The organism is Acidovorax sp. NO-1, assembly GCF_000238595.1.
Classification (GTDB): domain Bacteria; phylum Pseudomonadota; class Gammaproteobacteria; order Burkholderiales; family Burkholderiaceae_C; genus Acidovorax.
In genome coordinates this window covers 1-56896 of sequence record NZ_AGTS01000012.1, presented here as the reverse complement: position 1 = coordinate 56896, position 56896 = coordinate 1, and the positions used below count along the sequence as shown (strand labels likewise).

The 56896-nt window shown below is 66.4% G+C and carries 52 protein-coding genes and 1 pseudogene (1 of these 53 cut by a window edge); 17 read left to right on the top strand and 36 right to left on the bottom strand.

Annotated elements, in window-relative coordinates; translation table 11 throughout:
* From tsaB to corA, 4 genes are all read left to right on the top strand, one after another.
* Positions 1 to 238, top strand: the 3' portion of a protein-coding gene (gene tsaB / locus KYG_RS01245; RefSeq protein ID WP_008902981.1) for a tRNA (adenosine(37)-N6)-threonylcarbamoyltransferase complex dimerization subunit type 1 TsaB. 476 nt of this gene lie to the left of the window's left edge; 238 of the gene's 714 nt are visible here — the last part of the coding sequence; its start codon lies beyond the left edge, outside the window; the stop codon is at positions 236 to 238.
* Between the two features lie 8 nt (positions 239 to 246).
* A complete protein-coding gene (gene rimI / locus KYG_RS01240) occupies positions 247 to 738 on the top strand; it encodes a ribosomal protein S18-alanine N-acetyltransferase (RefSeq protein ID WP_008902980.1) in 492 nt (163 codons plus the stop codon).
* A 41-nt stretch (positions 739 to 779) separates the two neighbouring features.
* A complete protein-coding gene (locus tag KYG_RS01235; RefSeq protein ID WP_034692541.1) occupies positions 780 to 1538 on the top strand; it encodes a uracil-DNA glycosylase family protein in 759 nt (252 codons plus the stop codon).
* A gap of 198 nt (positions 1539 to 1736) precedes the next feature.
* On the top strand, positions 1737 to 2723 hold the full coding sequence (corA, locus tag KYG_RS01230; protein ID WP_008902978.1) for a magnesium/cobalt transporter CorA: 987 nt from the start codon (positions 1737 to 1739) through the stop codon (positions 2721 to 2723).
* Positions 2724 to 3004: 281 nt separating this feature from the next.
* On the opposite strand, the gene KYG_RS01225 is transcribed toward corA, so the two are convergent.
* The 8 genes from KYG_RS01225 to KYG_RS01190 form a co-directional block, all read right to left on the bottom strand.
* Complete coding sequence (locus KYG_RS01225) at positions 3005 to 3772, bottom strand: 5'-methylthioadenosine/adenosylhomocysteine nucleosidase (RefSeq protein ID WP_008902977.1); 768 nt, start codon at positions 3770 to 3772, stop codon at positions 3005 to 3007.
* Between the two features lie 143 nt (positions 3773 to 3915).
* The gene (locus tag KYG_RS01220) at positions 3916 to 5595 is read right to left on the bottom strand and encodes a long-chain-fatty-acid--CoA ligase (RefSeq protein ID WP_008902976.1); all 1680 of its coding nucleotides are present in this window, start codon (positions 5593 to 5595) and stop codon (positions 3916 to 3918) included.
* 92 nt (positions 5596 to 5687) lie between these two features.
* Positions 5688 to 7100: a Re/Si-specific NAD(P)(+) transhydrogenase subunit beta gene (gene pntB, locus KYG_RS01215; RefSeq protein ID WP_008902975.1), complete on the bottom strand. Its 1413-nt coding sequence runs from the start codon at positions 7098 to 7100 to the stop codon at positions 5688 to 5690.
* 27 nt (positions 7101 to 7127) lie between these two features.
* Positions 7128 to 8729, bottom strand: a complete 1602-nt coding sequence (locus KYG_RS01210; RefSeq protein WP_008902974.1) for a Re/Si-specific NAD(P)(+) transhydrogenase subunit alpha — start codon at positions 8727 to 8729, stop codon at positions 7128 to 7130.
* 64 nt (positions 8730 to 8793) lie between these two features.
* Positions 8794 to 9519, bottom strand: a complete 726-nt coding sequence (locus KYG_RS01205) for a hypothetical protein (protein ID WP_008902973.1) — start codon at positions 9517 to 9519, stop codon at positions 8794 to 8796.
* A gap of 285 nt (positions 9520 to 9804) precedes the next feature.
* Entirely contained in the window at positions 9805 to 10869 is a 1065-nt protein-coding gene (fba, locus tag KYG_RS01200; RefSeq protein WP_008902972.1) for a class II fructose-bisphosphate aldolase, read from the bottom strand.
* Between the two features lie 82 nt (positions 10870 to 10951).
* Complete coding sequence (locus KYG_RS01195) at positions 10952 to 12343, bottom strand: two-component sensor histidine kinase (RefSeq protein WP_008902971.1); 1392 nt, start codon at positions 12341 to 12343, stop codon at positions 10952 to 10954.
* Entirely contained in the window at positions 12340 to 13044 is a 705-nt protein-coding gene (locus KYG_RS01190; RefSeq protein ID WP_034692537.1) for a response regulator transcription factor, read from the bottom strand. Before KYG_RS01190 ends, KYG_RS01195 begins: the two co-directional genes overlap by 4 nt.
* A gap of 94 nt (positions 13045 to 13138) precedes the next feature.
* Between KYG_RS01190 and KYG_RS01185 the strand changes: the two genes are divergently transcribed.
* The gene (locus KYG_RS01185; protein ID WP_034692534.1) at positions 13139 to 13873 is read left to right on the top strand and encodes a phosphatase PAP2 family protein; all 735 of its coding nucleotides are present in this window, start codon (positions 13139 to 13141) and stop codon (positions 13871 to 13873) included.
* 30 nt (positions 13874 to 13903) lie between these two features.
* Here KYG_RS01185 and pyk read toward each other — a convergent pair whose 3' ends face one another.
* The 3 genes from pyk to KYG_RS01170 form a co-directional block, all read right to left on the bottom strand.
* On the bottom strand, positions 13904 to 15340 hold the full coding sequence (pyk, locus tag KYG_RS01180) for a pyruvate kinase (protein WP_008902968.1): 1437 nt from the start codon (positions 15338 to 15340) through the stop codon (positions 13904 to 13906).
* Positions 15341 to 15440: 100 nt separating this feature from the next.
* On the bottom strand, positions 15441 to 16181 hold the full coding sequence (locus tag KYG_RS01175) for a CPBP family intramembrane glutamic endopeptidase (RefSeq protein ID WP_008902967.1): 741 nt from the start codon (positions 16179 to 16181) through the stop codon (positions 15441 to 15443).
* Positions 16178 to 17566, bottom strand: a complete 1389-nt coding sequence (locus tag KYG_RS01170; RefSeq protein WP_008902966.1) for an aminopeptidase P N-terminal domain-containing protein — start codon at positions 17564 to 17566, stop codon at positions 16178 to 16180. The genes KYG_RS01175 and KYG_RS01170 overlap by 4 nt, the downstream gene beginning before the upstream one ends.
* A 206-nt stretch (positions 17567 to 17772) precedes the next feature.
* On the opposite strand from KYG_RS01170, the gene KYG_RS01165 reads away from it, so the two are divergent.
* Positions 17773 to 18534 carry a hypothetical protein gene (locus tag KYG_RS01165; RefSeq protein WP_008902965.1) on the top strand — a complete coding sequence of 254 codons (762 nt, stop codon included), beginning with the start codon at positions 17773 to 17775 and terminating at the stop codon, positions 18532 to 18534.
* A gap of 19 nt (positions 18535 to 18553) precedes the next feature.
* Here the strand turns inward: KYG_RS01165 and KYG_RS01160 are convergent, their stop codons facing one another.
* Positions 18554 to 19321 carry a nucleotidyltransferase family protein gene (locus KYG_RS01160; RefSeq protein WP_008902964.1) on the bottom strand — a complete coding sequence of 256 codons (768 nt, stop codon included), beginning with the start codon at positions 19319 to 19321 and terminating at the stop codon, positions 18554 to 18556.
* Positions 19318 to 19707, bottom strand: coding sequence for an S-adenosylmethionine decarboxylase family protein (locus KYG_RS01155; protein WP_008902963.1), 390 nt, complete (start codon positions 19705 to 19707; stop codon positions 19318 to 19320). Before KYG_RS01155 ends, KYG_RS01160 begins: the two co-directional genes overlap by 4 nt.
* 120 nt (positions 19708 to 19827) lie before the next feature.
* Between KYG_RS01155 and tkt the strand changes: the two genes are divergently transcribed.
* The 3 genes from tkt to gap all read left to right on the top strand — a co-directional run bounded on the left by tkt (position 19828) and on the right by gap (position 24164).
* On the top strand, positions 19828 to 21894 hold the full coding sequence (tkt, locus tag KYG_RS01150; RefSeq protein WP_008902962.1) for a transketolase: 2067 nt from the start codon (positions 19828 to 19830) through the stop codon (positions 21892 to 21894).
* A 35-nt stretch (positions 21895 to 21929) separates the two neighbouring features.
* Complete coding sequence (locus tag KYG_RS01145; RefSeq protein ID WP_008902961.1) at positions 21930 to 22802, top strand: hypothetical protein; 873 nt, start codon at positions 21930 to 21932, stop codon at positions 22800 to 22802.
* A 363-nt stretch (positions 22803 to 23165) separates the two neighbouring features.
* Entirely contained in the window at positions 23166 to 24164 is a 999-nt protein-coding gene (gap, locus tag KYG_RS01140) for a type I glyceraldehyde-3-phosphate dehydrogenase (RefSeq protein WP_008902959.1), read from the top strand.
* A 192-nt stretch (positions 24165 to 24356) separates the two neighbouring features.
* On the opposite strand, the gene KYG_RS01135 is transcribed toward gap, so the two are convergent.
* Positions 24357 to 25505 carry a mechanosensitive ion channel family protein gene (locus KYG_RS01135; RefSeq protein WP_008902958.1) on the bottom strand — a complete coding sequence of 383 codons (1149 nt, stop codon included), beginning with the start codon at positions 25503 to 25505 and terminating at the stop codon, positions 24357 to 24359.
* Between the two features lie 373 nt (positions 25506 to 25878).
* On the opposite strand from KYG_RS01135, the gene KYG_RS01130 reads away from it, so the two are divergent.
* Positions 25879 to 26256, top strand: coding sequence for a DUF4398 domain-containing protein (locus KYG_RS01130; protein ID WP_008902957.1), 378 nt, complete (start codon positions 25879 to 25881; stop codon positions 26254 to 26256).
* A gap of 96 nt (positions 26257 to 26352) precedes the next feature.
* On the top strand, positions 26353 to 27294 hold the full coding sequence (locus tag KYG_RS01125) for an OmpA family protein (RefSeq protein WP_008902956.1): 942 nt from the start codon (positions 26353 to 26355) through the stop codon (positions 27292 to 27294).
* Between the two features lie 195 nt (positions 27295 to 27489).
* Here KYG_RS01125 and KYG_RS01120 read toward each other — a convergent pair whose 3' ends face one another.
* Positions 27490 to 28509, bottom strand: coding sequence for an aldo/keto reductase (locus KYG_RS01120; RefSeq protein WP_008902955.1), 1020 nt, complete (start codon positions 28507 to 28509; stop codon positions 27490 to 27492).
* A 93-nt stretch (positions 28510 to 28602) separates the two neighbouring features.
* On the opposite strand from KYG_RS01120, the gene KYG_RS01115 reads away from it, so the two are divergent.
* Positions 28603 to 29919, top strand: a complete 1317-nt coding sequence (locus tag KYG_RS01115; protein WP_034692530.1) for a flavin-dependent oxidoreductase — start codon at positions 28603 to 28605, stop codon at positions 29917 to 29919.
* A gap of 124 nt (positions 29920 to 30043) precedes the next feature.
* Here the strand turns inward: KYG_RS01115 and KYG_RS01110 are convergent, their stop codons facing one another.
* From KYG_RS01110 to KYG_RS01080, 8 genes and pseudogenes are all read right to left on the bottom strand, one after another.
* Entirely contained in the window at positions 30044 to 31006 is a 963-nt protein-coding gene (locus KYG_RS01110; RefSeq protein WP_008902953.1) for a Gfo/Idh/MocA family oxidoreductase, read from the bottom strand.
* A 1-nt stretch (position 31007) separates the two neighbouring features.
* Entirely contained in the window at positions 31008 to 31919 is a 912-nt protein-coding gene (locus tag KYG_RS01105; protein ID WP_050813774.1) for a class III extradiol dioxygenase subunit beta, read from the bottom strand.
* A gap of 99 nt (positions 31920 to 32018) precedes the next feature.
* A pseudogene (gene ligA / locus KYG_RS24975) lies at positions 32019 to 32387 on the bottom strand (protocatechuate 4,5-dioxygenase subunit alpha); the annotation flags it as partial.
* A gap of 1 nt (position 32388) precedes the next feature.
* The gene (locus tag KYG_RS01100; RefSeq protein ID WP_008902951.1) at positions 32389 to 33306 is read right to left on the bottom strand and encodes an amidohydrolase family protein; all 918 of its coding nucleotides are present in this window, start codon (positions 33304 to 33306) and stop codon (positions 32389 to 32391) included.
* Positions 33307 to 33340: 34 nt separating this feature from the next.
* The gene (locus tag KYG_RS01095; RefSeq protein ID WP_034692527.1) at positions 33341 to 34348 is read right to left on the bottom strand and encodes a tripartite tricarboxylate transporter substrate binding protein; all 1008 of its coding nucleotides are present in this window, start codon (positions 34346 to 34348) and stop codon (positions 33341 to 33343) included.
* Between the two features lie 98 nt (positions 34349 to 34446).
* Positions 34447 to 35130 (bottom strand): 4-carboxy-4-hydroxy-2-oxoadipate aldolase/oxaloacetate decarboxylase, encoded by a 684-nt coding sequence (gene ligK / locus KYG_RS01090; protein WP_008902949.1) that lies wholly within the window; start codon positions 35128 to 35130, stop codon positions 34447 to 34449.
* Between the two features lies 1 nt (position 35131).
* On the bottom strand, positions 35132 to 36166 hold the full coding sequence (locus KYG_RS01085) for an amidohydrolase family protein (protein WP_008902948.1): 1035 nt from the start codon (positions 36164 to 36166) through the stop codon (positions 35132 to 35134).
* A gap of 34 nt (positions 36167 to 36200) precedes the next feature.
* Positions 36201 to 36893 (bottom strand): substrate-binding domain-containing protein, encoded by a 693-nt coding sequence (locus KYG_RS01080; protein ID WP_008902947.1) that lies wholly within the window; start codon positions 36891 to 36893, stop codon positions 36201 to 36203.
* 169 nt (positions 36894 to 37062) lie between these two features.
* Between KYG_RS01080 and KYG_RS01075 the strand changes: the two genes are divergently transcribed.
* Positions 37063 to 38010 (top strand): LysR substrate-binding domain-containing protein, encoded by a 948-nt coding sequence (locus tag KYG_RS01075; RefSeq protein WP_008902946.1) that lies wholly within the window; start codon positions 37063 to 37065, stop codon positions 38008 to 38010.
* 130 nt (positions 38011 to 38140) lie between these two features.
* On the opposite strand, the gene KYG_RS01070 is transcribed toward KYG_RS01075, so the two are convergent.
* From KYG_RS01070 to KYG_RS01035, 8 genes are all read right to left on the bottom strand, one after another.
* Entirely contained in the window at positions 38141 to 39079 is a 939-nt protein-coding gene (locus KYG_RS01070) for a DUF1932 domain-containing protein (protein ID WP_369749607.1), read from the bottom strand.
* 14 nt (positions 39080 to 39093) lie between these two features.
* The gene (locus KYG_RS01065; protein ID WP_034692521.1) at positions 39094 to 40065 is read right to left on the bottom strand and encodes a tripartite tricarboxylate transporter substrate binding protein; all 972 of its coding nucleotides are present in this window, start codon (positions 40063 to 40065) and stop codon (positions 39094 to 39096) included.
* Between the two features lies 1 nt (position 40066).
* Entirely contained in the window at positions 40067 to 41383 is a 1317-nt protein-coding gene (locus tag KYG_RS01060; RefSeq protein WP_008902943.1) for a TRAP transporter large permease, read from the bottom strand.
* On the bottom strand, positions 41383 to 41901 hold the full coding sequence (locus KYG_RS01055; protein ID WP_008902942.1) for a TRAP transporter small permease: 519 nt from the start codon (positions 41899 to 41901) through the stop codon (positions 41383 to 41385). Before KYG_RS01055 ends, KYG_RS01060 begins: the two co-directional genes overlap by 1 nt.
* A gap of 132 nt (positions 41902 to 42033) precedes the next feature.
* Positions 42034 to 43071, bottom strand: a complete 1038-nt coding sequence (locus KYG_RS01050; RefSeq protein WP_008902941.1) for a TRAP transporter substrate-binding protein — start codon at positions 43069 to 43071, stop codon at positions 42034 to 42036.
* A gap of 377 nt (positions 43072 to 43448) precedes the next feature.
* Positions 43449 to 43799: an HPF/RaiA family ribosome-associated protein gene (locus tag KYG_RS01045; protein ID WP_008902940.1), complete on the bottom strand. Its 351-nt coding sequence runs from the start codon at positions 43797 to 43799 to the stop codon at positions 43449 to 43451.
* A 143-nt stretch (positions 43800 to 43942) separates the two neighbouring features.
* Positions 43943 to 45943, bottom strand: coding sequence for a CHASE2 domain-containing protein (locus KYG_RS01040; RefSeq protein WP_008902939.1), 2001 nt, complete (start codon positions 45941 to 45943; stop codon positions 43943 to 43945).
* Positions 45915 to 49487, bottom strand: a complete 3573-nt coding sequence (locus tag KYG_RS01035; protein WP_008902938.1) for a TonB-dependent receptor domain-containing protein — start codon at positions 49485 to 49487, stop codon at positions 45915 to 45917. The genes KYG_RS01040 and KYG_RS01035 overlap by 29 nt, the downstream gene beginning before the upstream one ends.
* A 286-nt stretch (positions 49488 to 49773) precedes the next feature.
* Between KYG_RS01035 and KYG_RS01030 the strand changes: the two genes are divergently transcribed.
* The 4 genes from KYG_RS01030 (at position 49774) to KYG_RS01015 (ending at position 53613) form a co-directional block, all read left to right on the top strand.
* On the top strand, positions 49774 to 50649 hold the full coding sequence (locus tag KYG_RS01030; RefSeq protein ID WP_008902937.1) for a gamma-glutamyl-gamma-aminobutyrate hydrolase family protein: 876 nt from the start codon (positions 49774 to 49776) through the stop codon (positions 50647 to 50649).
* Between the two features lie 151 nt (positions 50650 to 50800).
* A complete protein-coding gene (locus KYG_RS01025; protein ID WP_008902936.1) occupies positions 50801 to 52075 on the top strand; it encodes a putative DNA modification/repair radical SAM protein in 1275 nt (424 codons plus the stop codon).
* A gap of 15 nt (positions 52076 to 52090) precedes the next feature.
* Positions 52091 to 52969: a TIGR03915 family putative DNA repair protein gene (locus KYG_RS01020; protein ID WP_008902935.1), complete on the top strand. Its 879-nt coding sequence runs from the start codon at positions 52091 to 52093 to the stop codon at positions 52967 to 52969.
* Positions 52970 to 53058: 89 nt separating this feature from the next.
* Entirely contained in the window at positions 53059 to 53613 is a 555-nt protein-coding gene (locus KYG_RS01015; protein ID WP_008902934.1) for a PleD family two-component system response regulator, read from the top strand.
* Between the two features lie 36 nt (positions 53614 to 53649).
* On the opposite strand, the gene KYG_RS01010 is transcribed toward KYG_RS01015, so the two are convergent.
* The 5 genes from KYG_RS01010 to KYG_RS00990 all read right to left on the bottom strand — a co-directional run.
* Positions 53650 to 54126, bottom strand: coding sequence for a peptidylprolyl isomerase (locus tag KYG_RS01010; RefSeq protein ID WP_008902933.1), 477 nt, complete (start codon positions 54124 to 54126; stop codon positions 53650 to 53652).
* 89 nt (positions 54127 to 54215) lie between these two features.
* Positions 54216 to 55295, bottom strand: a complete 1080-nt coding sequence (locus KYG_RS01005) for a pirin family protein (RefSeq protein WP_008902932.1) — start codon at positions 55293 to 55295, stop codon at positions 54216 to 54218.
* Between the two features lie 328 nt (positions 55296 to 55623).
* Complete coding sequence (locus KYG_RS01000) at positions 55624 to 55992, bottom strand: DUF1428 domain-containing protein (protein ID WP_008902931.1); 369 nt, start codon at positions 55990 to 55992, stop codon at positions 55624 to 55626.
* A 94-nt stretch (positions 55993 to 56086) separates the two neighbouring features.
* Positions 56087 to 56590 (bottom strand): DUF1579 domain-containing protein, encoded by a 504-nt coding sequence (locus KYG_RS00995; protein ID WP_008902930.1) that lies wholly within the window; start codon positions 56588 to 56590, stop codon positions 56087 to 56089.
* A gap of 58 nt (positions 56591 to 56648) precedes the next feature.
* On the bottom strand, positions 56649 to 56896 hold a 248-nt coding region (locus KYG_RS00990), incomplete at its 5' end, for a glutathione S-transferase family protein (protein ID WP_008902929.1).

The window sequence follows — 56896 nt, the reverse complement described above, 5'->3', positions numbered from 1 at the left end:
ATGGACGGTGGCGGGCAACGCACGCGCACCCTACGGCCACCGGCTGGCCCCTGCAGCGCCCCACGTGGTGGCACTGCCCAGCGCCACCGCACTGCTGCGCCTGGCGCCCGCCCTGCTGGCTGCTGGCGGCGGCATGCCTGCCAGCGATGCACTGCCCCGCTATATCCGCGATAAAGTGGCACAGACCACGGCAGAACGCGCTGCCCTGCGCGCCCAGGCGCCGGTCGCCAACCCCTGAGACATTGCATGAGCGCCCTCCCCACGTCCGCCAACGCCCCGCTGGCCACACGGCCGCAAGCCCGCTTCGAAGCGCTCACGCTGGCACAGCTGGATGCTGTCCTGGCGGTGGAGCAGCGTGCGTATTCCCACCCCTGGACACGGGGCAACTTCACCGATGCCATGGCCTCCGGGTACCAGGCCCAGGTGCTGATGGCCGGAGACCACCTGCTCGGATACTTCGTGGCCATGATGGGGGTGGATGAGGTGCACCTGCTCAACATCACCGTTGCCCCCGAGTTCCAGCGCCAGGGCTGGGCCCGCGTGCTGCTGGATGCGCTGGCCCTGTGGTCGCGCGGCCGGGGCGCGCAGTGGCTGTGGCTGGAGGTGCGCGCCAGCAACCTGCGGGCCCAGCACATCTACCAGACGCACGGTTTCCGCCGGGTGGGCGAACGCAAACGCTACTACCCGGCTGACCAGGGCCAGCGCGAAGATGCGGTGGTCATGAGCCTGCCGCTGTAATGTCCGCCCCCCCAACCGCTCACCATCCTGCACCCGACCGTATGAGCCTTCACCTCAATGCACGACAACGTGCCATGCTGCAAGAAATGGGTATTACCGTGTGGGCCCCGGTTCCTGCGGAGACCGCTGCAGCCGTGGGCCTGGGCCACCCGGGCCCTGCGCGGGGGGCTCCCGCGCCAACCGCAGCCATGCCACAGCCCGCAGCACCCGCTTCTGTGCGCCCTGCGGCCCCGGCGCCTGTACGAACCGCATCACCCGCGTCCCCTGCGGCCGCCGCCGCCGCACCCGCGCTCCGGCTGCACCCCGCCCAGGCGCTGTACCCCGGCGCCGACCCAGCCCAGGTGCCTGCCGGGTTGGGCGCAGGCTGGCTCATCGTGACCGAAAGCCTGACCCCTGCGGACCCGCTGGGCGGGGACGCCGGGCGTCTGCTGGACAACATGCTGCGCGCCCTGCAACTTCACCGCCATCCGCGCGTCTTTCTGGCAGCGCTGGAGCGTGCTGGGCCGGGCAGTGACAACGGGGGTACCGACATCGCCGCAGCACTGGCCGACACGGTGACGGTGCTGGGCCCCGCGATGGTGCTCGTTCTCGGCCACGTGGCCGCCCGCGCAGCGCTGGGCCGCACCGAGCCCCTGGGCCGCCTGCGCGCAGAACCTCACCAGGTGGCTGGCTGCCCGGCCGTGGTGACCTACGACCCTGCGTTCCTGCTGCGATCACAGGACAACAAGGCGGCAGCCTGGGCCGACCTGTGCCGTGCGCTGGCCACGGTGCGCACCACACCCGCTGCGCGGGGTGGCTGACGCGGCGAACGCACACCGCTGTCATCCCTTCGCCACCACGCGGTGCCATAATCCGCCGCTTGCCCATTTATACGGAGACAGCTCCTTGGAAACCTACCCCAGTTGGTAGCTTTCAGCTCCCCGGCCTGCATGCTGCGGGGGGTTGAAAGCACCCCATGCCCCTGCACCGCAGACGCCATATAACAAGGGAGTGAGCCCATGCTCAACATCTTCACGCTCGCCAATGGCCGGCTGTTTCAGGAAGAAATCGAGTCCCTGGAAGAGCTGACCCGCTTCCAGCCGATCTGGGTGGACCTGGAAGCCCCCACGCTCGAAGAAAAACGCTGGATCAAGCAGCACTACGGCCTGTCCATCCCCGAGGATGCGATGGACGAGGACATCGAGGAATCCGCCCGCTTCTACGAGGAAGACAACGGCGAGCTGCACATCCGCAGCGACTTCCTGATCGACGACGACGAAGACCCCCGCTCGGTGCGCGTGGCTTTCATCCTCAACCAGCACAACGCCAACCTCAAGAGCCGGGGCGTGCTGTTTTCCATCCACGACGAAGACGTGCCGGTGTTCCGCCTGCTGCGCATGCGCGCGCGCCGCGCACCGGGGCTGATTGAAGACGCCAAGGAAGTGCTGCTCAAGCTGTTCGATGCCGATGCCGAATATTCGGCCGACACGCTGGAGAACATCTATGACGAGCTCGAGCAGGTGAGCAAGCAGGTGCTGGCCGGAGACGTGACCGACACCCGCGCCGGTGAAGTGCTGGCCGCCATCGCGCGCCAGGAAGACTTGAACGGCCGCATCCGCCGCAACGTGATGGACACCCGCCGCGCGGTGAGCTTCATGATGCGCTCCAAGATGCTCAACTCCGAGCAGTTCGAGGAAGCCCGCCAGATCCTGCGCGACATCGAGTCGCTGGACAACCACACGGCGTTCCTGTTCGACAAGATCAACTTCCTGATGGACGCCACGGTCGGTTTCATCAACATCAACCAGAACAAGATCATCAAGATCTTCTCGGTGGCCAGCGTGGCGCTGCTGCCGCCCACGCTGATCGCCAGCGTGTATGGCATGAACTTCAAGTTCATGCCCGAGCTGGACTGGGCGCTGGGGTATCCGTATGCCCTCGGGCTGATGGTGGCCAGCGCGCTGGGGCCCATGTGGTACTTCCGCAAGCGCGGCTGGCTTAAATAGGTTCCCCCTGTGGCGCTGCGCGCCTTCCCCCTGAGGGGGACGCCTCCAGTGGACCGGCGAAACCGGATCCGCGGTGGCGCTGGTATTGGGGCGCGCCAGTTTCACGGCGCGGGGCAGAACACTGGTAGAGGCGCCATGGCTGCCCGTCACCCCCGACCGTTCGGGCTGAGCCTGTCGAAGCCGGGGCGGGGCGGGGGATCGCTTCGTCGATTACTTCAACGCAAAATATGAGTCAAATTGCCCTCTAGCGCTTATCCATCAAGCGCTAGCAGCTATTAATTTCATAGTTTCTGCAGAAACGCCAGCACCATGTGTTCTGCGTAGCGGCTGGCTACGGTCTGCACAAAGCGGGGGAAGTCCACGTGCGCGGTGTCGTCGGCGCGGTCGGAGATGGTACGCACAGCGGCGAAGGGGATGCCGTAGTCGTGGCACACCTGGGCGACGGCGGCGCCTTCCATTTCCACGGCCAGCACGTCGTGGCCGGCGTCGCGCAATGTGGTGCGCAGGCGGTGGGCCTCGTCAGCGGCTGAGACAAAACGGTCCCCGCTGGCAATCAGGCCGTGGTGGGCGCGGTGCGCGGCGCCCCGGGTGCCGCCTGGCACTAGGTTATTTAGGTCAAATTGGCCGCTAGCGCTTGATACACAAGCGCTAGCTGCTCCTAAAAGCAGAGCAGACAGCGGGGCGTCACAGACCAGTCGGCTGCGCGCGTAGCCCGGCACCTCCCAGCGCGGAAACAGCGGCGAGGCGTCCATGTCGTGCTGGAGGTAGTCCTGCGCCACCACCACGTCGCCCACGTTCACGCCATCGCCCACGCCCCCCGCCACACCGGTGAACACCACGCGCGCCACGCCAAACCGCTCGATCAGCGCCGTGGCCGTGGTGGCCGCCGCCACCTTGCCAATGCCCGAGAGGGCCAGCACCACCGCGCGGCCAGCCAGTTCGCCGCGCCAGAAGGCACGTCCCGCATGCATCAGGCGCTGCGGGTGGACGAGGTGGGCGACCAGGGTGCTTTGTTCGTCGGGCAGGGCGCTGAGGATGGCGGTAGTCACTGCGCCATATGGTTAAAACTGGCACACCCCAGACCAGCGGACGCCGCGCAAGGGCCGCCCCGCCGCGCTGGCGTCGTCCCCCTTCCCGCTGCGCGCAGCGCATCGAGAGAAGGGGGAAGCCGCGAAGCGGCTCAGGGGGATGCTCACTTTTTATCCCGCAGCTCGCGGCGCAGGATCTTGCCCACCGGGGTCTTGGGCAGCTCGGTACGGAACTCGATCACCTTGGGCTGCTTGTAGCCCGTGAGGTTGGCCTTGCAGAACTCCTTGACCTGTGCTTCGGTCAGCGACGGGTCTTTCTTCACGATCACGAGCTTGACGGCTTCGCCGCTCTTCTCGTCGGGCACGCCCACCACGGCGCATTCGAGCACGCCGGGGCAGTTGGCCACCACTTCCTCGACCTCGTTGGGGTACACGTTGAAGCCGCTGACCAGCACCATGTCCTTCTTGCGGTCCACGATCTTGAAGTAACCGCGCTCATCCATGATGCCGATGTCGCCAGACTTGAAGTAGCCGTCATCGGTCATGACCTTGGCGGTCTCGTCGGGGCGCTGCCAGTAGCCCGCCATCACCTGCGGGCCCTTGATGGCGATCTCGCCAGGCTGGCCGAGGGTGGTGACTTCGTTGCCTTCGTCGTCCAGCAGCTTCATCCAGGTGCCGGGAATCGGCACGCCAATGGTGCCGGTGAATTCCTTGGCAGTAACCGGGTTGCAGCTGGCCGAGGGGCTGGTCTCCGACAGGCCATAGCCTTCGCAGATGGGGCAGCCGGTCTTCTCGAGCCACAGCTTGGCCACGGCGCCCTGCACGGCCATGCCACCGCCCACCGAGACCTTGAGGTTCTTCCAGTTGACGGTGTTGAAATCGGGGTGGTTGGCCAGCCCGTTGAACAGTGTGTTGACGGCCGGGAAGCTGTGGAACGTGTGCTTGGACAGTTCCTTGAGCACGGCCGGCAGGTCGCGCGGGTTGGGGATCAGGATGGTCTTGCCGCCCGTGCGCATGCTCAGCATCATGTTCACGGTGAACGCGAAGATGTGGTACAGCGGCAGCGCGCAGATGCTGGTGGGCTGCTCGTTTTCCGGCACCTTCTTCATCACCGGGGCGTTCCAGGCTTCAGACTGGAGCACGTTGGCAATCACGTTGCGGTGCAGCAGCACGGCGCCCTTGCTCACGCCCGTGGTGCCGCCGGTGTACTGCAAGAGCGCAATGTCGTCGGGCTTGATGTCGGGCTTCTTGAGCGTGCCGCGCGTGCCCTGGGCCACCGCCTCATTGAAGCGCACGGCGCCTGGCAGGTTGTAGGCGGGCACCATCTTCTTGACGTTGCGCACCACGTAGTTGACAAGGGCGCCCTTGAGCAGGCCCAGCTGGTCGCCCATGGCGGCCAGCACCACGTGCTTGACGGGTGTGTTGGCAATGCAGCTTTGCAGGGTGGCGGCAAAGTTTTCGATGATGACGATGGCCTTGGCGCCCGAGTCCTTGAGCTGGTGCTCCAGCTCACGCGGTGTGTACAGCGGGTTCACGTTGACCACCACAAAGCCCGCGCGCAGGATGGCGGCCACGGTGACCGGGTACTGCGGCACATTGGGCATCATGATGGCAACGCGGTCGCCCTTGACCAGACCCAGACCCTGCAGGTAGGCCGCAAACGCGCTGGAGAGCGAGTCGGTCTGGCCGTAGGTCACGTCCTTGCCCATGAAGCTGTAGGCCACACGGTTGGCGTACTTGGTGAAGGCCTCGTCCATCAGCGCCACCAGGGAAGGGTACTGCGAGGTGTCGATGTCGGCAGGCACGCCTTGCGGATATGCACTCAGCCAGGGGCGATCATTCATTTGCGTTGTCTCCTATCGGTTTTATGGGTGTCATGAGAACCGTGTCGATTTTTCAGCACGGTCGTGCTTTTTCTACTGGGCAATTATGCCCGTCAGCCCTTGAGCGCGGCGAGGACCTCGTCGAGCATTTTCTTGGCATCGCCAAACAGCATGCGGTTGTTGTCCTTGTAAAACAAAGGGTTGTCCACGCCCGCATAGCCCGAGGCCATGGAGCGTTTCATCACGATCGAGGTACGGGCCTTCCACACTTCCAGCACCGGCATGCCGGCGATGGGGCTGGAAGGGTCATCCAGCGCGCTGGGGTTCACGATGTCGTTGGCGCCGATGACCATCACCACGTCGGTATCGGGGAAGTCCTCGTTGATCTCGTCCATTTCCATCACGATGTCGTAGGGCACCTTGGCCTCGGCCAGCAGCACGTTCATGTGGCCCGGCATGCGGCCCGCTACCGGGTGGATGCCAAAGCGCACATTGACGCCTTTTGCGCGCAGGGTCTGGGTGATCTCGTTGACCGTGTGCTGGGCCTGGGCCACGGCCATGCCGTAACCGGGAACGATGATGACGCTCTTGGCCTCGCGCAGCAGCTCGGCGGTTTCGGCGGAGCTGACGGGCACGGCCTCGCCCTGCGGCTCGGCTGCATCACCCTTCTTGGCGGGTGTGCCAGCACCTGAGCCAAAGCCGCCCGCGATCACGCTGATGAAGTTGCGGTTCATCGCATTGCACATGATGTAGGACAGGATGGCGCCCGAGGAGCCCACCAGCGCACCGGTGACGATGAGCAAATCGTTGGACAGCATGAAGCCCGTGGCGGCGGCCGCCCAGCCCGAGTAGCTGTTGAGCATGGACACCACCACCGGCATGTCGGCACCGCCAATGGCCATCACCATGTGGATGCCGAACAGCAGGGCGATCACGGTCATCACGACCAGCGGCAGCATGCCCTGCTCGATGGTTTCGGCCCGCAGAAACTCGCGGCCAAACCAGATCACCACCAGCAAGCCTGCAAGGTTGAGCCAATGGCGCGCGGGCAGCAGCAGCGGCTTGCCGCCGATCTTGCCGTTGAGCTTGCCAAAGGCGATGAGCGAGCCCGAGAACGTGACGGCGCCGATCAGGATACCGACGTAGATTTCAACTTCGTGGATGGTTTTTTCCACACCTTGCAGCTGGATCGAGGTGTCCACATAGCTGGCAAAACCCACGAGGCAGGCCGCCAGGCCCACCAGGCTGTGCATGAGAGCGACCAGCTCGGGCATCTGCGTCATCTTGACGACCCTGGCGGCATACAGGCCGATGCCGCCGCCAATCACCAGCGCGCCCACGATCCAGGCGATGCCCGAGGGGCTGACACGCGGGCCGAATACGGTGGCGAGCACGGCCAGCGCCATGCCGACCATGCCGAACAGATTGCCGCGGCGCGAGGTCTCGGGGTTGGAGAGCCCGCCCAGGCTGAGGATGAAAAGAATGGCCGCGCCGAGATAGGCGACGGTGGCAAGACTTGGGGACATGTTCGTCTTTCCTCGTTGTTGTCGTTGTTATTTGCGGAACATGGCGAGCATGCGGCGCGTGACCGCAAAGCCGCCGAACATGTTGACAGCCGTGAGCACCAGCGCAGCGAAGGCCAGCCAGAGAATCAGACCATCTGGGCGCCCGTTGATGCCCGCGTCCGGCGGGGCGATCTGCACCAGCGCACCGATGGCAATGATGCTGGAGATGGCATTGGTCACGCTCATGAGCGGCGTGTGCAGCGCGGGTGTGACGTTCCACACCACCATGTAGCCGATAAAACAGGCGAGCACGAACACGGTGAAGTGCCCCAGGAAGGCCACGGGCGCATAGGCACCAATGGCCCAGAACAGCACGGCGAGCACGGCAAACACGATGGTCAGCGTCTTGGCGGACATGGGCTCACCAGGGCCATGGCTCGATTTTTTGACCGCTACGGGAGCAGCGGACACCTTGGGCGCCGGTGCCGCTGCCTGCTTGAGCGGTGGGGCAGGCCACGTGATGGCGCCGTCCTTGACCACGGTGAGGCCGCGGATCGCGTCGTCCTCCATGTTGACCACGGCCACGCCGTCCTTCGCCTTGCACAGCTCTTCGGTCAGGCGCAGCAGGTTGGTGGCATACAGCGTGGAAGACTGCTTGGCCAGGCGCGAGGCCAGGTCGGTGTAGCCGACGATGGTCACGCCATGGCGCACCACGGCCTCGCCGGGCACCGTGAGTTCGCAGTTGCCTCCCTGCTCGGCGGCCATGTCCACGATCACGCTGCCGGGCTTCATGCTCTGCACCATTTCGGCCGTGATGAGCTTGGGCGCGGGCTTTCCCGGGATCAGCGCGGTGGTGATGATGATGTCGGCATCCTTGGCCTGCTCGGCGTACATCTGGCGCTGCGCTGCCTGGAAACCCTCGCTCATGACCTTGGCGTAGCCGCCGCCGCCCGAGCCTTCTTCCTCGTAGTCCACCTTGACGAACTCACCGCCCAGCGACTTGACCTGGTCGGCAACCTCGGCGCGCGTGTCGTTGGCGCGCACAATGGCGCCCAGATTGGCCGCCGTGCCAATGGCCGCAAGACCCGCCACGCCAGCGCCTGCAATGAACACCTTGGCCGGCGGCACCTTGCCTGCGGCCGTGATCTGTCCATTGAAGAAGCGACCAAAGGCATTGGCCGCCTCAATGACAGCACGGTAGCCCGAGACACCGGCCGTGGAAGTCAGTGCATCCATCTTCTGGGCCCGGCTCAGGGTGCGAGGCAGGCAGTCGATGGCCAGCACCGTGGCGTTGCGGGCCGCCAGCTGCTGCATCAGCTCGGGGTTCTGGGCGGGCCAGATGAAATCGACCAGCGTGGTGCCCTCGCGCATCAGCGCGACTTCTTCGCTGCTGGGCGGGCGCACCTTGAAGACGATGTCGGATGCCGACCACAGCCTGGCTGCGTCAGACGCGATTTCGGCGCCCGCGGCGCGGTAAGCGTCGTCACTGAAGTTGGCAGCATCCCCAGCCCCAGACTCCACCGTGACAGAAAAGCCCAGCTTGATCAGCTTCTCCACCACATCGGGCACGGTGGCCACGCGCTTCTCGCCGGGAAAGGTTTCCCTTGGCACGCCGATACGCTGCGGCTGCGGGACTGGGCTTGTCTGCATCAGAGGTCTCCTCGAGTTTTGAAATCGTTGTGCAAGGCCGCCAGGCCATGGGGAGTGGCGTGCCTCAAGGACTGGAATCGGGTGCAGGGAACGGGAACGGCGGAATGGCGAGATAGCCGTCCATCATTCCGACGCTCATGCGCGCAGCGTGGGCCAGGTCCTGCCCCCATTGCAACGCAGGCCGCCCGGCAACCAGAAACTCTTCGTTGTTGCGGGTTTTGGGGCGCAGCAACCGCTGGTCCACCAGCGCATCCACGGTCACCCAGACGCCCGCTTCCGTGACGTAACGGTAATTCACATGGGAGTACGGAACGTTGAGCGCGATCTGGTGGCTGCGCAGCCACTCCACGAGGTCTGGCCGGTTCTTTTCCAGCCATTGCGCGCTGCTGCCCCACCGCTTGAGGCGCAGACAATCCGCGCGCACCGGGCTGCCGGCGGTGGCATCTTCCACGGTGACATCCTGCTGGGGAGGGCAATGGCCCACCCCGGCCGGCGATCCGAGAAGGTCCTTGGTGCGGTTGGTCTGCACGCGCAACACGGCCTGCCAATCGCCCTGCGCACCACGCAGCCCCACAGCGCGGGTTTGCAGCCCCATGCTGGCACCGCCCGGGCCCGTCACGGACTCGTTGGAAGTACCCAGGTCCTGCCATGCACCCGGTGGCAAAGCAAGACGAGCGCGGCCCACCGGATATTCTTCCTTGGGCGGAACGCTCAGCGGTGCACACGCAACCGTGAGAGCCGCCATCGCGAGGGACATCACCCGCCAGAATTTCGAAATCATCAAGGTCATAGAGATAGGTTTATGCAGATTCGCGTCAATCATCCCATGGCGTTCATGCCAGGCATTTCGAAATACCGTGCAATGTGTCCAACCCTGTCACCAGTTCAGCGCAGGCCTTGCACGGCCCCATGATGCGAGCCCCGGCACAAGCTGACCGCGAGCTTACATGAAGAAACTCTTATGGCTGTCGCCTTTGTCTGATGTAGAGGGAACTCCCCAGCGGGCCTGCTGCCCAGGCAAAAAAAAGCCTGGTCGCTGAGAGCAACCAGGCCTGACGGGACGCTGCCGCAGTGATCAGTTCACCACTTGGGCCAGCGCACCCGAGGCGTACTGGGCCGCTACGGCCTGCAGGCTCAGGCCCTTGATCTTGCTGCCCTGGCCTTCGCAGCCAAATTCCAGATACCGCTGCTTGCAGACCTGCTTGGCGGCTTCGCGGGCAGGCTTGAGCCATTCACGGGCGTCAAACTTGTCGGGGTTCTCGAACAGGAACTTGCGCACCGCGCCGGTCATGGCCAGACGGATGTCGGTGTCGATGTTGATCTTGCGCACGCCGTGCTTGATGGCTTCCTGGATTTCCTCAACCGGCACACCGTAGGTTTCCTTCATCTTGCCGCCGTACTGGTTGATGATGGCCAGCAGTTCGGCGGGTACCGAGGAGGAACCGTGCATCACCAGGTGGGTGTTGGGGATGCGCTTGTGGATTTCCTTCACGCGGCTGATGGCCAGGATGTCGCCCGTGGGCTTGCGGCTGAACTTGTAGGCACCGTGGCTGGTGCCGATGGCAATGGCCAGTGCGTCCAGCTGCGTGGCTTTCACGAACACGGCGGCCTCTTCGGGGTCGGTCAGCATCTGGCTGTGGTCGAGCTTGCCTTCGGCGCCAATACCGTCTTCTTCACCGGCCTCGCCGGTTTCCAGGTTGCCCAGGCAGCCCAGTTCGCCTTCGACCGTGACGCCCACCTTGTGCGCCATGTCCACCACCTTGCGCGTCACCTCGACGTTGTAGTCGAAGGACGAAGGCGTCTTGCCGTCTTCCATCAGCGAGCCGTCCATCATCACCGAGCCAAAGCCCAAGTCGATCGCACCCTGGCAGACCTTGGGCGAGGTGCCGTGGTCCTGGTGCATGACGAGCGGGATGTGCGGGAAGGCCTCGACCGCAGCCTGAATGAGGTGCTTGATGAAGGGCTCGCCCGCGTACTTGCGTGCGCCGGCGCTCGCCTGCAGGATGACAGGCGCACCGACTTCGTCTGCAGCGGCCATCACGGCCTGAACCTGTTCCAGGTTGTTGACGTTGAAAGCGGGAATGCCGTAGCTGTTGGCGGCGGCATGGTCGAGCAGTTCGCGCATCGAAACGAGGGGCATGGTCGTGGTGTCCGTTCAGGGTTGATGGGGGAGGCGCCGGACGCCTCGCAATGCGGTGGTAACCGCTTGGTAACCGGCAATTTTAACCGGCGTGGGGCGCTGGGTGCCCGGGCAAATCCAGCCGGTAGCAGGTGGTAAAGGGCGCAGGCGCAGGGACTGCACCAAAGTGCCCCCCGTGAATATCCGCCACGCGACGCAGGATTTCATGCCCCAGATGCAGGCTGTCCACCGGCACCACTGCCGTGCGGCCGGCCGTGCCACCCGCCTGTTGGCGAGCCCCGTCGTCACACACTTGGAGCCACGCGCCACCGTCGGTGGCGGAGCCCAGCTGGACCGCGATCTGGGTGCCGTCGGGCGTGTGCTTGAGCGCGTTTTCCACCAGATTGCGCAGCGCAATGTCCAGCAGCACCGCATGGCCGTGCACGGTGAGCGCGGGCGGGGCTGACAGGGCCAGGTCGTCGCCCCGTTTCCATGCCGCCTGGGCATAGTCGGCGCACACCGACCGCGCCAGCGCGCTCAGGTCCGCGGGCGCCTTGGCTTCGTGCAGCTCAGCCCGGCTGGCGCGGGCCAGGGCCAGCAGCTGGTTGAGCACATGGCCTGCGCGCAGGGCATCCTGGCCGATGCGCGCCAGGGCCTGGGCCCGGGCATCTTCCGTCAGTTCCCCCGCCAGGGCACTGGCCTGCAGGGTGATGGAGGACAGCGGCGTGCGCAGTTCGTGGGCCACTTCATTGGCCAGGCGGCGCTCACGCACCATGGCGACCTGCTGGCGGTCCAGCAAGGTGTTGATCGACGCCACCACCGACTCGAACTCGCTCCAGGCATGGCGCGAGGCCAGGCGCTGGGCACTGGCCGGGTCCAGCGCCGCCACATCGGCCGACAGCGCATACAACGGCCGCAAGCCGCGCCAGAGTGCCAACCCCAGGGCCAGGGACACCACGGGCAGCAACCACAGACCGGGCTCGATGAGTTGCCCGGCAATGTCATCCGCCAGCTCGTCCCGCTCGCGCAGCTCCACCATCACGATGATCTTGCGGGTACGCGCGGCATCCCATTGCGAGAAACTGCGCCAGACCACCTTGTCAGGACCGAGCGTCAGGTTGGCAAACCCTTCGGCGTCGCTGAAAGGCGGCTCGGGCACCGAGCCCGTGATGGAAAGCATCCGCCCCTGCGCATCCCACTGCACCACGCTGATGGTCTGCTGGTAGTCGTGCGACTTGAGCCAGGGCATGGGGCTGCGCTCGGTGCGTTTTGGGCCCTCCATGGCCTCGGTCGCCCGCAGGTTGAGCAGCAGCGCGGCCACGCTGGCCAGGTGCCCGTCGGTCAGCTCATCGGCCTCATGCACACCGGTCTGGTAGCCGATGAAAACGAAGCTGCCCCAGACCATGGCCAGCGCGCCCAGCGACCACAGCAGCAGCTGCCGGGTGAGCGATGGGCGGCGCCCCGGCGCCGGGCGACGGCCGGCAGGCGCGTTCACGCGTGCTTCTCCTGCGGCATGAAGTAACCCACCCCGCGCATGGTCTGGATGCATGCACTGCCCAGCTTGCGGCGCAGGTGGTGGATGTGGACCTCGACCGCGTTGCTCTCCACCGCGGCATCCCAGCTGTACAGGCGCTCCTCGATCTGCTGGCGCGACAGCACCCGGCCACGCGCCTCCAGCAGTACCAGCAGCACCGAAAACTCGCGCGGCGACACCTCCACGGGTTTGCCTTGCTGGCGTACCGTGCGGGTCGCGGGGTCCAGCTCGATATCGCCCAGGCGGATGGTGGGCGACGCCCGCCCCGCCGCGCGCCGCAGCAGCGCCCGCAGGCGTGCGTCGAGCTCATCCACATCAAACGGTTTGGTCAGGTAGTCGTCGGCGCCCTGGTCCAGCCCGGCAATGCGCTGGTGCACCTGGTCGCGTGCCGTGACGATGAGCACGGGCGTAGCGGGGTCCGGCAAGGCGGGCGACGCGGCCCCGGTGGCGGGCGGGCTCAGGCGCAGGCGCCTGAGCAGTTCGCTGCCGTCACCGTCCACCAGCCCCAGGTCCAGCAGCACGGCGTCAAAACGTTCGGCACGCAGGGCGCTCCAGGCGCTGGCGACGCCGTCACTGACATCCACCGCATAGCCGCGCTGCTGCAGGTTGCTGCGCAGGCCACTGGCTATGCCCGCATCGTCTTCGACCACGAGTATTCGCATGCAGGCATTGTCGCAGCCCGTCCGGACCGCACGGGAACAGGGGCAGAACGTGGTTTTAAGGCGGTGTTAAGTGCGGCCGTCTAACTTCCGGTGCATGCAGCGTTCGCCACTCACCCCATCCTCCCCGCCACATCGGCACAAGTTGCTGTTCTGGACCTTGGGCGCCCTGGTCTGTGTGGTGGCGTGGGATGCCGCAGGGCAAGACCTGGCATTGGCCCAGGTGTTCGGCTCGTCTGACGGATTTCCAATGCGGGACCAATGGTTTTTTGTGCAGGTGCTGCATGAAGGCGCCCGCCGCGTGGGATGGCTGCTGGTGCTGCTGCTGGCCTTGAGCGTGTGGTGGCCACGTGGCTTCCTGCAAAAGCTGGACGCCAGTGAACGCCTGCAGATGGCCGTAAGCGCCCTGCTCTCGCTGGCCGTGGTCAGTATCACCAAAAACCTCAGCGCCACCAGTTGTCCCTGGGACCTGGCGCAGTTTGGCGGCGTGGCACGCCACGTGTCGCACTGGGCGCTGGGCGTGCTCGACGGCGGCAGCGGGCGCTGCTTCCCGGCGGGCCATGCATCGGCCGGATTCGCTTTTCTGGGCGGCTACTTTGCATTGCGCCACAAGGCGCCTACGCCCGCGCGCTGGTGGCTGGCGGGCGCGTTGCTGGCGGGGTTTGTATTGGGTGCCGCCCAGCAGGTGCGCGGCGCGCATTTCATGAGCCACACGCTATGGACAGGCTGGCTGTGCTGGACCACCGGCTGGCTCTGCGACCTGGCGGCCACCGCATTGCGCCCACGCTTTCCGCATTTCGCCAGCACCAACACGCCCACCGCTTGCCCCTAGTGGTGTTCGGTAGGCGCTCTGCCCTGCAGCTCAGCCCGCCACGCAGATCTTGAGCATGTTGGTCCCGCCCGGGGCGCCCATGGGTTCCCCGCAGGTGATGGCGTAGACGTCGCCCTTTTGGACGATGTTGCGGTTTTTCAAGTGGCGCTCCGCCTGTTCCAGCGCGGTGTCGCGGTCTGCGCTGGTATCCATGAGCAAAGGACGTACGTTGCGGTACATGGCCATCTTGCGCTGGGTGGCGACCTTGGGGGTCAACGCATAAATGGGGATGCTGATGCTGTGCCGGCTCATCCATAGCGCCGTGGCGCCGCTGTCGGTCATCGCCACGATGGCCTTGGCGCCCAGATGGTGGGCCGTGAACAGCGCCCCCATGGCAATCGACTGGTCGATGCGGCCAAAGGTCTGGCCGGTGAAGTCGGCATCGAGCTGGTGGTCTTCCGCCGCTTCCGCAGCCGCGCAGATGGTGGCCATCTCTTCCACGGTTTCGAGCGGGTAGCGGCCTGCGGCCGTCTCGGCGCTCAGCATCACGGCGTCGGTGCCGTCCAGCACGGCATTGGCCACGTCACTCACCTCAGCGCGCGTCGGCACAGGGTTGGTGATCATGCTCTCCATCATCTGCGTGGCGGTAATCACGACCTTGTCCAGCTCGCGCGCCATGCGGATCATCTTCTTTTGCAGCGCGGGCACGGCCGCGTTGCCCACCTCCACCGCCAGGTCGCCACGCGCCACCATGATCCCGTCGCTCACGCGCAGGATGGCTTCGAGGTGCGGTATGGCTTCGGCGCGTTCGATCTTTGCGATCAGGCCGGGCTTGTGGCGGTACTCGGAGGCCGCCACATTGCACAGCTGGCGCGCCATTTCCATATCGGTAGCGTTCTTGGGAAAGCTCACCGCCACATAGTCGGCCTGGAAGCTCATGGCCGTGCGGATGTCTTCCATGTCCTTGGCCGTGAGGGCCGGTGCCGTGAGGCCGCCACCCTTTTTGTTGATGCCCTTGTTGTTCGACAGCTCACCACCCACCTTGACGGTGGTGTGCACCTCTTCGCCGCGCACGGCATCCACGGTGAGCACGATGAGGCCGTCGTTGAGCAGCAGCAGGTCGCCTGCCTTCACGTCACGCGGCAGCTCCTTGTAATCAAGCCCCACGCCATGGATGTCGCCCAGCTCGGTGCGTGATGCATCCAGCACAAACTGGGCGCCCGACTCCAGCAGAACCTTCCCCTCGGCAAACTTGCCCACGCGGATCTTGGGGCCCTGCAGGTCGGCCATGATGGCCACCTCGCGGCCCGCGCGCTGGGCGGCTGCGCGCACCGTGGCAGCGCGGTCAATGTGGTCCTGCGCCTTGCCGTGGCTGAAGTTCAGGCGCACCACGTTCACCCCCGCACGGATCATCGCCTCCAGCAGTGCCGGGTCGCTGGAGGCGGGGCCCAGGGTGGCAACAATCTTGGTGGCGCGGCGGGTTGGCATGGTCTGTCTCTTTCTTCTGGGGATGTAATCGAGTTTCAATTTTCACACGAAGCGGTTACCACCGGGTTACCCGGGGAGTCAGCGCAGCTCCGACCGTCGTTCAGAGCAGGGGGTGTGACAGCAGATGCGCCAGCAAGTGCGCGATGATGGCGGCCTCCAGGCCGTGGCGCGCATAGAGCCAGCCCGCCACCAGGCCGAATGCGCTGTTGCCCACCAGCACGAATGCCACCACCGGCGGGGTCAGTTCCCCGGCCATGGCCTGTGCGGCCGGCAAATGTCCCAGCGCAAACAGTACGGCACTGAGCAGCACCGCCGCTGCCACCAGCGCATTGCCCGGACGGCCCTGTCCGCGCTGCAGCACCCGCCAGCCTGCCCACAGCACAAGCGTCATCACGCCCCAGCGAACCAGCAGTTCTTCGGTGATACCCCCGTACAGCAGCTTGACCACCAGCGGCATCACGCTCCCGGGGTCCGAAGGCTGCAAAGCCGCAGGCGCCACCAGCGCCAAGGTCCACAGCCACACGGCGCCAGCAACACCGCCCAGCGCGCCAGGCATCGCCTGGGCGCGCAGCGCAGGGCCGATGGGCTCACCGGCGACGCAGTACGCTGCAGCGGGGGCCCGCAGGCCTACCTTGGGTGCCAGCCACACGCCCGCCGCGACGCACAAGGCCAGCAGCACGGCGGTCTGCAGCCCGCTGAGCAGCACCATCGCCCACAGGGGCAGCGGCAGCAAGGCCTGGTTGGCCGCCATCGGCGGCACAAGCGCCCACACCACAGCCACCACACCCGGCATGCCCAGCAGCCACAGCAGGGCGCCTAGGCGCCACCTGTGCTGGCTCATCGCATCAGCGCCTCGATCTCGTCAGCCTTCACCGGTACACCGCGCGTGATCAGCTCGCAGCCCGACTCGGTCACGATGGCATCGTCCTCAATGCGGATCCCGATGTTGTGGAACTGCTCGGGCACCCCGTCGGCAGGGCGCACGTAGATGCCGGGCTCGATGGTCAGCACCATGCCGGGGCGCAGGATGCGGCTGGGGCGGTTGGTGATCGTCTCCCCCGACAACGGGTCCTTGCGTTCGCTCACCTGGCCCACTTCGCCGGGCTCCACATAGCTGCCGCAATCGTGCACGTCCATGCCCAGCCAGTGGCCGGTGCGGTGCATGTAGAACTGAAAGTAGGCCCGCTTGTCGATCACGTCCTGCGCCGTGCCCACCTTGTTCTTGTCGAGCAAGCCCAGGTCCAGCATGCCCTGGGCCAGCACGGCCACGGTGGCGTCGTGCGGGTCCGTGAAGCGTGCCCCTGCCCGGGTGGCCGCCACGGCGGCGTCCTGGCTGGCCAGCACGAGGTCGTACAGCGCGCGCTGGGGCCCGGTGTATTTTCCGTTCGCGGGAAAGGTGCGGGTGATGTCGCTGGCATAGCCATCGAGTTCGCAGCCCGCGTCGATCAGCACCAGCTCGCCGTCGCGCACTGGCGCGGCGTCGGCGCGGTAGTGCAGCACGCAGGCGTTGGCGCCCGCCGCCACGATGGAGCTGTAGGCCGGGTACTGGGAGCCGGCCTCGCGGAAGGCGTACAGCAGCTCTGCATCCAGGTGGTATTCGCGCACATCCTCGCCTGCGCGCAGCATGCGGGCCGAGCGCTGCATGGCGCGGATGTGGGCCTGCGCGCTGATGGCGCTGGCTCGGCGCATGATGTCCTGCTCGTGGGCGTCCTTCACCAGGCGCATCTCGTCGAGCAGCGTGCAAACGTCGTTCTGTTCTGCCGGGCAGATCGCGCCATAGCGCACCCGCCCGCGCACCACGTTGAGCCAGCCCTCCACCCGCGCCGCCAGGCCGGTGTGTGTGGCGAACGGGTACCAGACGCAGCCGGTGTTTTCCAGCAGGCGAGGCAGCAAGGTATCCATCTCGGCCATCGAATGCGCTGCATCCACCCCTAACGTGGCGGGCGCAGCGGCCGGGCCCAGGCGATAGCCGTCCCAGATTTCACGTTCCAGATCCTTGGGCTGGCAAAACAGCGTGCTGCGTCCGTCGTGCGTGAGCACCAGGCAGGCGCCAGGCTCGGTAAAACCGGTGAGGTAATAAAAGTAGCTGTCGTGGCGGTACAGGAAGTCGGAGTCGCGGTTGCGTGGGCGCTCGGGCGCAGTGGGGACGATGGCGATGCCGCCTTCACCGAGCAGGGAAGCCAGGCGGGAGCGGCGCTGTGCATAGGGGGAGGTCTGTGGGCTCATCCTCACATTTTGGGGCCATCCGCGACGCATGGGCCGGGCTGGGGGCCAATCTCCCTCGTGGTGTGCGGCGTTGCCGGGCAGCGCCACACCGTCCGGTAGCGCCCCGGACCGCTGCGCAAAGGCAGCGGTACAACCCGTGGCAGACTCTGGCCAGCCTTGGCACCGACCTGCCCAATGGTGGAAAAACCCGCCCCGCCCCAAAACCCATGCCCGTCCTGCTTTCAACCCTGCTGCACTTTTTTCTGGCCACGCTTTTGCCCATGTTGGGGCTGCTGCTGACCAGCGGCCTGGTGATTTATGCGGTGTACGTGCGCTGGATCGACCTGCCGCACAAGTGGCTGCTCACCCCCCGTGCCGTCCAGGTTCTCATCGGCGTGGCGTTGCTGTGCAATGCATGGACGGGGGTGCGACTCTATCTGGCGCACAGCGCGCAGCAGGCATGGCAGGACAGCGCCGGGGTCCGCGCCAGCCGCGAGCGGTTTGTGCTGCCGCAGGATTATCAGTATGGCGAGATCCTCATCCCCGCCGGCAGCCTCATCAACCGGAGCGACCCGTTCGACAAGGGCGAGCCCGGCCGACCGCTGGCGCTGCACGGGCTGCAGGCCGTGCGCTTTGCGCAACCGGTAGAGATGGCAGGGGTGTGGGCCAGTGCGCTGCAGATCCTGCCTGCGCGGGTGGAGCTGGCGCAGGACCAGCACCTGGGCCCGGTGCACCGCTATGACAACGCCAGCCAGAGCTGGGTGCCGAACACGGTCATCTCGGGCCTGGCCTGCAAAAAAGGCCAGATTGCGCTGTTCCAGGTGCCCCATGTGCCCTACGACGTGCAGGCCGAGCTGGGCAAGCCCGCCCCCGACGGGCCGGATGCCCGGTTTCTGCCCAGCCAGTGGCTGTTCCGCACCTGTGAGAACGGGCCGCCCATCACATTGGAGCCCGCCCACGCCACCACGGCGCCTGCCGCTGCGCAATAGGGCAGTGCACCGACCGGGCTTACCGGTTCAGGTCCGCCAGACGCTCGGGTGTTCCCACGTCCGTCCACCGGCCGGTGTACAGCGATGCCGACACGCGTCCCGCATCCATCGCCCGGCGCAGCAAGGGGGCCAGCGCCGCCTTGACGCCACCGGGGTTGCCGCTGGCGATGTCGCACCAGGGCGGCGCGAACAGCTCGGCGCGCAGAAGGGCGATGGTGCTGTAGGTGTAGCGCGGCGCGGGGTCGTCGGCGGGCAGGTTCAAGGCCAGACCCTGGGCCGACAGGCCAAAGTCACCCCGCGGGTTGTGTGCCGGGTTGGGTACCAGCCACAGATGGGCCAGCTGGCCGCTGGCAGCAAAGGCCTCCACGGCCGCGCTGTCAAAGACAAAGTCGGGCGCATATACATCGCCAGCAGCCAGCCAGAACACCGGGCCAAGACGGGGCAGTGCCCGCGCAATGCCACCGGCGGTCTCCAGGGCGCCGCCAAAGTCCACCCCTTCGTGAGAATATGAAATTGATAGCTGCTTGCGCTTATCCAGTAAGCCCTGGAGCCCAAAAACACTTGAAAAGCGGTTGCTGATCTGCTCACCCAGCCAGGCGGTGTTGATCACCACCTGCTCCACGCCGGCTTGGCACAGCGCCTGCAGATACCATTGCAGCAGGGGCTTGCCGTGCACTGGCAACAGCGGTTTGGGCGTGTGGTCGGTCAGCGGGCGCATGCGTTCGCCCCGGCCAGCGGCCAGCAGCAGGGCGGGAACCGGGGGGTGCATCGGCGTGCTGGCGTTCATGCGGCCACCGCCTTGACTTCACCGCGCTGCAGCGCATGGCGCTCCACCGTGGTGGGCTCGAACAGGGCGAGCAGCGCGTCCATCAGCATGTGCGCCTTGTCCGAATGGTCGGCGCCGAAATTGCACACATACACATCCAGTGTCACGGCGCGCTGCTCGGGCCAGGTGTGCACACACAGGTGCGACTCGGCCAGCAAGACAGCCGCTGTCACGCCGCCCGGGCCATGGGCGGACGGCGGGAAACCATGGACCAGCTCCCCCACGGCCTGCAGCCCGGCCTGCACCACGGCATCCGTGCACGCGCGCCCCAGGGCGGCGGCGTCCAGCAGCCACGCGGGGGCGCAGCGGCAGCCATGGAGGTCAGCGGTCAGGTGCAGTCCTTGCATCGCCCGCACTGTAGTGCATCGCTGCTGCGCGCCCGCCACGCGGTGGCCAAATCGGGGACTCGGGAGCCGCCCCGGTAAAATGCCGGGTTTCCCCTGAACCCCCCACCTGAACCCATCCCCATGGCCAACACCCAGCAATCCCAACAGATGGCAAATGCGATCCGCGCATTGGCCATGGACGCCGTTCAACAAGCCAATTCCGGCCACCCCGGCGCCCCCATGGGCATGGCCGACATGGCCGTGGGCCTGTGGGCCCGCCACCTCAAGCACAACCCGACCAACCCGCAGTGGTTTGACCGCGACCGTTTCGTGCTGAGTAACGGCCACGGCTCGATGCTGCTGTACGCGCTGTTGCACCTGTCGGGCTACAACCTGCCCATTGGCGAGCTCAAGAACTTCCGCCAGCTGCACAGCAAGACCGCCGGCCACCCCGAAGTGGGCGTGACCCCGGGCGTGGAAACCACCACTGGCCCGCTGGGCCAGGGCATCACCAACGCCGTGGGCTTTGCGCTGGCCGAAAAGCTGCTCGCCGCCGAGTTCAACCGCGAAGGCCATGCCGTGGTCGACCACAACACCTTTGTGTTCCTGGGCGACGGCTGCCTGATGGAAGGCATCAGCCAGGAGGCGATTTCGCTCGCAGGCGCGTGGAAGCTCAACAAACTCGTCGCGCTGTACGACGACAACGGCATTTCCATCGACGGCCAGGTCCTGCCCTGGTTTGCCGACAACACCGCGCTGCGCTTTGTCTCAGCCGGCTGGAACGTCATCGGCCCCATCGACGGCCATGACGCCGACAAGGTGGCCGACGCGGTGGCCGAAGCCAAGAAGCAGTCCGAGCGCCCATCGCTCATCATCTGCAAGACGCACATCGGCAAGGGCAGCCCCAACCGCGTGAACACCGCCAAAGCCCATGGCGAGCCCCTGGGCGCTGAAGAGATCGCGCTGACGCGTGAAGCCCTGGGCTGGAGCAGCGAACCCTTCGTGATTCCTGAAGACGTGTACGCCAGCTGGGACGCCAAGTCCAACGGCCAGAAGGCCGAAGCCGCCTGGAACGACCGCTTTGCTGCTTACAGCAAGGCCTTCCCCGAGCTGGCTGCCGAGCTGACGCGCCGCATGAACGGCGACCTGCCCGCCAACTTTGCGCAAGTGGCCGTGGACACCGTGGTGGCCGCGCACACCAAGGGCGAGACCGTCGCGAGCCGCAAGGCCAGCCAGCTGGCGCTGGAAGCCTTCACCGCCGCCCTGCCCGAACTGCTGGGCGGCAGCGCCGACCTGACGGGATCCAACCTCACCAACACCAAGAGCACGCCCAACCTGCGCTTTGACATGCAGGGCGCCGTGGTCAAGACCGAAGCCGCGAATGGCGACAAGGTGGGCGGCCGCCACATCAACTACGGCGTGCGCGAATTCGGCATGGCGGCCATCATGAACGGCGTGGCGTTGCACGGTGGCTTCATCCCCTACGGCGGCACCTTCCTCACGTTCAGCGACTACAGCCGCAACGCCATCCGCATGGCTGCGCTGATGAAGCAGCGCGTGATCCACGTGTTCACGCACGACTCCATCGGCCTGGGCGAAGACGGCCCCACGCACCAGTCCATCGAGCATGTGGCCAGCCTGCGCCTGATCCCCAACCTGGACGTGTGGCGCCCGGCCGACACGGCCGAGACCGCCGTGGCCTGGAGCGTGGCCCTGAGTAACCGCAACAAGCCCACCGTGCTGGCACTGTCGCGCCAGAACCTGCAGCACCTTTCCGCTTTGGCGCCCAAGCGCAACCTGGGCGACATCTCGCGCGGCGCTTACGTGCTGAGCGAGCCTGCCGACGTGGGCATCAAGAAGAAGCCCGTGGCCGTGATCATCGCCACCGGCTCCGAAGTGCAGCTGGCCCTGAAAGCCCAGCGCCTGCTGGCCGACAAGAAGGTGCCGGTGCGCGTGGTCTCCATGCCCAGCACCACCACCTTCGACCGCGAAGACGCCAAGTACAAGAGCAGCGTGCTGCCCGCCGGAGTGCCCCGCGTGGCCGTGGAAATGGGCGTGACCGACAGCTGGTGGAAATACGGCTGCGCTGCCGTGGTGGGGATCGACACCTACGGCGAATCGGCACCTGCGCCCGTGCTGTTCAAGCACTTCGGCTTCACCGAAGAGAACGTGGCGGCCACCGTGCTGGCGGTGTTGCGCCGCCGATAGAGACGGACGCCGAAGTACTGCTGAACGGAACGCACATGTGGGTACTTACAGAGGCTGCCGATTGGTTTGATCGTCAGCGCGGGGAAAGCGAACAGATTCTGGATCGCTGGGTGGAGGACTCGCAGTACTCCGTAGGATCCATGGTGGGAGCATCGGCGACCAAGGCACTGATGACCTTTGGCGGTGGCTTTGTCGACCTTCTGCGTCTGGGCGATGGTCTCAGACAAGGGACCCTCAGTGGAGCGGGAACTGATGCACTGCGGTTCGCTGCCGTCTTTCCCGTCGGCAAAGCCGTTAGCTTCCTGAAGACCACGAAGGGAATCACAGCCGCGCGATTCGTTGCCGACACCGGTGGTCCCAATTGTTTCTGGGTGGCATCTGCAAAGGCTTTGCGCCAATTGCATCACTCAACCAATGGCCGTTTGCTCGTGGGGGTTGAGGACCTGGCCAAAGCACTCGGAATGCCGATGAACGCGCTTTGGACGATCCCGAATCTAGCGACCGGCATCGGATATCTGCAGCGGCTCGGCGCCAGAATTGGTGCTGTCACCAAGGTTGCCACTGCCCGAGACATCGAACGCTTGCTGCCCCGTGACGGCAGCGTACTCATGCTGGCAGTTCGGGTGGAGCAGGCCGGCAAGGTGATTGGCGGACACGCGATTTACGCGTTCCGCAACGCATTGGGCCAAGTGCGCTATATGGACCGCACCGTCGGCGGAAAATTCAGTGGTGCCATTCAAGGAACCTACAAAAGCATTGCCGAAATTGCGCCCATGTATGGAGCTTCTGCACTGGTCCCCTATGAAGCGGCGCTCATCCACAACTTGCTTGTGAAATCCGTGCTGCATGAAACACCCCGGCTGTTCATCCCTGTGCTGGGACTGATTGCCGAGGAGCGCGCCAGATGAACCCGGCCCAGTGCAGCGTGTGCGGCATACACGCAACCCAAGAGACCGGGGCGCGCAGGGGCGAGTGGCTTTCGTTTGCAGACTACCAACCGGCGGACGCTGCCATGTTGTCGCATCCGCAGGGACTCGCGTACTTTTGCTCGGAGCATTTGGCTTCCGCACACGCACTCAGGCATCTGACAGCGGATGAAGCAATTGTCCAGTTGCGTGAACAGACCCGGACTGAAGCCGTTTTGTGCGAAAGCACTTCACCTAAACCAGCCAATGGTGTGAGACGACTCATCCAGTGGCTCAAGGCGTGACACCAGCGCGCCTACTCAAATTGCGCCAGACCCTATTCATTTCACTACCCTGGAGAAAAGTATGACCATCAAGATTGGTATCAACGGCTTCGGCCGCATCGGCCGCAACGTGCTGCGCTCGGCCATCCAGAACTTCAGCGACATCGAAGTCGTGGGCATCAACGACCTGCTGGAGCCTGAGTACCTCGCGTACATGCTGCAGTACGACTCGGTGCACGGCCGCTTCAAGGGCACCGTGGCGGTCGAGGGCAACACCCTGATCGTCAATGGCAAGAAGATCCGCCTGACGCAAGAGCGCGACCCCTCCAACCTGAAGTGGAACGAAGTCGGCGCCGACGTGGTGATCGAATCCACCGGCCTGTTCCTCGACAAGGTCACCGCGCAAAAGCACATCGACGCCGGCGCCAAGAAGGTCATCCTGTCGGCCCCCTCCAAGGACGACACCCCCATGTTCGTGTTCGGCGTGAACCACGACACGTATGCTGGCCAGGCCATCGTGTCCAATGCCTCGTGCACCACCAACTGCTTGGCCCCCGTGGCCAAGGTGCTGAATGACAAGTGGGGCATCAAGCGCGGCCTGATGACCACCGTGCACGCAGCCACCGCCACACAAAAGACCGTGGACGGCCCGTCCAACAAGGACTGGCGCGGCGGCCGCGGCATTCTGGAAAACATCATTCCTTCGAGCACCGGCGCTGCCAAGGCCGTGGGCGTGGTGATCCCTGCGCTGAACAAGAAGCTGACCGGCATGTCCTTCCGCGTGCCCACGTCCGACGTGTCGGTGGTGGACCTGACGGTGGAGCTGGACAAGGCTGCCACCTACGAAGAAATCAAGGCCGAGATGAAGGCCCAGTCCGAAGGCGCCCTGAAGGGCGTGCTGGGCTACACCGAAGACAAGGTGGTGGCCACCGACTTCCGTGGCGACACCCGCACTTCGATCTTTGACGCCGACGCCGGCATCGCCCTGGACGGCACGTTCGTGAAGATCGTCAGCTGGTACGACAACGAATGGGGCTATTCGAACAAGTGCCTGGAAATGGTGCGCGTGGTCTCCAAGTAAACACGCCTTGCGCGAACGCGGGGCAGGCCCCATGCTTGAGCGCGGTGCGCAACGGCAACCCTCTTCGTCGCGCACCCGGATGAGCGTTGAACAAGCGCTGACAGCAACTACCCTGTTCAAGCAGGTCGCCTGCAAAGGCGACCTGCTTTTTTTTTACGTGCCCCACACGCGGCGACGCGGAACACCCGGGATTCAACGGCTACCCACCGATTGCTCTGCGACTGAAGCCGTGGCCACTGGCACGGGCGCGGGTGCGGGTGCCTGCACGGGGGCGCTGGCGATGTGCACCGTGCGGGTAGGGAACGCAAACTCCACCCCCAAGGCCTTGAGCTCGCGCATCAGGCCGAGGTTCAATGCCTGCTGCATGTCCATGTAGACGCTGAAAGCCGGGTCTTCGACGATATAGACCACTTCGTAGTCGAGCGAGCTGGCACCAAACGCCTTGAAATGCGCGCGGTCAAAACGCAGTTGGGGGTGGGCCTCGATGAGCTTGCGCACGATACCCGGGATGGCCTCGGCCTGCTCGGGTGTGGTGTCGTAGGTCACCCCGAAGCCGAACACGATGCGCCGGCGCTCCAGCATGCGGAAGTTGCTGATGGTCTGCTTGAGCAGGTCGGTGTTCGACATCACGATCTGCTCGCCCTGCAGGCTCCGGATGCGGGTGGTCTTGAGGCCAATCACCTGCACCGTGCCCGACACACTGCCCACCACCACAAAGTCGCCCACTTCAAACGGCTTGTCCACTGCGATGGCAAGTGAGGCAAACAGGTCGCCCAGAATGTTCTGCACCGCCAGGGCCACAGCAATGCCGCCCACCCCCAGGCTGGCGATGAAGGCCGTGATGTTGACGCCCACGTTCGACAAGATCGCCAGCAGCACCACGCTCCACAGCAGCGTGCGCAGGCCCCAGGACATCAGCGTGGCCGATGCGCTCACCTGGGTCATGCCGGTGGAAGAGTGCCGTTGCACGTAGCGGCGCACGCCGATGCCGATCGCGCGCATTCCCCACAGCCCCATCTGCAATGCCACTGCCACAAACCACAACTGACTCAGGCGGCTCTCCCACCGACCGGGCAGGTCCAGCAGGCTGGCGCCCACAAGCAGCGCCACCACCAGCATCAGCGTGCGGCTCGTGCCCTTCAGCACATCCACCACCGTCATGGCCATGCCGCTTTGCGACTGCGTGGCCCATGCCTTGGCACGGCGTGTGATCAGGTACAGGGCCACCAGTATGGCCACATAGGTGGCGGTGGCGGCCGCTACGGCCACGAGAAGGCTCCACAACGGTATTCCGGCGAAGGTGGTCTCCTGAACCCAGGTGAGAAAGGTGGATGGCTGCATGCGGGGTGCTCTCCTCTTCGTTGTGCTGTAGCGGAAATGGCGGGGCGCGGGGCCAGAAAGGTCCGACCTTCGCGATGTGTGGATGGGTGGTGACTCAGCGCCTTGAGCGAAGCACCCGGACGGTGTGGCCCTCTGATCGAGACACCCGGCAAGTCAGAGTTCCCGAAGGAGGGGCAGACCTTGGCCGTCACACAGAGGCTCGGGCAACACACGCAACGGTTCGTAAGACATGCCCCACAGCCATACAGAGGCAGGGCCTACGCCTGTGGGGTGCGCACGCACCAACAATGCATCAACACCAGAACACCCCTGGCTGCCCGCCCGACACCTCGCGGCGGCATCTCCCACAACCTCCAGAGGAGTCCATCACACCATGCATTCATTCGCACCGATCCGTACCGCCGCAGCGGTCCTCGCACTGGGCGCACTGGCCGCCTGTTCCTCCACTCCGGCACCCACCGAGCAGATGGCCGTCAGCCGGACCACCGTGAACCGCGTGGCCTCAGCGCCTGCCGTAGCCACCACTGCACCGGTAGAGATGAGCCAAGCGCGTGAAAAGCTGATGCAGGCCGAAAAAGCCATGGTGGCGGAAGACTATGTGACGGCACGCCGTCTGGCTGCTGAGGCCGAAGTGGATGCGCGCGTCGCCGAGACCCGCGCTGACGCTGCCAGCAACGCTGCCAACCTCGCGCAGGTGCAAGACGGCATCCGCGCGCTGCAAGAAGAAATCAACCGCCGCTCGCCCCGCTAAGGGCGTGGGGCGCTTGCGCCCGCCCTGGCCTCGCCTCAGTCAGCCACTGCTGAGGCGCTGCGATTGCCCAGCATCCATTTCAAGGAACCACACACCATGCATCCTATTTTTCGCCGCACCACCGCCTTGTGCACCAGCCTGATTGCCGTCGGCCTTCTGGCCGCATGCGCCAGTACCACACCATCACCCGCGCTGGAAGAAGCCCGCACCGCAGTCAGCACTGCCGCCGGAAACCCCGCCGTCAATCAGTACGCACAGCTTGAGCTCAAGCAGGCCACCGACGCGCTGGCCAAGGCCGACCGCGTGTGGGCCGACGACCGTGACACCGCTGAAACCAACCACCTGGCGTACCTTGCCCGCCAACACGCCGAGATCGCCACCAACACCGCCCGCGCTCGCCAGCTGGATGCCAACATCAAGCAAGCTGGCAGTGAAGCAGACCGCATTCGCTTGCAGGCTCGTACCCAGGAAGCCGACGCCGCCCGCCTGCGCGCCGAAGCACAAACCCGCAATGCCCAGATCGCCCAGCAGCAGGCCCTGAGCGCCGAGCAGCGCGCCGCACAACAGCAAGCCCAGGCCGCAGCGGCCATGGCCCAGGCCAGCGCAGCGCAAGACCGGGTGCGCGCCCTCGAGGCCCAGCTGCGCGACATGGAAGCGCAGCAGACCGAACGCGGCCTGCTGGTCACCCTGGGCGATGTGCTGTTTGCCTTCAACAAGGCCGAGCTGTCGGCCCAGGCTGGCCCGCGCCTGGACAAGCTGGCCAGCTTCCTCCAGCAGTTCCCCGACCGCAAACTGCTGATCGAGGGTTACACCGACAGCGTGGGTGGCGACAGCTACAACCAGGAGCTCTCAGAGCGCCGCGCCCAGGCTGTGCGCGATGCGCTGGTGCAGCGCGGCGTGGACAGCAGCCGCATCACCGTACGCGGCTACGGCAAGGCCCACCCCGTTGCCGATAACGCATCACCCGAGGGCCGCGCCATGAATCGCCGCGTGGAGATCGTGATTGCGGACGACAAGGGGAACCTGCGCGGGAGATAAATTACACCCCCCTGAGGCGCTGCGCGCCTTCCCCCCGCTCTCGAACCGCTGCGCGGTGCGGGCAGGGGGACGCCGCCATCGCACGCTAGCGAAGCGCCGCCCGTGCGGCCCGGCTGCCCTTGCGCGGCGGCCACTGGTTTAAGCCACGCCGGTTTCTGCAGCCTATCTCAACAAACCAGTCAAAGACCGCGCCGCTTACGCCGCGCGGTCTTCAAACGTTTCGGTGTCCACTTCGCGGGCGCTCTGGGCGTTGTAGCGATTGCCCACCACCGTGCGCTCATTGATCAGCGCGCCCAGACGCTCCATGGTGGCAGCATCCAGTCGCACGTTCACGGCACCCAGGTCGTCGTGCAGGTGCTCCACGTTCGTGGTTCCTGGGATGGGGATGATGTGCTCGCCTTGGTGCAGCAGCCACGCCAGGGCCAGCTGGGCGGGAGTGCAGCCCACATCGCGTGCAATCGCCTGGTAGCCCTCGAGCAGCGTCAGGTTGACGGCATAGGCATCGGGCGCGAACCGGGGCATGGCGCGGCGGATGTCCTTGGCGTCCAGGGTGGTGACGTCCTTAAGTTCGCCGCACAGGAAACCCCGCGCCACGGGGCTGAAGGCCACAAAGGCCACGCCCAGTTCGCGGCAGGCGTCGAGCACGGCGATCTCGGGGTTGCGTGTCCACAGCGAATACTCGGTCTGCAGCGCCGCGATGGGGTGCACCGCGTGGGCACGGCGCAGGGTCGCGGCGGACACTTCAGACAGCCCAATGCTGCGGATCTTGCCCGCGCGCACCAGGTCGGCCAGCGCGCCCACGCTGTCTTCAATGGGCACGTTCTTGTCCCAACGGTGCAGGTAATACAGGTCGATCACATCGGTCTGCAGGCGGCGCAGGCTGTCCTCGCAGGTCTGGCGCAGGGTGGCGGGGCGGCCATCGATCACGCGCACCAGCTTGCCGTCGCCGTTCACATCCACACCCTGCATGCCACATTTGCTGGCCAATGTGAAGCGGTGGCGGTGCGGCTTCAACACACGCCCCACCAGAGTTTCGTTGGCGCCAAAGCCATACAGCGTAGCGGTGTCGAACAGCGTGACGCCCGCATCCAGCGCAGCCAGCAGCACGCGCTCGCCCTGTTCGGCGGACACCGGCGCGCCGTAGGCGTGCGAGAGGTTCATGCAGCCCAGGCCAATGGCCGAGACGGTGAAAGGTCCAAGGTTTCTTTGTTGCATGCCGCAAGCTTACGGCAAGCGCAACCAGTCACCCACGGCGATCCAGCGCCGCCCGTGACAGGCCCTGCCCGCCATTGCGTGGACAATCTGCGCATGTCTGGCACACCGTCTCACTCACACCCTTCGTCCCTGAGCCCCGTGCTGATTGCCGGCGGCGGCATCGGTGGCATGGCCACCGCTCTCACCCTGCACCAGATCGGCGTGCCCTGCATCGTGTTTGAAACGGTGCCGGAGCTGCAGCCGCTGGGCGTGGGCATCAACCTGCAGCCCAACGCCGTGCGCGAGCTGCACGACCTGGGCTTTGGCAACGAGGTGCTGGACACCATTGGCCTGCAGGCGCGCGAATGGGCGCTGGTGGGGCGCAACGGCAACGAGGTGTACGCAGAGCCACGCGGCCTCGCGGCGGGCTACCACTGGCCGCAGTATGCGGTGCACCGGGGGCAGCTGCAGATGATGCTGTACCACGCCGTCAAGGCGCGCCTGGGCGACGCCGCAGTGCAACTGGGGCAACGCGTGGTGGGCTACCGGCAGGATGCGAACGGCGTCACCGCCATCGTCGAGACACGCGATGGAGACAAGCGCGAAGTGACGGGATCGCTGCTGATTGCCGCCGATGGCCTGCACTCGGCCGTGCGGGCGCAGATGCACCCCACGCAGCCACCCATCCAGTGGGGCGGCGCCATCATGTGGCGCGGCACCACACCGGGGGTGCCGGTGCGCACGGGCGCTTCGTTTGTGGGCGTGGGCTCGCTGCGGCACCGCGTGGTGTTCTACCCCATCACGCCGCCCGACCCGGCCACGGGCCTGGCCACCATCAACTGGATTGCCGAGATCACGGTGGACAACCAGGGCGGCTGGCAGCAGGGCGACTGGAACCGGCGCGTGGCGCTGCAAGAGTTCGCTCACCACTTCGAAGGGTGGAACTACAGCTGGCTGGACGTACCCGCCATGCTGCGCGGCGCCAAGGACATTTTTGAATACCCCATGATCGACCGTGACCCGGTGCCCACCTGGGTGGACGGCCGCGTGGCGCTGCTGGGCGATGCGGCGCATGTGATGTACCCCGTGGGTTCCAACGGCGCCAGCCAGGCCATCGTGGATGCACGCGTGCTGGGCGCACAGCTCATTGCGCATGGCATGGGCCCCGAGGCGCTGCGCGCCTACGACGACAAGCTGTGCAAGGACATTTCGGCGCTGGTGCTGCGCAACCGGGGTGCCGGGCCGTTCGGCCTGCTGGGGCTGGTGGACGAGCGCTGCGGCGGTGTGTTCGACCACATCGACGACGTGCTGCCGCGCGAAGAGCGCGAGGGCTTCATGGCCCGCTACAAGGCGGCGGCGGGCTTTGCGATCGAGACGCTGAATGCGGCGCCGCCCACCATTGCACCGGGGCAGCGCGTGACCATGGGCTGACTCGCCATGGGCGCGCATCGTCGCGCACAGGCGGAGTGGGCCGGGTCGCACGAGCCCCCTCCATATCAATTTGATAGCTACCAGCGCTTACTGGATAAGCGCTAGAGGCCTATTTGACCCCAAATCAACCTGCGTTCAACTGCTGTTCCAGCTGGTGCAGCACCTGGTAGCACGCCAGCACCCGGCCTACGCTGGCGTTGGGTTCGCGGCCTTCTCGGATGGCGGCAAAGAACTCGCGGTCCTGCAGTTCGATGCCGTTCATCGATACGTCCACCTGGCTCACGTCGATCTTCTCGTCCTTGCCGTTGTACAGATCGTCGTAGCGTGCCAAGTAGGTGGCGGTGTCGCCGATGTAGCGGAAGTACGTGCCCAGCGGCCCATCGTTGTTGAAGGAGAGCGACAGCGTGCAGATGGCGCCGTTGGCGGCCTTGAGCTGGATGCTCATGTCCATCGCAATGCCCAGCACGGGGTGGATGGGGCCCTGGATGGCGTTGGCCTGCACGATGGGGCTGCCCGCCTGGTAGGCAAACAGGTCTACCGTGTGGGCAGCGTGGTGCCACAGAAGGTGGTCCGTCCAGCTGCGGGCCTGGCCCAGCGCGTTGGTGTTGGTGCGGCGAAAGAAGTAGGTTTGCACATCCATTTGCTGGATGTTGAACTCGCCCGCCTGGATCTTGTGGTGCACGTACTGGTGGCTGGGGTTGAAGCGGCGGGTATGGCCGCACATGGCGACCAGGCCGGTCTGCTTTTGCAGCGCCACCACGTCTTCTGCACCCTTCAGGCTGTCGGCCAGCGGGATCTCGACCTGCACATGCTTGCCCGCCTTCAGGCAGGCAATGGTCTGCGCGGCGTGCATCTGCGTGGGCGTGCACAGGATCACGGCGTCCACCTCGGGCAGGGCCAGGCTGTCGGCCAGGTCGGTGGTGACATGGCCGATGCCGTACTTGTCGGCAACTTCCCGTGTCTTGGCCAGGTCGCGGCTGATGAGGGAGACGACCTCCACGCCGTCGATGTTCTTGATGCCGTCCAGGTGCTTGATGCCGAAAGCGCCTGCGCCTGCGAGGGCGACTTTGATGGTTGTATTGCTCATGTCAGTGGTTCTCCAGAATCAGATGGCCCACGGCCGTGTTGCTGGCGGGCACGTGGAAAAAGCGGTGTTTCACGGTGGGTGCGGGGCCGCCGGCCACGTCGGCCATGGCGCCGCGGGCAATGAGCCACATCACGAGCTCGATGCCTTCGCTCCCCGCTTCGCGCACGTATTCGATGTGCGGCACCTTGGCCAGCTCGGCGGGCTCGGCGATGAGGCGGTCGAGGAACCTGTTGTCCCACTCCTTGTTGATGAGGCCGGCGCGCGGGCCCTGCAGCTGGTGGCTCATGCCACCTGTGCCCCAGATCTGCACCTTGAGCGGTGCGTCGAACGACTCGATGGCGCGGCGGATGGCCTGGCCCAGCGCAAAGCAGCGCTGGCCGGACGGCACGGGGTACTGCACCACGTTGACGTGGAAGGGAATCACCTTCACCGGCCACGCCTCGGGCGAGCCGAACAGCAGGTTCATCGGTACGGTCAGCCCGTGGTCCACCTGGAGATCGTTGACGATGGTGAGGTCAAAGTCCTGCTGGATGACCGACTGCGCGATGTGCGATGCCAGCTCGGGATGGCCCATGACCTTGGGCACCGGGCGCGGGCCGTAGCCTTCGTCGGCGGGCTCGAACTCGGCGGCGGTGCCGATGGCAAACGTCGGGATCACGCCCAGGTCGAAACTGGTGGCGTGGTCGTTGTAGACCAGGAAGACCACGTCAGGCCTGTTTTCCTCCATCCACTTCTTGGAGGGTTCGTAGCCCGCAAACAGAGGCTGCCAGTAAGGCTCGCCGGTCTTGCCCAGGTCGATGGCGGCGCCGATGGCGGGTACGTGCGAGGTGTAGACCGATGCGGTAATGCGGGCGTGGTCTGCGGCTGGCGCTGCATCGGACGGGGCCGACTGCTGCGCAGCGTGGTCGCCCAGGATCTGCGCGGCCAGGGCTTCCTGATGGGTGAGCTCCCACTCCTTCCACGCCTGGGATTGCGAGGCCGGGCCCTGCGCGTTGCCGCCCTCGCCCAGGTAGCGGTTGCCTTCAGCGCTGCGCCCCCCGGCAATCATCATGTCGCGGTACTGCTGCTCGCTCATGCCGGTCATGCTGCCCGCCATCTGCTGGAACGACAGGCCATCCGTCGCGCCCAGCTTGGCCAGAAAGTAGATGTTGCCGCCGGTGCGCATGGCCCAGTTCAAATCGCGTGCGCGCACTGCCGCGCGCTGCTCGTCGGTCATGGGCCATTCGGCCAGGTAGGCGTCTTCGTCGGCCTTGAAGCGCGCGCGGTTCTCGGCCTTCATGAGGCTCATGCAGAACTGGTTGAGCCAGTAGCCCTTGCGGCTCTGGTCGGCGTCGAAGATGGTCGTGCCAGGCACGTCCTTGTAGGGTTTGTCCAGGGCCATTTCAGATCTCCTCGGGCCAGTACAGGCGCATGGGGTTGGTGACGAGCAGTTTGTGCTGCAGCTCCGCCGTGGGCGCAATGTGGGGAATAAAGTCCACCAGCAGGCCATCGTCGGGCATGTGGTCCTTGAGGTTGGGGTGCGGCCAGTCGGTGCCCCACAGCACGCGGTCGGGGAACTCCGCAACCACCTTGCGGGCGAACGGCACCACGTCCTGGTAGGCATTCTGCTCGCCACCCAAAGCCTTGGGGCCGGTCACGGAGAGGCGCTCGGGGCAGCTCACCTTGCTCCACACGTTGGGGTGCTGGCGCATGAACTTCAGGAACAGCTCGAACTCGGGGCCGTCCACCGGCTTGCTCACATCGGGGCGGCCCATATGGTCCACCACCACGGTGGTCGGCAAGGCGGTGAAGAAATCCCACAGCTCGGGCAGGTCCACCGCCTCGAAATAGATCACCACATGCCAGCCGAGCTTGGCGATGCGCGCGGCAATCTCCATCAGCTCGTCCTTGGGCGTGAAGTCCACCAGGCGTTTGACGAAGTTGAAGCGCACGCCGCGCACACCGGCCGCGTGCATGGCCTGCAGTTCTTCATCGCTGACCGAGCGCTTGACGGTGGCCACGCCACGCGCCTTGCCGCCCGAGTGCACCAGCGCATCGACCATGGCGCGGTTGTCCGCGCCGTGGCAGGTGGCCTGCACGACCACGTTGCGCGCAAAACCCAGGTGGTCGCGCAGCGCGTACAGCTGGTGCTTGCTGGCATCGCAGGGCGTGTACTTGCGCTCGGGGGCGTAGGGGAACTCGGCCCCGGGGCCGAACACGTGGCAATGCGCGTCCACCGCACCGACAGGCACCTGGAACCGGGGTTTGCTCGGACCCGCATACCAGTCGAGCCAGCCGGGGGTTTTTGTGAATTCGCTCATGCGCGTACTCCTTGGTTTCTTGCAGGCTCGCAGATCAGTCGAGCGACACGTTGGCCTTGCGGATCACGTCGCCAAAACGCTGGCTCTCGTCCTTGACGAACTGGTTGAACTGCGCGCGGGTGGTGGGGAACTGCTCGTAGCCAAAGGTCTTGAACTTCTCGGCCACTTCGGGGCCAGTCAGGGCCTGTTCGATGTCTTTGCGGATCTTGTCTGCCACGGCAGCGGGCAGGCCGGGCGGCACGGCAATGGCATTCCAGCCCGTGACGGCAAAGTCCTTGGGGCCACCCGATTCAGCCACGGTGGGCACATCGGGGAACTCGGCCGAGCGCTGGGGCCCGGCAAACGCCAGCAGGCGCAGCTTGCCCGCGCGGTGCAGCGGGCCTGCGGTGGCGGCGCTGCCCAAAGCGAAGTCGATTTCACCGGTGGAGACCGAGGTGTAGAGCTGCGTGGTCTCCTTGAAGATCACATGTTCCATCTGCGCGCCGGTGGCCGATTCGAACAGCTCCGAGCCCAGGTGCACCGGGTTGCCCACCGACCAGCTGCCGTAGTTGAGCTTGCCGGGGCGCGCCTTGGCGTCGGCCATGATGTCGCCCACCGACTTGTACTTGCTGCCCGTGCCCACGGTGAAGAAGAAGTGCGTCTTGAACAGCGGCAGCAGCGTGTCGAAGTCCTTGGCCACGTCGTAGGGCAGCTTCTTGAACAGGCTGGGGTAGGCGGCCAGGTGCACGTTGTCCAGAATCAGCAGGTCGTGGCCGTCCTTGGCGCCGCGCTTCCAGGCGTCGATGGCGATGAAGCCGTTGCCGCCAGGGCGGTTTTCCACGATCACGCCCGTACCCCAGGTACGCGAGAGCTTGTCGGCCACCAGGCGGGCCACGCCATCGGGGCCACCGCCCACGGGGAAGGGGCTGATGATGCGCACCTGCTTGGCGGGGAACTGCTGAGCGGCAGCGAATTGGGGCGCCAAAGCTGCGGCTGCGGCCACGCCCAATGCCATGGACAACGTGCGGCGGAGACGGAAAGAGGAAGACACAGAGAACGTCATGGAATACAGAATCAGAAAAAAGAAAATTGCTATGAAATTAATAGCTGTTAGCGCTTATTGAATAAGCGCTAGAGGCCAAAAAGACTTAAAACCGGGGTTCAGTCGATGTACCTGAGGCCCGCCTTCTCCAGGCCGGGGCGCATGTTGTACATATCGAGGCCCAGCACGCCGCTGGCCAGCTTGGCCCGTTTCTCACCTTCAAAGCTTTCGCGCTTCTGGGCGGCGGCCAGGGTCTCGACCGCGCGGGCGGCGGGCACACACACCACGCCGTCGTCATCGGCCACGATCACGTCGCCCGGCGTGACCAGCGCACCAGCGCACACCACGGGGATGTTCACCGAGCCCAGCGTAGCCTTGATGGTGCCCTTGCTGCTGATCGCCTTGCTCCACACGGGGAAGTTCATCTCCTGCAGCGTCTTCACGTCGCGCACACCGGCGTCGATGATGAGCGCGCGGGCGCCACGGGCCTGGAAGCTGGTGGCCAGCAGGTCGCCAAAGTAGCCGTCGGTGCATTCGGAGGTGACGGCTGCCACCACGATGTCGCCGGGCTGGATCTGCTCGGCCGCCACATGCATCATCCAGTTGTCGCCGGGCTGCAGCAGCACGGTGACGGCTGTGCCGCTGACCTGCTGGCCGCTGTAGATGGGGCGCATGTAGGGCTTGAGCAGGCCCACGCGGCCCATGGCCTCGTGCACGGTAGCCGAGCCGAGAGCCGCCAGGCCGTCGGCGGCTGCGCGGTCGGCACGGGTGATGTTGCGGTAGACAACGCCTAGTTCGTACATGTCAGAGCCCCTTTGCCTTCAGGCGTGAATCGAGTCGGGAGAACACGCGGCGCGTGTTGGCTTCGTAGATCTGGTGCTTGTCGTCGGCGCTCAGGATGGTGGAGGCCTCGATGTAGCGCTTGGTGTCGTCGTAGTAGTTGCCGGTGGTGGGGTCGATGCCCCGCACCGCGCCGATCATTTCGCTGGCGAACAACACGTTCTTCACCGGGATCACGGTGTTCAGCAGATTGATGCCGGGCTGGTGGTACACGCAGGTGTCGAAGTACACGTTGTTCATCAGGTGCTCGTCGAGCAGCGGCTTCTTCATCTCTTGCGCCAGCCCACGGAACCGGCCCCAGTGGTACGGCACCGCACCGCCGCCGTGCGGGATCAAAAACTTGAGCGTGGGGAAGTCCTTGAACAGGTCGCCCTGGATCAGCTGCATGAAGGCCGTGGTGTCGGCGTTCAGATAGTGCGCGCCGGTGGTGTGAAAGCACGCGTTGCAGCTGGTGCTCACGTGGATCATGGCGGGCAGGTCGTACTCCACCATCTTTTCGTAGATGGGGTACCAGTGCCTGTCGGTCAGCGGGGGGCTGGTCCAGTGGCCGCCCGAGGGGTCTGGGTTCAGGTTGATGCCCACGGCGCCGTATTCCTTCACGCACTTTTCCAGCTCGGGAATGCAGGTGGCGGGGTCCACGCCAGGGCTTTGCGGCAGCATGGCCACGGGCACAAAGTGGTCGGGGAACAGCGTGGAGACGCGGTAGCACAGCTCATTGCAGATGGCCGCCCAGGTGCTGGACACATTGAAGTCGCCAATGTGGTGGGCCATGAAGCTGGCGCGCGGGCTGAACAGCGTGATGTCGCTGCCGCGCTCTTTCATCAGCTTGAGCTGGTTGGTCTCGATGGACTCGCGCAGCTCGTCGTCGCTGATGTGCAGGTCTGCCACTTTGGGCATCGCGGCTGGGTCTTTGATGCCGGCGATCTGCGCATTGCGCCAGTTCTCCAGCGCCTTGGGGGCCGTGGTGTAGTGGCCGTGGCAGTCGATGATGAGGCTCATTTGGTGTGCTCCTGGAAGGTGTTCTTGTGATCGATCAGGCGGGGGTCATGCCCTGTTTTTGCTTGGCTTCAGCAGCGGCCGGAGAGGCCAGGTAGGCCAGCAGCGAACGCGCGGCGTCCACCTGCTGCGAATGCACGCCAACGCCTGCGGAAAACGTGGTGGTGATCTGGATGGCCGGTGGCAACGGGCCCACGATCTGGATGCCCGGCACGTGCAACAGCTCGCTCAACTGTTGAAAGCCCAGCGCCACCTCGCCCTTGGCCACCAGCGAGCCCACCGGCACCCCAGGGGGCGCCTGCACCATGCGCGGTGCGATCTGTTCGGCAATGCCCCAGCGCTCGAACAGCTTGGCCAGTGCCACGCCGCTGGGGCCGGTGGACAGGCTGATGCTGGGCGCGGCCAGCACGGCCTGGCGCACTGCTTCTTCGGTGCGGATGTCGGGCAACGGTGCGCCTGCAGGCACGGCCACGGCCACGCCGGAGTGCACCCAGTCCACCTTGCTGCCGGGCAGCAGGTGACCCGCAGCCAAAAGCTTGTCGATGGCGTCGGAGGCGAGGATGACGACGTCGAACGCCTCACCGGCCGCCACACGCTTGGCCGCGTCCACGCCGCCCACCGATTCGATGGCGGCCTGCGTGCCCGATTGCTGCGCAAACCCGGCCCCCAGCTCGGCCAGCACCTGGCGCGTGGCCATCGACGAAATGCCGCGAATTTCTGGGGGGGTCATGTGTGTTTCCTGCCGGGCTGCGGGTGGCCCGCGCGTTGCGTGCGCTGGGGTTCCATGGCGCTGATTGTGGTCAGCGCTGGACCAAACAAGAAGGCGGCACCGGCACTACCAGATATATCATTCCGTGATCGTTGACTTGGAGCTATTCAAATAGCAGAGAGCATTCCCTATGGACCTCAAGCAGATCGAATACTTTGTTCGCGTGGCCGAGCTGGGTAGCTTTACCCGGGCTTCGGTGGTGCTGGACATTGCCCAGCCCGCCCTGAGCCGCCAGGTGCGCCTGCTGGAGGTGGAGCTGCGCCAGAACCTGCTGGTGCGCAACGGCCGGGGCGCCACGCCCACCGAGGCGGGCAAGCTGCTGCTGGAGCACGGGCGCGGCATCCTGCACCAGGTGGAGCGCGCCCGCGAGGAGCTGGGCCGCGTGCGCGGCGCCCTGGCCGGGCGTGTGGCCATTGGCCTGCCGCCCAGCATTGCCAAGGTGCTGACGGTGCCGCTGACCCGCGCCTTCCGCGTGAAGCTGCCCGATGCGGCGCTGGCCATCAGCGAAGGGCTGTCGGTGGCCATGCGCGAGTCGCTGACCACGGGCTTGCTCGACATTGCGCTGCTGTACAACACACCCCCTGCGCCGGGCATCGAGATCACCGCGCTGCTGGAGGAAGACCTGTTCCTGGTGCAGCGCCGCCCCGCAGGCCAGACGGATGCCGAAGCCGATGCGCTGGCGCGTGTGGCGGTGTCGCTGGACGAGCTGACGCGCTTTCCGCTGGTGATTCCCACACGTCCCAACTCGATCCGCATGCTGGTCGAATCAGAACTGGCAGCGCGCGGCAAACGCCCGCAGATCAGTCTGGAGATCGACGGTGTGGCCGCCATCCTGGACCTGGTGGCCGATGGCGCGGGCTGCGCGGTGCTGCCCATGAATGCGGTCACCACATCCGGCAAGCCCGAGGTGTTCAGCACCCGGCCGATCCTGGGCGCCAGCGTGGATGGTGAGGACGGCGCGCGGCTGCGCAGCAAGCTCTTTTTGGCGGTGAGTTCGCAACGCCCCGCCACGCTGACGCAGCAGGCGATGGCGGAGTTGATACGTGCCACTCTGCAGGCGCTGTACCACGCCCCTTGAAGAAGGGCCACGCCCGCTGTGTACTCCCGCTCAGAAGCTTCCAGCAGCGGCAACACCGGTGCATTGCATCCAGAAAGTTGCACCCACAGGACCGTTGATTGTGAAAGCCGGCGCTGCGAAACGTGCCCCATCAACCCTCGGGGGGCTTGGTGTGCACATGGGCCAGCAAGCGGTCTGCATAGTCTTGCCATGAGGCGCCCTTGGGCACACCATCGAACACGCCATCGCGCGCCAGGTCGGCCACCCACTGCTGCTTTTCGGCAATGGCCGATGCCATCAGCGGATTGATGCCTGCCTCGCGCACGGTGTGTGCCGACTCGCGCATCTCTTCGGCGCGGCGCTGGCCATGCTGCACCACGCGACTGAAGAAGTAGCTGCCCTGCTGCTGCCAGTCGATGGACGGAAAGGTTTCGGCCAGCGTGGGCAGCACATGGTCTTGCACACCGTAGTGGCGGGCCGTGGCGTAGCTCTCGATCACCAGCGCCTCCAGGCCTTTGATCATCACGCTGCGGCACATCTTGATGGCGCTGGCCACGCCCAGCTGGTCGCTGACAGGCTTGGCGTCCATGCCCCAACCGTGCAACACGGGCGCCAGCATGGCGGCGTGAGGGCCACCGAGCAGCATGGGAACGGCGATGCCATAGGGCGGCACCGACGTCATCACGCCCGCCTCGACATACCGGGCGCCACGCGCATGGATCAAAGCTGCGGCCTGCTGCTTGGTGCCCGGCGAGGCGGAGTTGAGGTCCAGAAAGAACGCGCCAGGCGCAATGTGCTGCGCCACCGCCCCGGCCACCGCCAGCGTGCTGCTGGCCGTGACGGCCGAGATGATGAGCTTGCGCCCGGCGCACAGCGCGGCCACGCCGTCGGCCGCGTGCACGCCTGCGCCCTGCGCGTGGGCGCGCGGATCGGCCTGCTGCGCCGGATCGGCGAACTTCAGGTCCCACACTGCCAGATCGCGCACGCCGGCGGCACGCAGGCCCGCGGCAAAAATGCGGCCCACCTCGCCATAGCCCACGATGCCCAGGTGGTCCATGCGCAGCAGGTCATCGGTTTGTTCGGTCGGCATGGTGCGGCTGGCCTTCACTGTCTGGGGATGCCCGCGCGCTCGATCACGGCGCGCCATCGTTCGATGTCGGTCTTGAGCAAGGCAGCTGCTTGCTCGGGCGTGGAGGTGCGCGGCTCCACGTTGAGCGCGCGCAACTGCTGCTGAACGGCGGGCGTTGCCACAGTGGTCACCACCTCGCGCTGTAGCCGTTCCACGACCGGGCGCGGCGTGCGCGCGGGCACGGCCAGCGCGTTCCACGACGCAGCCACAAAGCCCTTCACGCCCAGCTCCACCGCAGTGGGCGCGTCGGGCAACACCACAGAGCGCCGCTCGCCGGTGACGGCCAAGACGCGCAGCGCCCCCGCGCGCACCTGCGGCAGGGCAGGGCCCAGAATTTCCACACCCACATCCACCTGCCGCCCGCGCAGCGCGGTGATGAGGGCCGGCGTGCCGTTGAACGGCACCACCTGCGCATCGATGGCTGCGCTGCTCTTGAACAGCTCGGCCGCCAGGTGTTGCGTGCTGCCGATGTTGATGCTGCCGATATTGAGCTGGCCCGGGCGGGCCCGCGCATGCGCGAGCAGCTGGGCCAGTGTGCCGTGCGGCGAATCGGCAGGCACCAGCACCGCAATGTCAAAAAAACCCAGCGTGCTCACCGGCGCAAAGTCGGCCAGCGTGTCGTAGGGCAGCGACTTGAACAGGCTGGCAGACACCGCCGTGCCGTTAGATAGCAGGAACAGCGTATGCCCATCGGGCTCGGCACGCGCCACGGTGTCTGCGGCCACCACACCGCCGGCGCCCGGGCGGTTGTCGATGACCACCGGCTGGCCCAGCCGCTCGGCCAGGCCTGTGGCCACCGCGCGGGCCGTGAGGTCGCCCACGCCGCCCGCCGCAAAGGGCACCACGATGCGCAGCGCCTTCGACGGGAATGCGGGCTGCGCATGCACCCCCAGCGCGGTCAGCGCCATCGCGCTCGCGCCGGTCAGGAGGATGCGGCGTCGGACCATCTCAAAACCGCAGAACAAAGACCACGATGCCCGGGAAGGCCACCAGAATCGCGGTGCGCAGGAAATCGCTGGCCACGAACGGCAGGATGGCGCGGTAGGTGGCCAGGATGGGGACGTCCTTGGCCATGCTGTTGATGACGAACAGGTTCATGCCCACGGGCGGTGTGATGAGCCCCACCTCGACCACGATCAGCACCAGGATGCCGAACCAGATCGCGAACTCTTCCGGCGTCATGCCGAAATCCAGCGCGGTGACGATGGGAAAGAACACGGGAATGGTCAGCAGGATCATGGACAGCGAATCCATGAAGCAGCCCAGCACCACATAGATGACCAGGATGGCAACGAGCACCACCATCGGGCTCAGGCCCGAGCCGGCCACCACCTGCGCGGCCTCCTGCGGCAGCTGCGACAACGCCAGAAAGGTGTTGTACACGCCCGCGCCCAGCACGATCATGAAGATCATGCCGGTGGCCACCGCCGTGCCCATCACGGCACCCACCAGGGTTTTGCGGTTCAGGCCGCCCGACATCCAGGCCGCCACACCGGTGCCAAAGGCCCCGACGGCCGCGCCCTCGGTGGGCGTGAAAAACCCGAGGTAGATACCGCCCACCACGGCCAGAAAGATCAACAGCACGGGCCAGACCTTGGCCGTGGCTTTCCAGCGCTCGGCCATGGGCATGGGGGCGACGGTGCCCATCTCCTGCGGGCGCCACCGGGCGTAGAGCGCGATCACGATCACGTAGCCAATGGCCGCCATGATGCCCGGCACGAATGCAGCCAGAAAGAGCTTGGCAATGTTCTGCTCGGTGAGGATGGCGTAGATCACCAGCACCACCGAGGGCGGAATCAGGATGCCCAGCGTGCCCCCGGCCGCCAGCGTGGCCGTGGAGATGCCGCCCGCGTAGCCTGCCTTTTTCAGCTCGGGCAGCGCCACCTGGCCCATGGTGGCCGCAGTGGCCAGGGAGGAGCCGCAAATGGCGCCAAAGCCTGCGCAGGCGCCCACGGCCGCCATGGCCACGCCGCCCTTGCGGTGGCCGATCCAGGCCTCCGCCGCCTTGAACAGCGCCTGCGACAAACCGCCCAGCGCCGCAAACTGCCCCATCAGCAGGAACAGCGGAATGACCGACAGCGAGTAGCTGGAAAACGTGCTGTAGGTCACCTGCTTGAGCTGGTTGAGCACGGGCGCCGTGGCGCCATACACCAGCCAGGCACCCACCAGGCCACACACCAGCATGGCCAGGCCGATGGGAATGCGCACAAAGATGAGGAGCAGCAGGATCGGGAACGACCAGGCTGCGAGTTCGAATCCGCTCATCAGTGCACCCCCGCTTCGGTGGTCCAGCCCGCGGGCTCCTTGCCCAGGCCGAACAGCGTGGCGGTGCGCGCCAGATAGGCCAGGCAGCCAATGATCGCACCCACCAGACAGGCGGCATATGCCCACCACAGCGGCATCTGCAGAATGAAGGTGGTTTCCATGTATTGCTTCTTCTCCAGCGTGCCTTCCCACAGTTTCCAGGTCAGCAGCAGCCACACAGCCAGCATGAGCAGATCGCTGATCATCAGCACGCCCCGCCGGGCCCAGGCGGGCAGGTGGGTGTACAGCAGGTCCACGGTGGCATGGCCCCCCTTGAGGTACGTCCAGGGCAGGAACAGCAGCACCGCCACAGCCGTCCCCATCTCCACCAGTTCAAAATCACCGGGGACGGGCGCAAGGCCCAGGCCGATCAGGGACCGGCCGACGATGCTGGCGACGATCATGGTGGTGAGCGCGACCAGCACGATGCCGCCCACGATGGCCGCCCAGCGGGCCAGGCGGTAGATGAATGCAATCATGCGGAACTCTTCCTGCAGGGAGCCAAAAGGGGAGGGTATTTTGAACCTCAAGACCACCGCCCGGCCCAATAAAAAGCCGCCCCTGAGAACACGTTCACAAGGACGGCCGCAGGGCCACCAGGCGGGGCCGGTTTACTTGCTGTGCTTGGCGATCAGCGCGCGGGCTTCAGCAGCCAGCTTGGCGCCGTCAATGCCTTTGCCCTTGACCTCGTTGATCCAGTCGGTTTCCACGCTGGCCGCGGTGCGGCGCCAGCGCTGGGTTTCCGCCTGGTCCAGCGCCACGATGTTGTTCTTGGCCTTTTCCGCAATCTCCCGGCCCACCCGGTCGCCCTCGTCCATGGCACGGCCAAACATGGCGGCCGTCTCGATGCCGGAGTTCTTGTCGATCACGGCCTTGAGGTCGGGCGGCAGCTTGTCGTAGCTGGCCTTGTTCATCGAGAACGCGAAGGTCTGCGTGTACAGGCCTTCCTTGCCGGCAAAGGTGGTGTGGTTCTTCACCAGCTCGGTCACCTTCAGCGACGGCGTCACCTCCCACGGAATGGTGGTGCCGTCGATCACGCCCTTGGACAGCGCCTCGGTCACGCCCGGCACGGGCATGCCCACCGGCGTGGCGCCGAGCTTGGTGAGCATGTTGTTGATGATGCGCGAGCCGCCACGGATCTTCATGCCCCGCAGGCTTTCCAGGCCGGTCACCGGCGCCTTGGTGTGGAAAAGCCCCGGGCCGTGGGTGTGCGCGGCAATCAGCTTCACGTCCTTGAACTCGTCGGCCGCGAACTTCTCCACGTATTCCTGGATGGCGCGCGACGAGGCTTCGGGGTCGCCGCTCATGAAAGGCAGCTCGAACACTTCGGTTTTCGGAAAACGGCCCGGCGTGTAGCCCAGCACCGTCCAGGTCAGGTCCACCACGCCATCGCGTGCCTGGTCAAACAGCTGTGGCGGCGCGCCGCCCAGTTGCATGGCGTGAAACAGCTGCACCTTGATCCGGCCGCCCGAATCGGCTTCGACCTTCTGGGCCCAGGGCACCAGGGCCTTGGCGGGAATGACGGCCTGGGGCGGCAAAAACTGGTGCAGTCGCAGGGTCACCGTCTGGGCTGCAGCCGTGGTGGCCAGGCTGGCCAGGGCCACCGCCCCCATCACCGCCACGGCGGTGCGTCGCTTCAGGAAGGTCATTGTCTTGTCTCCGATCTGTCTGTTGGAATCCGTGCCGCGCCTCGCGGGGCGCCTTTCGGGCATGGGCGGCGATGTTCACCGGGCCCCCACACTGTGCATGGGGTCAGGCCCACATGCTAGTTCTATGGCGGACTTTCAGCTATGCCGTTATGTTATGTAACCGGTGAAACCCGAACCCGGGCCTGCATGGGCGCCGGGCGGGGCCACGCAGCCTGGACTGGCCTGGAGTGCAGCGGTGCACGTCAGAGGGCTGCAGGGGCGGGGATTACGGGGCGGTGGCGCGGCGCACACCCGCGCAAGACCCGCCGCCGAATACTACAAAATTGATAGCTGCCAGCGCTTATCCATCAAGCGCTGGAGGCCAATTTGACAACAAATCACTCTTCCATGCCGGCCCGGATGGTGTCGCGGCCGTTGCGGTCCTTGACGCGGCCCAGGTCGGTATCGAGTGCGCGGGCCAGCTTGTCCACGGCACCGATGAAGGCGTTGGCCATCTTGTCGGCCTCGTCGGTCACGGTGACCGGCTGGCGGCCCGTGACCCGGGCCTCGATGCGGCAACGCTTGTCGTTGGCGCCGGACTTGCCGGCATCCAGGTCGGTCAGAAACACCTCCAGCCGTGTGATGTGGTCCTGAAAGCGGTTGAGCCGGCTCTTGGACTCGTCGGTGATCCATTGCGCCAGCGACTCGCCGCCGTGGATGTGGTCATCGGTGTTCACTTGTACTTGCATGGTGATGCTCCTTGAGAGGGGTTCCAAGAGAGGGCGCCGTGTGCCGGGAGCCAGGCGCTGCGGCAGCCCCGAGAACCCCCATGGTCGCACTTTTGCACAGGCTGCCCGTAAGAACCTGTGAGTTGCCGGGGTTTAGTCGGGCGTCAAAGCTTGTCCAGCGCCACGGCAGGCGACCAGTCGGCCCCTGGCGGCAAGGCGCGGGCCTGCGCCACCCGTGCCGACAGGCGCAGCGCCGCCACGTCACCGGGCGCGCGCTGCAGCACCTGCTCCAGCGCCTGCAGGGCGCCGTCCCAGTCGCGTGCATGAAAGGCTTCGAGAGCGGCCAGGCTGGCCTGGCACAGCACGGTGTCATCGCAGGGGGTGAACACGCGCACGGGCTCCGTCTTGCCCTTGACGATCACGTCGTCCAGCGCACGCAGCGCCGCGCCCGCAGGCAGCTGCGCGGCCGTGGCGGCCGACAGCAGGATGCTGGTGCCGAAAGCCTTGTTGGCGCCCTCCAGCCGGGCGGCCAGGTTCACCGCATCGCCGATCGCCGTGTACGAAAAGCGCTGCTCCGATCCCACATTGCCCACCACCACCCGCCCGGTGTGCAGGCCGATGCGCATGTGGATGGGGGGCAGGCCGCGCGCGTGCAGGTCGGCCACCAGCGGCTGCATGGCCTGCTGCATCGCGATGGCGGCCGACACGGCGTGCGCGGCGTGCTGTGCGTCGTCCAGCGGCGCACCCCAGAAGGCCATCACCGCGTCGCCGATGAACTTGTCCACCGTGCCGCCCGTAGCGTGCACGATGGGCGTCATGGCGTTGAAGTAGCCGGTGAGCACCTCCACCGTCTGCTCGGCGCTCAGCTGCTCGGACAGCGTGGTGAAGTTGGCCAGGTCGGTGAACATGAGCGTGACCTCGCGCGCCTCGCCGCCCAGGCGCATCAGATCAGGCTGCGCAATGAGGCGCGAGACCACGGCGGGGGGCACGTACTGCGCAAACATGGCCCGCGTCTGCCGGGCCCGCTGGCGCACGATGGCGTAGCCCACCAGCGCGGCCGCGCCATACACGGCCACGGCCGCCACTGCGGGCAGCAGTGGCGGCCACCAGAGCCTGTGCGCAGCAAACAGCCACCACGACACCGCGCCCATGGCCAGCACCAGCGCGGCTGTGAGGCTTGCCGCAGCGGCGGGGTGCCACCGGCGGCTGGCCCACAGAAGCAGGGGCAGCAGCAGCGCGGTGAGCGCGAGGGTCCAGCCTTCGGGCACGCTGCGCAGCCCGCCCCCGTTCAGGTAGTTGTCGAGCAGGGTGGCCTGCAGCTCCACGCCGGGAAACAGCCGCTCGCCCCCTGCTGTGCCAAACGGGGAGTTGAACAGATCGGCCTGCGAACGGGTGAGCTCCGCCGCGGTGCGCACGGAGCGCCCCACCAGCACGATCTTGCCCTTGAAAAACCCCTCGGGCAGCAGACCCGGCTCCAGCGCCTGATAGTACGAGCGCGTGTCGAACGTGCCGCGCGGGCCGCGGTAGCCGATCCAGTCGAAATGGCGCAGCGCGGGCGCCTGCCCACGCGCCTCGGCCGCGCGCTGCGCCAGCCGCAGCGCAAAGCTCTCGCGCGCTACGGGCGCCCGGCGCACCACGAAATCATCGTCTGGCTCCACCCCGGCGTCTCCGGCATCGGCACCGGCATCCAGAAACCGCTGCAGCGGCTGCACCTCCATCCACAGCGCGGCGTTGGCGCTGTCGATCTTCTCCCGCGTCGAGGCGAGCACCACAGGCCCCACCTGGGCAATGGCACGTGCCAGGGCCGCATCTTCCGCCTCGGAGGAGGGGTCGGCAAACACGATGTCCAGCCCCACGGCGGCGGCGCCTTCGTCGTGAAGGCGCTGGAGCAGCGCCGCGTGCATGCTGCGCGGAAACGGCCAGGGTTGCTGCAGCTCCTGAAAGGTGGGCTCGTCGATGGCGAGGATGACCACGTTCAGACCCGTGCGCTGCGGCGCGGTGAGGGCCGTGAGCACATCGAAGGTCTTGAACTCCAGCGCATGCCAGGGTCGGCTGAACGTGGCCGCCCCCACCAGCAACAGCGCCAGCAGCGCCGCCGCCAGCGCCAGCCCGCGCTGCCGACGCCGGTCTGCGGGCTCAGAAACGGTAGCGCGCGTCCAGAACATACCGGGCCTTTCGGCGGTCTGACTTCGGGGCCCACAGGTTCAGTGCGGCCACACCCACCACCCAGTGCTTGTCCTGCGATTCCCAGAACCCCATCAGGTCCACACCCCATCCGGGGGCCATGCGGGTGAAGTTGTCCTTGTCCTCGAAGCGCTCTGAGCGGTACACCGCCCGGCCGCTCAGGTAGATGCGCTGCGGGCTGGCCCAGGTCGCGCCCAGCACGGCGGTATGGCGTGGAATGTAGGGTATGCGCCCCACGGGCGCGCCGGCATCAAAACTGCGGCTTTCGCTGTCCTGGTACAGGTATTTGGCATAGCCTGACCAGCGGCGGCTGAACATGTGGTTGATGCCCGCTCCCAGGGCCTTGAGGGTGCCGGTGTCAAAGCTGGGCGTGTCCTCCAGCAGGTCGGTGGTGGACAGGTTGACCAGCTGGGCGTTGCGCATTTCTTCCAGGAACGGCAGACTGGGCGTGCGCAGATCGACCCCCACCGTACCGGGGTTGCGCACGCGCAGGTGGTCGGCGCGGAGGTTCACAAAGGTGCTGGGGCCCAGCTCCATGGCCAGTTGCGCCACCGCGCGCTTGTGGCGTCCGCCCGCCTCCACCAGCCGGTCCTCCACCGGAATGCCCGCCGTCTCCACGCTGGTCAGGGTGGAGACACTCAGCGGCCGCAACCAGTCCTGATAGGCCATCCGTACGGTGGTGCCTGCGGCGGGTTGCCACACCACCCCCACGCGGGGCGTGACAACACGCTCCATGTCGGCGCGCCGCGAGGCTTCCTCGCTGTATTCCTCCAGGTTCAGCAGATAGCTCTGGGTCAGGCCGTCGACGCGGTGGCGGATCTGCTGCAGCCCGAGCGCGGCATCCAGGTGCAGCGCCGCGCCCAGCTGCTGGGTGGTCGCCAGGGTCAGCGCGGTGTAGCGGCGGTCCACATGGTTGTAGCCGCCCACCACAAACACATCGCGGTAGGTGCCGAGGCCGGGAATCTCGGCGGCGACGGCGGCGGCGCCTCCGATCAGATTGTTCTGCCGCTCGCGCACATGTTCCAGCGCGACGCTGAAACGGCTGCCCGGCGCAGTGTCCACCGTGTGGCGCAGTTGCAGGTCGTTGAACTGCTTTCGGGGTTCGCTGCTCACGCCCATCAGGCTCACGAAGGGGGGCAGTACATACAGCGTGGGGTAGTCGCGCAGCACGATGTTGTCCACGCTGCGGCCGAGCTTGATCCAGGTCTGCTCGGTGGGGCCCCAGCGGTAGGCCATGCCCAGCGCCCCCTGAGTGCTTTGGTTCTCCAGCACCGTGTCGAACCGGAACAGGTTCTCCCCCCGCAGGCGCATGTCGAAATGGTTCACATAGGCAAACAGGTTGATGCGCTCGCTCGGCTGCATCCCTGCGCCCAGCGTGACCGCCTGGGCCTGCACATCGCCATAGCCTGCGCGCAGGGCCGGCCCGGCGTTGGTCTGCAGGTCAAACGGGAAACCGCTGGCGTGGGCCGACTGCGCCTTGAAGAACCACGACACGGGCACATGGGTGTTGTCCATGCCATTGAGCGTGAGAGCGGGCGCCCGCATGCGGTACTGGTCATGGTCCAGCGTCACGCCCACGGCACCATGGGCCCCCGGTTTCTGCAGCAGCGACGCATACCGCTGGCTGGCACCGAAGGCCATGGGGTCGGTCAGGAAGCCCTGGAACAGCGCGGAGTTCTTGTTGAACTCGCCCGGGTAGCGGTCCGCCAGAAACAGGTGGCTGCCGCCCCAGTAGGGATAAAAGCTCTGCTGCGCCAGCTCCAGCGCCCAGTCTTCCATGCCAAAGAAAGCGAGCGACGCGCCCAGGTTGGCGTTGCCCTTCTGGTCGTTGGCCACCTGGTTGAGCGACTTGAGGTAGGGCATGCGCTGCACCGCGGCGCGCGCGGCCTCCACGGCTTCGCCGGGCTGAAAGAGGTCGGTGTGGATCTGTGCCAGAAGCATGTAGGGCACCGGGTCCTTGTCGTCCAGGCTGCTGGCCTGACGCAGCGTGGCCAGCGCGTCCTGGTGGCGGCCAAGCTGGTAGTACGCCACGGCCGTCCAGGTTTTGGCGCGGGCGTAGCGGGGCTCCATCACACCCGCGCGCAAAAAGGCATCCAGCGCGGCCTCGGGGTCGCCCTGCCTGAGGTGCAGCAGCCCCTGGCCGGTGAGCGCCACGTAGTCCGCCGGGTTGTCGCCCAAAGCGGTGGCAAAGGCTTGGCCCGCCTCGGTGAACTGGTTGGTGAAGGTTTCGAGCGTGCCCAGCTCGCCCCAGGCGCCCGGGCTTTGGGGCGACAGGGCCAGCGCCTGCTGCAGGTGGGCGCGGGCGGGGTGCGCGTCTTCGCGTTCGGTGTGGGCACTGCCCAGGCCCTGCCAGCCCCGGGCGTCTTGCGGCGCGAGCTGCGTGGCCTCGGTGTAGGCAGCCAGCGTGCCGGGCGCATCGCCACGGCGGCGGGCCAGCTCGGCTCGCACCAGCGCCAGCTCTGCGTGCGCCGTGCCCTGTGCCGGGGCCAGCGTGGCGGTGGCCTCGTCCACGCGGTCGCTCAGCAGTTGCACCCGGGCCAGCTGGGCCACCAGGGCCGGGTGCGCGGGCCAGCGCTGCATGGCGGTGCGCAAGGTGGTGGCTGCGGCAGCTGCATCGCCTTCCATGAGCTGCACATCCGACTGCATGAGCCAGACCGGCAGCGGGGCGGCCAGCGTGGCCGCCTGGCGAGCCAGCTGTTCGCGCGCAGCGAGGACATCGCCCGCCTGCAGCGCGATGGCGGTTTCCATCACGGCCACCCAGGGTGCGGGGGCAGCGCCGCGAGCCGGCGCCAAGGCGGCGCGCGCGGCGGGTACATCGCGGGCTGCCAGCGCGGTGCGCACCGGGGCCAGCGCTTCGGGCACGGGCTCGGCGGCCAGGTGCGGCAGCGGGTCTGCGCGCAGGGCGTTCACCCACTGGATGCGGTCGCGCGGCTGGCTCAGCACCAGCTTGACCGGGGCCTTGCCCACCTCGGCATAGGCGGCCTCGTTGGCGCCCACCGACACCTGCCCCTGTGCATTGGAAAACTCCACCGTGCCCGACAGCACGGTCAGCAGGGTGCGGCCGTCGTCCTCGACGCTGATGTCCCAGTCGGTGCCGCGGATCGCGGCTGTGGCGGCCGGGGTTTCCAGGTTCAGGCGAGAGCCGTCGGCGCGGCGTGTCTGCGTCCAGGCCCGTCCGGCGTTGAGCAGCAGGGTGGTGACCGGCTGGGCAGGCGTGGCCACGCCCTTGACCTGCAGCACCGTGTTCTGGTGCAGGCGCAGCTGGGTGTCGTCGGCAAAGAGCAGGGCCATCCGGGCGGCCTGGCGCGTGCGCACGAAATCGCCCGTGGCCAGGGGCTGGGCGGGGCGCGCAGGCTGCCAGTCGGCCGCCGCGGCGGCGCGCTGGTCGCCAGTGCCTTGCAGGCTGATGATTTCGGCGGCGGCGCCCGCAGGCACCGCGGCCAGCGCCTGCGCCGCCGGCCAGGCCAGGGCCAGCACGGCCGCCAGGGCGGTCACGGTGGGCCGATGCACTTTGTGATGGGACATGTGGTGGCTTTCGGGAAGGCGTGGAACCGTCGCCGTGCCCCTCCCTGGCCTGCGGCGATCCAAAATTATCGCGAGCGTCGCGCCAGAAACCGCCGCCCGCCCGCCCTGCGGCCGCCGCATTTCATGAAGAAAGCCACGTTTTGGCGCACCGCACGGAACCGGTTGCCGATGCAAAGCCGCCGCACGGCCCTTTCCTACACCGGGGAATGGGGTGGGGTGCTACAAAGATACATCCCCGCCCTGCAATGAATGGCGCGCTTTCCGTGCGCCCCTGGAGCTTGCCCCCATGCCTGCCGCCCGCCGCCTCAAGATTGGTTTGTCCGCCTGTTTTCAGCACGCCGACCCCGCCCGCCCGCTGTTCACCGGCAAGACTCTGCAGTATGTCGAGCAGTCGATTGCCCACTGGATCATGTCGGCCGGTGCCATGGTGGTGATGGTGCCCTGCCCCACGGGCGAGACGGCGCGCGGTGATGTCACGCTCGACCACTATGCCGAGTGGCTTGACGGCATCGTGATGCACGGTGGCGCCGATGTATGGCCGGGCAACTACGGTGAGGAGCCCCTGCGCGAGGAGTGGGTGGGCGACCGCGTGCGCGACCTGTACGACCTGGCCGTGGTCAAGGCGTTTGCCCAGGTGGGCAAGCCCATCTTTGGCGTGTGCCGCGGCCTGCAGCTCATCAACGTGGCCTTTGGCGGTGCGCTGTACCAGGACATCGAAACCCAGCACCCGGGCGCACAGCAGCACCGCAACGCCAGCACCTATGACCAGCACTTTCATGACATCCAGATCGTGGAGGGTTCGCACCTGGCCAAGCTCTACCCCAACACCCCGCGCGCGCGCGTGAACAGCATCCACCACCAGGGCATCAAGCGCGTTGCGCCGGATTTTGTGGTGGAAGCCTTGAGCGAGCCGGACGGCGTGCCGGAAGCCATCCGCCTCAAACCTGCGCCCGGCCGTGGCTACATCGCGGCCACGCAATGGCATCCCGAGTTTCACAAGACCGGCTCCGACACGCTGGACGACACCGCCATCCTGCAAGACTTCCTGACTGCCTGCGAACTGGCCAAAGCCCATCCGCGCCCGCCTGTGCGCCACCCGTCGTCGCCCCTGCGCGAGAGGGCTGCGCGGCTGCTGCGGCGGGCGCTGGCCAAGCAGTCCTGAGGTGATTCCACGGCGGGCACACAAAATTGGGTGTTTTTGGCCTTCAGCGCTTACCCATCATGCGCCAACAGCTATTAAATATGTAGCATAAAGCTGCTGTTGCATGCCCCCAGGCTGGTGTCGGGCACTGCAATTACTGTAAATTCATCCAGTGAATTTACAGTCCAAACTCGCCATCCTGGCCGACGCCGCCAAGTACGACGCCTCGTGTGCCTCCAGCGGCGCTGCGCCGCGCAACTCGGTGGGCGGGCGCGGCATGGGCTCCACCGAGGGCATGGGCATCTGCCACAGCTACGCGCCAGATGGCCGCTGCATCTCGCTGCTCAAGATTCTGCTCACCAACTTCTGCCAGTACGACTGCCTGTACTGCGTGAACCGCGTGACCAGCAACGTGCCCCGCGCACGCTTCACGGTGGGTGAAGTGGTGCAGCTCACGCTGGACTTTTACCGCCGCAATTGCATCGAGGGGCTGTTCCTCTCCAGCGGCATCATCCAGAGCCCCGACTACACGATGGAGCAGGTGGTGGAGGTGGCCCGCGTGCTGCGCGAGGAGCACGACTTTCGCGGCTACGTCCACTTGAAGACGATCCCCGACGCATCACCCGAGCTGATGGAACGCGCCGGCCGCTATGCCGACCGCCTCTCCATCAACATCGAACTGCCCACCGCCGAAGGCCTGACTGCGCTGGCCCCCGAGAAGGACAGCGCCGCCATCGACCGATCCATGGCCCGCATGGCCGTCCACATTGGCGAGGCACGCGCCGCCCGCAAAGAGCAGACCGCGCAAGCCATCGTGTCCATGCCGCAATCGCGCACCACGCGCCGCGCCAGCGTGCCGCACTTTGCGCCGGGCGGGCAAAGCACGCAGATGATCGTCGGCGCCGATGCCACCAGCGACCGCACCATCCTGGCCACCAGCGCGCGCCTGTATGGCGTGCACCGGCTGCGGCGGGTGTACTACTCGGCCTTCAGCCCCATCCCCGACGCGGCGCGCGCCCTGCCGCTGACCGCCCCGCCCACGGTGCGCGAGCACCGGCTGTACCAGGCCGACTGGCTGATGCGTTTTTACGGCTTTGCGCACGAAGAAATTGTGCCGCCTAGCCAGGGCGGCATGCTGGCGCTGGACATGGACCCCAAGCTGGCCTGGGCGCTGGCACACCGCGAGCGCTTTCCCGTCAACCTGAACACCGCCCCGCGCGAGCTGCTGCTGCGCGTGCCCGGCTTTGGCGTGCAGACGGTGGAGCGCCTGCTGGCCGCCCGCCGCGTGCGCCGCCTGCGGCATGCCGACCTGGCGCGGCTGCATGTGCCGCTCAAGAAGGTGCTGCCTTTTGTGGAGGCGGCCGACTACCGCCCTGGCCCTGCGCTGGACGCTGCCGACCTCGCCGCGCAGTTGACGCCGCCGCCGGTGCAGCGCAGCCTGTTTTGAGCCGGAGAGACCCGCATGCAGCGCCACTCCATCACGCTCGCCCATCCCACCGACTGGCCCGGCTTTCGCCATGCCGCACGAGCCCTGGTGTTGGCCAACGTGCCCCCGCAGGCGGTGGACTGGCGCTGCCAGGCAGATGTGGCCGACGACCTGTTTGCGCCCGAACCTACCGCTAGCAACACCCTGCCCAGCGCGGCGCCAGATGCGCCCACGCTGCGCGTGCCACCCGACTTTGTGCGCCTGTGCGAGCAACTCATCCTGCACCGCGACCCCGCCCGCTTTCCATTGATGTACCGCCTGCTGTGGCGCATGGCGCATGGCGGCGCTGAGGGCGAAGCCGCACGGCACGACCCGCTGGACGCAGACCGCATGCTGGCCCACCACATGGCCCGCGCCGTGGCGCGCGACAAACACAAGATGCACGCCTTCGTGCGCTTTCGCCCCGTGGTAGAGCAATGTGGCCAGACCCTGCACATGGCCTGGTTCGAGCCCGACCACCACATCACCGTGGCCAACGCGGGCTTCTTCATCCGCCGCTTCACGCAGATGCGCTGGGCCATCCTCACGCCCGACGCCAGCGTGCGCTGGGACGGCCAGCAGCTGCACACCGGCCCCGGCGCGCAGCGCAGCGACGCGCCACCGCCCGACGCAGGCGAGGCGCTGTGGCTCACCTACTACCGCCACATCTTCAACCCCGCGCGACTCAAGCTGAACATGATGAAAAAAGAGATGCCCACGCGCTACTGGCACAACCTGCCCGAGGCCGCGCTGATCACCGAGCTGGCCCACACCGCGCACGAGCGCAGCGCGCGCATGGTGGAGGCCGAGCCCACCGTGCCGCGCCGCCGCATCAACCCGGTGGTGCAGCGGCCCCGGGGCGGCACAGCGGGCTGAACCGGTCGCAGCTTCTGGAATACTCACGGCTGGAATGGCGTCACCCTGACGGTCTGAGGCCACGAAGAACGAAACACAGAGGCAACACCATGAGCATCTTCGACCGGCTTCTGGCCAGTGTGCGCAAGCCGACGGAACGCACCGACACGTTGGGAGCGCAGCCGAGCGGGCCCGTGGAACGGCGCCAGCGCAAGCGAGTGAACGCGCGCAAGGGCACCCGGGTGCTGATCATTGACGACTCGCCCACAGTGGTGGCCGTGCTGCGCAAGGTGCTGCGCTCGGCCGGCTACGAAACCCGCGAGGCGTTGGATGCCGAGCAGGGGCTCGCACTGATTGCGCAGGACCCGCCCGAGCTGGTGTTTCTTGACATCATCCTGCCGGGCATGAACGGCTTCAACGCGTTGCGCGCCATCCGCAAGCTGCCCGCCTCGCAGCACATCCCGGTGATCATGATCAGCGGCAACGAACACGCCACCGAGCAGTTCTACGCCAACCGCATCGGCGCGGACGATTTCATGAAGAAGCCGTTCTCGCGCCACGAGATCTTCGCACGCATCGAGGCCTTGCTCGATGCGGACTTCATCCCCCGGCGCAAGGCCGAGGCGCCACCGGCGGCTGCCAGCGCGCCCGCCACGCCAGACTAGCTCGGCGCCCCGTGCGCAGGGGCTGCACCGGGGTGCTCAGTGCTGGTGCCCGTGCGCCCCGTGCACATGCCGGTGGGCAATTTCTTCCGCGCTCGCGGCACGCACTTCGGTGACCTTGCAGCTGAACTTCAGCGCCTGCCCGGCCAGCGGGTGGTTGCCATCCAGGTGCACTTCGGGGCCTTTGATCTTGACGACGTTGAACACGGCCGGCTGGCCGTCAGTGCCCATGCCCTGCAGTTGGCCGCCTACCTTCACGCCTGGGGGGAACTCGGTTTTGGGGATGGTGCGCACCAGGCTTTCGTCGCGGGCGCCGAAGGCGTCTTCCACGGCCAGGTCCAGTGCGGTGGTAAAGCCCACGGCCTGGCCTTCCAGGGCCGCTTCGACCTTGGGGAAGATGTTGTCATAGCCACCATGCAGGTACGACAGGTTGCCCGCGTCCAGCGGCTTGCCCTGCGGGTTGGTGACCTTGTACGTGATGGTGACAGCGGTGTCTTTGGTGATGGTGGTGGCCATGGTGTGTCTGCTTGCGCTAAAAGCGTGCATTGTCCACGAGGCGCCCGGTGGCCGCCGGGCGCCTCGGGGGCGGGGCGTGCCGCCCCGGCTTACGCGCCAGCCGTCGCCTCTGCCGGCCGCTCTTCTTCCGCCTGCCCCGGATACCGCGCAAACCGCCTTGCCTCGGTGCCATGCACCGGGTCCTGCTGGGCCCAAGGCCACCCGCCGAACTGGGTGCGGCGGTAGTCGTTCATGGCCTGCATGATCTCGGCCTGGGTGTTCATCACAAACGGGCCGTACTGCGCCACGGGCTCGCCAATGGGGCGGCCCTGCAGCACCAGGCATTCGACGGCGGTGGGGCCGGTGTTGGTCAGGGTCCAGTCCTCGGTAGCCCGCACCTGCAGCGCGGCATGGCGGTCCACGTCCTGCGGGCCCACGCGCAGGCTGTCGCCCACAAAGAAGTACAGCATGCGCTGCGTGGTCTCACCCTTCGCCGCAGGCAGTGTCCATTGCGCACCGGGCTCCAGGTGCAGCGTCCAGATGGCGACGTCGCCTTCAGGCTGGGAGGCCCAGGATTCGGGCGGCGGCGACAGCGGATCGGGCGCGCCGGGCAGCGCACCGGCCACCACCGTCACCGTGGTGGCGCGGCCTGCGGCGTCGTGGTGCACCAGGCGCGGAATGCGCTCGTCCCACAGCATGGTGAAGTGCGGCTCGACCATCTTGTTGCGCGCGGGCAGGTTCAGCCAGATCTGAAAGAGTTCGAGCGGGTTGGGCTCGGTGGCGTTGAGCAGCGGGAACATCTCGGAATGCACGATGCCCTTGCCGGCCGTGACCCACTGCACGTCGCCACCGCCGAAGCGTGCGGCGGCGCCCAGCGAGTCGGAATGGTCGATGAGCCCCTTGCGCACCAGCGTCACGGTTTCAAAGCCCCTGTGCGGGTGGCCCGGAAAGCCCGGCACGGTGTCGCCGTGGTACATGCTCCAGCCGTCCTTGCCGCTGAAATCGCTGCCGATCTGGCGATCCTCAATGGGCACGGCGGGGCCAAACGCGGCGTTGCCTGCGGGATAGGCATCGTCGTGGTGCGCACAGAAAAGAAACGGGTCGAGTGTGGGCCACTGCGGACCGAGCAGCTGGGCGCGCACGATGGGCACCAGGGCGGTGGTTGCTGCAGCAGGTGTGGACGACGACATACGGGGGCTCCTCATGTTGTGTTCCGCCACGATCGGGCGGTGTGCCTGTGGAATATGAAGCCAGTGTCGTTCGAACGGAAGTGCGGCCCGTGGAACAGTGCGGTGCGGCGGGCAGGACAGTGGGGGGCTTTGCCTCCCGTGTTTGCCAGAAAAGTTGAGTCTAATTCGGCTCTAGCGCTTATCTGTCAAGCGCTGACAGCTACTGTTTTAATAGCTTTCTATCCGTACGATTCCTGATCGCAAGCGTTGTGCATCGCAGCCGATGCTCCGTGGGCCGCGCAGACTGCGAGCAGGCGGCAGGCGGCCAGCGCGACGGTAACCGCGCTGCTCACGCCTTCACCTCGACCACGGGTTCGAAGCCGCCGAAGATCATGCGTTTGCCATCAAAGGGCATGGGCGGGTTGCCGGGTGCGGAAGGGTCCATGCGGGGGTCTTCCATCATCTTCTTCATGCCTGCGTCTCGCGTCGCTTTGTCCGGCCATTCGACCCACGAAAAGGCCACCGTCTCCTCGGACGTGGCCTGGACCGCGCGGCGGAAATCGGTGACTTTGCCGTCGGGGACGTCGTCGCCCCAGCTTTCGATCACACGGATCGCGCCCAGCTCGATAAACAACGCGTCGAAATGGCGCGCGTGCTCAATGAACTTCTGCTTGTTGGCGGTGGGGACCGCGATCACGAAACCATCGATGTAGGACATAGCTTGACTCCTGTGAGGTTGACCATGGGATGCGCCCGCCTGTGGGCGCCACGTATTCGTTCGGCGAACGCGGACCCGAGCCCGCCCCCATCCATCACTTGCGCCGATAGGTCGCCTGCATCATCTGCGACCAGCTGCCATCTGGCTGTAGCCCGAACGATGTCAAGGTGCGTTCGTTCGCGCTCAGCAGCGTGATCACGTCGCGGTAGCGGGCGGTCTTGCCGTCGTCCTTGAAGCTGGGGCCTTCGGTCTCCAGCGTCAGCACCTTCTGGTCGGCATCGAGCGTGCCTTCGTACACGAACATGTGGGTCATCATCGAACCCACCCAGGTGCCGCGAAACACGCTCTTGTCGGGGTCGTAGCCCAGCGTCATCAGCATGTGGGCTTCGCCCCCGCCGGGCATGGTGCCCGAGCCTTCGCACAGCACCCACAGGTCGCCCAGGGCGCGCACATGCTCGGAGCCGGTGGATTGCTCTTGAGCGGGCGCGTCGGACTCGCCGGACTCGCCGGGTGGGGCGTCGCAGTTGGCGTCGCTGGTCCAGTCGCCAATCAGCTGCTGCAGCCAGCGGTGCATGGCGTGGGGTTCGGCATTCATCATTTCGGTCTCCTAGGTGGTTGGGGTTTGGCAATTCAGTCAACTTGGGTGGTCGATCCCGTCAATCACGGTCTGGCGCCCCGAGCGGAAAGTAGTGGCGGTAGGGGCGGCCGCCCTCCACGGCCTGCGCAAATGAGGGCCGCGCCAGCAGTCGCGCGCGGTAGGCGCGCAGCAGGGGGTAGCTGGCGGCAATGGGGTGCGTCCAATCGGCATAGAACAGCGCGGGCGCCGCTGCGCAGTCGGCCATCGTGAAACCGTCGCCCGCAGCCCAGGTGCGGCGGGCCCATTCGCCTTCCAGCCATGCATAGG

Coding starts and splice junctions, on each gene's coding strand:
- KYG_RS01115 (WP_034692530.1), top strand. CDS start 28,603: ATGTCTGGCACACCGTCTCACTCACACCCTTCGTCCCTGAGCCCCGTG.
- KYG_RS01005 (WP_008902932.1), bottom strand. CDS start 55,295: ATGTCGTCGTCCACACCTGCTGCAGCAACCACCGCCCTGGTGCCCATC.
- KYG_RS01095 (WP_034692527.1), bottom strand. CDS start 34,348: ATGACGTTCTCTGTGTCTTCCTCTTTCCGTCTCCGCCGCACGTTGTCC.
- KYG_RS01010 (WP_008902933.1), bottom strand. CDS start 54,126: ATGGCCACCACCATCACCAAAGACACCGCTGTCACCATCACGTACAAG.
- corA (WP_008902978.1), top strand. CDS start 1,737: ATGCTCAACATCTTCACGCTCGCCAATGGCCGGCTGTTTCAGGAAGAA.
- KYG_RS01070 (WP_369749607.1), bottom strand. CDS start 39,079: ATGCCGACCGAACAAACCGATGACCTGCTGCGCATGGACCACCTGGGC.
- KYG_RS01185 (WP_034692534.1), top strand. CDS start 13,139: ATGCAGCGTTCGCCACTCACCCCATCCTCCCCGCCACATCGGCACAAG.
- KYG_RS01165 (WP_008902965.1), top strand. CDS start 17,773: ATGCCCGTCCTGCTTTCAACCCTGCTGCACTTTTTTCTGGCCACGCTT.
- KYG_RS01100 (WP_008902951.1), bottom strand. CDS start 33,306: ATGAGCGAATTCACAAAAACCCCCGGCTGGCTCGACTGGTATGCGGGT.
- KYG_RS01060 (WP_008902943.1), bottom strand. CDS start 41,383: ATGAGCGGATTCGAACTCGCAGCCTGGTCGTTCCCGATCCTGCTGCTC.
- KYG_RS01210 (WP_008902974.1), bottom strand. CDS start 8,729: ATGCAGACAAGCCCAGTCCCGCAGCCGCAGCGTATCGGCGTGCCAAGG.
- KYG_RS01110 (WP_008902953.1), bottom strand. CDS start 31,006: ATGAGCAATACAACCATCAAAGTCGCCCTCGCAGGCGCAGGCGCTTTC.
- tkt (WP_008902962.1), top strand. CDS start 19,828: ATGGCCAACACCCAGCAATCCCAACAGATGGCAAATGCGATCCGCGCA.
- KYG_RS01055 (WP_008902942.1), bottom strand. CDS start 41,901: ATGATTGCATTCATCTACCGCCTGGCCCGCTGGGCGGCCATCGTGGGC.
- KYG_RS01045 (WP_008902940.1), bottom strand. CDS start 43,799: ATGCAAGTACAAGTGAACACCGATGACCACATCCACGGCGGCGAGTCG.
- KYG_RS01015 (WP_008902934.1), top strand. CDS start 53,059: ATGAGCATCTTCGACCGGCTTCTGGCCAGTGTGCGCAAGCCGACGGAA.
- KYG_RS01135 (WP_008902958.1), bottom strand. CDS start 25,505: ATGCAGCCATCCACCTTTCTCACCTGGGTTCAGGAGACCACCTTCGCC.
- KYG_RS01145 (WP_008902961.1), top strand. CDS start 21,930: ATGTGGGTACTTACAGAGGCTGCCGATTGGTTTGATCGTCAGCGCGGG.
- KYG_RS01050 (WP_008902941.1), bottom strand. CDS start 43,071: ATGACCTTCCTGAAGCGACGCACCGCCGTGGCGGTGATGGGGGCGGTG.
- pntB (WP_008902975.1), bottom strand. CDS start 7,100: ATGTCCCCAAGTCTTGCCACCGTCGCCTATCTCGGCGCGGCCATTCTT.
- KYG_RS01235 (WP_034692541.1), top strand. CDS start 780: ATGAGCCTTCACCTCAATGCACGACAACGTGCCATGCTGCAAGAAATG.
- KYG_RS01030 (WP_008902937.1), top strand. CDS start 49,774: ATGCCTGCCGCCCGCCGCCTCAAGATTGGTTTGTCCGCCTGTTTTCAG.
- fba (WP_008902972.1), bottom strand. CDS start 10,869: ATGCCCCTCGTTTCGATGCGCGAACTGCTCGACCATGCCGCCGCCAAC.
- ligK (WP_008902949.1), bottom strand. CDS start 35,130: ATGTACGAACTAGGCGTTGTCTACCGCAACATCACCCGTGCCGACCGC.
- KYG_RS01120 (WP_008902955.1), bottom strand. CDS start 28,509: ATGCAACAAAGAAACCTTGGACCTTTCACCGTCTCGGCCATTGGCCTG.
- KYG_RS01085 (WP_008902948.1), bottom strand. CDS start 36,166: ATGAGCCTCATCATCGACTGCCACGGCCACTACACCACGGCCCCCAAG.
- KYG_RS01080 (WP_008902947.1), bottom strand. CDS start 36,893: ATGACCCCCCCAGAAATTCGCGGCATTTCGTCGATGGCCACGCGCCAG.
- KYG_RS01175 (WP_008902967.1), bottom strand. CDS start 16,181: ATGAGCCAGCACAGGTGGCGCCTAGGCGCCCTGCTGTGGCTGCTGGGC.
- KYG_RS01065 (WP_034692521.1), bottom strand. CDS start 40,065: ATGGTCCGACGCCGCATCCTCCTGACCGGCGCGAGCGCGATGGCGCTG.
- KYG_RS01160 (WP_008902964.1), bottom strand. CDS start 19,321: ATGAACGCCAGCACGCCGATGCACCCCCCGGTTCCCGCCCTGCTGCTG.
- KYG_RS01205 (WP_008902973.1), bottom strand. CDS start 9,519: ATGACCTTGATGATTTCGAAATTCTGGCGGGTGATGTCCCTCGCGATG.
- rimI (WP_008902980.1), top strand. CDS start 247: ATGAGCGCCCTCCCCACGTCCGCCAACGCCCCGCTGGCCACACGGCCG.
- KYG_RS01075 (WP_008902946.1), top strand. CDS start 37,063: ATGGACCTCAAGCAGATCGAATACTTTGTTCGCGTGGCCGAGCTGGGT.
- KYG_RS01190 (WP_034692537.1), bottom strand. CDS start 13,044: ATGCGAATACTCGTGGTCGAAGACGATGCGGGCATAGCCAGTGGCCTG.
- KYG_RS01125 (WP_008902956.1), top strand. CDS start 26,353: ATGCATCCTATTTTTCGCCGCACCACCGCCTTGTGCACCAGCCTGATT.
- KYG_RS01130 (WP_008902957.1), top strand. CDS start 25,879: ATGCATTCATTCGCACCGATCCGTACCGCCGCAGCGGTCCTCGCACTG.
- KYG_RS01020 (WP_008902935.1), top strand. CDS start 52,091: ATGCAGCGCCACTCCATCACGCTCGCCCATCCCACCGACTGGCCCGGC.
- KYG_RS01155 (WP_008902963.1), bottom strand. CDS start 19,707: ATGCAAGGACTGCACCTGACCGCTGACCTCCATGGCTGCCGCTGCGCC.
- KYG_RS01035 (WP_008902938.1), bottom strand. CDS start 49,487: ATGTCCCATCACAAAGTGCATCGGCCCACCGTGACCGCCCTGGCGGCC.
- KYG_RS01000 (WP_008902931.1), bottom strand. CDS start 55,992: ATGTCCTACATCGATGGTTTCGTGATCGCGGTCCCCACCGCCAACAAG.
- KYG_RS00995 (WP_008902930.1), bottom strand. CDS start 56,590: ATGATGAATGCCGAACCCCACGCCATGCACCGCTGGCTGCAGCAGCTG.
- KYG_RS01170 (WP_008902966.1), bottom strand. CDS start 17,566: ATGAGCCCACAGACCTCCCCCTATGCACAGCGCCGCTCCCGCCTGGCT.
- KYG_RS01220 (WP_008902976.1), bottom strand. CDS start 5,595: ATGAATGATCGCCCCTGGCTGAGTGCATATCCGCAAGGCGTGCCTGCC.
- KYG_RS01040 (WP_008902939.1), bottom strand. CDS start 45,943: ATGTTCTGGACGCGCGCTACCGTTTCTGAGCCCGCAGACCGGCGTCGG.
- pyk (WP_008902968.1), bottom strand. CDS start 15,340: ATGCCAACCCGCCGCGCCACCAAGATTGTTGCCACCCTGGGCCCCGCC.
- gap (WP_008902959.1), top strand. CDS start 23,166: ATGACCATCAAGATTGGTATCAACGGCTTCGGCCGCATCGGCCGCAAC.